At 45.1% G+C, this 57,671-nt stretch carries 50 protein-coding genes, 4 tRNA genes, 3 rRNA genes and 1 riboswitch (1 of these 58 running past the window's edge); of the genes, 32 read left to right on the plus strand and 25 right to left on the minus strand.

Annotated elements, in window-relative coordinates:
* The first annotated feature begins 100 nt into the window (after positions 1-100).
* The 4 genes from dnaA to gyrB are packed head-to-tail and all read left to right on the plus strand — an operon-like array spanning position 101 to position 6,219.
* Positions 101-1,504 (plus strand): chromosomal replication initiator protein DnaA, encoded by a 1,404-nt coding sequence (gene dnaA, locus G5S32_RS00005; protein WP_165309912.1) that lies wholly within the window; start codon positions 101-103, stop codon positions 1,502-1,504.
* 59 nt (positions 1,505-1,563) lie between these two features.
* Positions 1,564-2,664 (plus strand): DNA polymerase III subunit beta, encoded by a 1,101-nt coding sequence (gene dnaN / locus G5S32_RS00010; protein WP_165309913.1) that lies wholly within the window; start codon positions 1,564-1,566, stop codon positions 2,662-2,664.
* Positions 2,665-2,702: 38 nt separating this feature from the next.
* Positions 2,703-3,782, plus strand: a complete 1,080-nt coding sequence (gene recF / locus G5S32_RS00015) for a DNA replication/repair protein RecF (RefSeq protein WP_165309914.1) — start codon at positions 2,703-2,705, stop codon at positions 3,780-3,782.
* 19 nt (positions 3,783-3,801) lie between these two features.
* The gene (gene gyrB / locus G5S32_RS00020; protein ID WP_165309915.1) at positions 3,802-6,219 is read left to right on the plus strand and encodes a DNA topoisomerase (ATP-hydrolyzing) subunit B; all 2,418 of its coding nucleotides are present in this window, start codon (positions 3,802-3,804) and stop codon (positions 6,217-6,219) included.
* Positions 6,220-6,307: 88 nt separating this feature from the next.
* Here gyrB and G5S32_RS00025 read toward each other — a convergent pair whose 3' ends face one another.
* Positions 6,308-7,885 carry an AMP-binding protein gene (locus G5S32_RS00025; protein WP_165309916.1) on the minus strand — a complete coding sequence of 526 codons (1,578 nt, stop codon included), beginning with the start codon at positions 7,883-7,885 and terminating at the stop codon, positions 6,308-6,310.
* Between the two features lie 268 nt (positions 7,886-8,153).
* Here G5S32_RS00025 and G5S32_RS00030 point away from each other — a divergent pair, with 268 nt between their 5' ends.
* The gene (locus G5S32_RS00030; protein WP_165309917.1) at positions 8,154-8,339 is read left to right on the plus strand and encodes a hypothetical protein; all 186 of its coding nucleotides are present in this window, start codon (positions 8,154-8,156) and stop codon (positions 8,337-8,339) included.
* Positions 8,336-8,770: an Hsp20 family protein gene (locus G5S32_RS00035; RefSeq protein ID WP_165309918.1), complete on the plus strand. Its 435-nt coding sequence runs from the start codon at positions 8,336-8,338 to the stop codon at positions 8,768-8,770. The genes G5S32_RS00030 and G5S32_RS00035 overlap by 4 nt, the downstream gene beginning before the upstream one ends.
* 40 nt (positions 8,771-8,810) lie before the next feature.
* Here G5S32_RS00035 and G5S32_RS00040 read toward each other — a convergent pair whose 3' ends face one another.
* The 3 genes from G5S32_RS00040 to glyQ form a co-directional block, all read right to left on the minus strand.
* Entirely contained in the window at positions 8,811-10,061 is a 1,251-nt protein-coding gene (locus G5S32_RS00040; RefSeq protein ID WP_165309919.1) for a valine--pyruvate transaminase, read from the minus strand.
* Positions 10,062-10,441: 380 nt separating this feature from the next.
* Positions 10,442-12,523, minus strand: a complete 2,082-nt coding sequence (gene glyS, locus G5S32_RS00045) for a glycine--tRNA ligase subunit beta (RefSeq protein WP_165309920.1) — start codon at positions 12,521-12,523, stop codon at positions 10,442-10,444.
* A gap of 1 nt (position 12,524) precedes the next feature.
* The gene (gene glyQ, locus G5S32_RS00050) at positions 12,525-13,442 is read right to left on the minus strand and encodes a glycine--tRNA ligase subunit alpha (RefSeq protein ID WP_102942836.1); all 918 of its coding nucleotides are present in this window, start codon (positions 13,440-13,442) and stop codon (positions 12,525-12,527) included.
* A 227-nt stretch (positions 13,443-13,669) separates the two neighbouring features.
* A riboswitch (yybP-ykoY riboswitch) is annotated at positions 13,670-13,785 on the plus strand.
* Between the two features lie 90 nt (positions 13,786-13,875).
* Here glyQ and G5S32_RS00055 point away from each other — a divergent pair.
* Both G5S32_RS00055 and G5S32_RS00060 read left to right on the plus strand, forming a co-directional pair.
* On the plus strand, positions 13,876-14,430 hold the full coding sequence (locus G5S32_RS00055) for a TMEM165/GDT1 family protein (RefSeq protein ID WP_165309921.1): 555 nt from the start codon (positions 13,876-13,878) through the stop codon (positions 14,428-14,430).
* Positions 14,431-14,566: 136 nt separating this feature from the next.
* Positions 14,567-14,827 (plus strand): hypothetical protein, encoded by a 261-nt coding sequence (locus tag G5S32_RS00060; protein ID WP_165309922.1) that lies wholly within the window; start codon positions 14,567-14,569, stop codon positions 14,825-14,827.
* A 92-nt stretch (positions 14,828-14,919) separates the two neighbouring features.
* On the opposite strand, the gene tusA is transcribed toward G5S32_RS00060, so the two are convergent.
* A complete protein-coding gene (tusA, locus tag G5S32_RS00065; RefSeq protein ID WP_165309923.1) occupies positions 14,920-15,183 on the minus strand; it encodes a sulfurtransferase TusA in 264 nt (87 codons plus the stop codon).
* Between the two features lie 131 nt (positions 15,184-15,314).
* On the opposite strand from tusA, the gene G5S32_RS00070 reads away from it, so the two are divergent.
* Both G5S32_RS00070 and G5S32_RS00075 read left to right on the plus strand, forming a co-directional pair.
* Positions 15,315-15,500: a hypothetical protein gene (locus tag G5S32_RS00070; RefSeq protein WP_165309924.1), complete on the plus strand. Its 186-nt coding sequence runs from the start codon at positions 15,315-15,317 to the stop codon at positions 15,498-15,500.
* 128 nt (positions 15,501-15,628) lie between these two features.
* Positions 15,629-16,570, plus strand: a complete 942-nt coding sequence (locus G5S32_RS00075) for a LysR family transcriptional regulator (protein WP_165309925.1) — start codon at positions 15,629-15,631, stop codon at positions 16,568-16,570.
* 32 nt (positions 16,571-16,602) lie between these two features.
* Here the strand turns inward: G5S32_RS00075 and acuI are convergent, their stop codons facing one another.
* Positions 16,603-17,583, minus strand: coding sequence for an acrylyl-CoA reductase (NADPH) (acuI, locus tag G5S32_RS00080; protein ID WP_165309926.1), 981 nt, complete (start codon positions 17,581-17,583; stop codon positions 16,603-16,605).
* Between the two features lie 664 nt (positions 17,584-18,247).
* On the opposite strand from acuI, the gene katG reads away from it, so the two are divergent.
* Complete coding sequence (gene katG, locus G5S32_RS00085; RefSeq protein ID WP_165309927.1) at positions 18,248-20,425, plus strand: catalase/peroxidase HPI; 2,178 nt, start codon at positions 18,248-18,250, stop codon at positions 20,423-20,425.
* Positions 20,426-20,562: 137 nt separating this feature from the next.
* Here the strand turns inward: katG and ilvA are convergent, their stop codons facing one another.
* From ilvA to ilvG, 4 genes are read right to left on the minus strand one after another with little or no spacing between them, the layout of a single operon-like run.
* Entirely contained in the window at positions 20,563-22,095 is a 1,533-nt protein-coding gene (gene ilvA, locus G5S32_RS00090; RefSeq protein ID WP_165309928.1) for a threonine ammonia-lyase, biosynthetic, read from the minus strand.
* 4 nt (positions 22,096-22,099) lie between these two features.
* Positions 22,100-23,941: a dihydroxy-acid dehydratase gene (gene ilvD / locus G5S32_RS00095; RefSeq protein ID WP_165309929.1), complete on the minus strand. Its 1,842-nt coding sequence runs from the start codon at positions 23,939-23,941 to the stop codon at positions 22,100-22,102.
* Positions 23,942-23,981: 40 nt separating this feature from the next.
* Positions 23,982-24,266 (minus strand): acetolactate synthase 2 small subunit, encoded by a 285-nt coding sequence (gene ilvM / locus G5S32_RS00100; protein WP_165309930.1) that lies wholly within the window; start codon positions 24,264-24,266, stop codon positions 23,982-23,984.
* A gap of 12 nt (positions 24,267-24,278) precedes the next feature.
* Positions 24,279-25,925 (minus strand): acetolactate synthase 2 catalytic subunit, encoded by a 1,647-nt coding sequence (gene ilvG / locus G5S32_RS00105; RefSeq protein ID WP_165309931.1) that lies wholly within the window; start codon positions 25,923-25,925, stop codon positions 24,279-24,281.
* Between the two features lie 631 nt (positions 25,926-26,556).
* On the opposite strand from ilvG, the gene G5S32_RS00110 reads away from it, so the two are divergent.
* Positions 26,557-28,083 carry a YifB family Mg chelatase-like AAA ATPase gene (locus G5S32_RS00110; RefSeq protein WP_165309932.1) on the plus strand — a complete coding sequence of 509 codons (1,527 nt, stop codon included), beginning with the start codon at positions 26,557-26,559 and terminating at the stop codon, positions 28,081-28,083.
* 106 nt (positions 28,084-28,189) lie between these two features.
* The gene (locus G5S32_RS00115) at positions 28,190-29,068 is read left to right on the plus strand and encodes an acyltransferase (protein WP_165309933.1); all 879 of its coding nucleotides are present in this window, start codon (positions 28,190-28,192) and stop codon (positions 29,066-29,068) included.
* A gap of 40 nt (positions 29,069-29,108) precedes the next feature.
* On the opposite strand, the gene G5S32_RS00120 is transcribed toward G5S32_RS00115, so the two are convergent.
* The 5 genes from G5S32_RS00120 to G5S32_RS00140 form a co-directional block, all read right to left on the minus strand.
* Entirely contained in the window at positions 29,109-29,711 is a 603-nt protein-coding gene (locus G5S32_RS00120; RefSeq protein WP_165309934.1) for a thiol:disulfide interchange protein DsbA/DsbL, read from the minus strand.
* A 32-nt stretch (positions 29,712-29,743) separates the two neighbouring features.
* Positions 29,744-30,730 carry a serine/threonine protein kinase gene (locus G5S32_RS00125; protein ID WP_165309935.1) on the minus strand — a complete coding sequence of 329 codons (987 nt, stop codon included), beginning with the start codon at positions 30,728-30,730 and terminating at the stop codon, positions 29,744-29,746.
* 55 nt (positions 30,731-30,785) lie between these two features.
* Positions 30,786-32,210, minus strand: coding sequence for a cytochrome c oxidase accessory protein CcoG (ccoG, locus tag G5S32_RS00130; RefSeq protein ID WP_165309936.1), 1,425 nt, complete (start codon positions 32,208-32,210; stop codon positions 30,786-30,788).
* Between the two features lie 239 nt (positions 32,211-32,449).
* Positions 32,450-32,719: a YihD family protein gene (locus G5S32_RS00135; protein ID WP_165312682.1), complete on the minus strand. Its 270-nt coding sequence runs from the start codon at positions 32,717-32,719 to the stop codon at positions 32,450-32,452.
* A gap of 113 nt (positions 32,720-32,832) precedes the next feature.
* On the minus strand, positions 32,833-33,000 hold the full coding sequence (locus G5S32_RS00140; protein ID WP_165309937.1) for a hypothetical protein: 168 nt from the start codon (positions 32,998-33,000) through the stop codon (positions 32,833-32,835).
* 297 nt (positions 33,001-33,297) lie between these two features.
* On the opposite strand from G5S32_RS00140, the gene G5S32_RS00145 reads away from it, so the two are divergent.
* The gene (locus G5S32_RS00145) at positions 33,298-34,089 is read left to right on the plus strand and encodes a sporulation protein (protein WP_165309938.1); all 792 of its coding nucleotides are present in this window, start codon (positions 33,298-33,300) and stop codon (positions 34,087-34,089) included.
* A gap of 89 nt (positions 34,090-34,178) precedes the next feature.
* Complete coding sequence (gene trhA, locus G5S32_RS00150) at positions 34,179-34,823, plus strand: PAQR family membrane homeostasis protein TrhA (protein ID WP_165309939.1); 645 nt, start codon at positions 34,179-34,181, stop codon at positions 34,821-34,823.
* On the opposite strand, the gene G5S32_RS00155 is transcribed toward trhA, so the two are convergent.
* From G5S32_RS00155 to def, 6 genes are all read right to left on the minus strand, one after another.
* On the minus strand, positions 34,820-35,371 hold the full coding sequence (locus G5S32_RS00155; RefSeq protein ID WP_246201030.1) for a DUF3157 family protein: 552 nt from the start codon (positions 35,369-35,371) through the stop codon (positions 34,820-34,822). The two genes, trhA and G5S32_RS00155, sit on opposite strands and share 4 nt — an antisense overlap.
* Positions 35,372-35,373: 2 nt before the next feature.
* Positions 35,374-36,819, minus strand: coding sequence for a TrkH family potassium uptake protein (locus tag G5S32_RS00160; protein ID WP_165309940.1), 1,446 nt, complete (start codon positions 36,817-36,819; stop codon positions 35,374-35,376).
* Positions 36,820-36,834: 15 nt separating this feature from the next.
* The gene (gene trkA, locus G5S32_RS00165) at positions 36,835-38,211 is read right to left on the minus strand and encodes a Trk system potassium transporter TrkA (RefSeq protein WP_165309941.1); all 1,377 of its coding nucleotides are present in this window, start codon (positions 38,209-38,211) and stop codon (positions 36,835-36,837) included.
* 62 nt (positions 38,212-38,273) lie between these two features.
* Positions 38,274-39,554 (minus strand): 16S rRNA (cytosine(967)-C(5))-methyltransferase RsmB, encoded by a 1,281-nt coding sequence (rsmB, locus tag G5S32_RS00170; RefSeq protein ID WP_165309942.1) that lies wholly within the window; start codon positions 39,552-39,554, stop codon positions 38,274-38,276.
* A 121-nt stretch (positions 39,555-39,675) separates the two neighbouring features.
* Positions 39,676-40,623 carry a methionyl-tRNA formyltransferase gene (gene fmt / locus G5S32_RS00175; RefSeq protein WP_165309943.1) on the minus strand — a complete coding sequence of 316 codons (948 nt, stop codon included), beginning with the start codon at positions 40,621-40,623 and terminating at the stop codon, positions 39,676-39,678.
* A gap of 17 nt (positions 40,624-40,640) precedes the next feature.
* On the minus strand, positions 40,641-41,153 hold the full coding sequence (gene def, locus G5S32_RS00180) for a peptide deformylase (protein ID WP_207621592.1): 513 nt from the start codon (positions 41,151-41,153) through the stop codon (positions 40,641-40,643).
* Positions 41,154-41,291: 138 nt separating this feature from the next.
* Here def and G5S32_RS00185 point away from each other — a divergent pair, with 138 nt between their 5' ends.
* The 4 genes from G5S32_RS00185 to G5S32_RS00200 are packed head-to-tail and all read left to right on the plus strand — an operon-like array spanning position 41,292 to position 43,953.
* A complete protein-coding gene (locus tag G5S32_RS00185) occupies positions 41,292-41,774 on the plus strand; it encodes a hypothetical protein (protein ID WP_165309944.1) in 483 nt (160 codons plus the stop codon).
* Positions 41,775-41,776: 2 nt separating this feature from the next.
* The gene (gene dprA / locus G5S32_RS00190) at positions 41,777-42,892 is read left to right on the plus strand and encodes a DNA-processing protein DprA (RefSeq protein WP_165309945.1); all 1,116 of its coding nucleotides are present in this window, start codon (positions 41,777-41,779) and stop codon (positions 42,890-42,892) included.
* A gap of 2 nt (positions 42,893-42,894) precedes the next feature.
* Entirely contained in the window at positions 42,895-43,371 is a 477-nt protein-coding gene (locus G5S32_RS00195) for a DUF494 family protein (protein WP_165309946.1), read from the plus strand.
* A 15-nt stretch (positions 43,372-43,386) separates the two neighbouring features.
* Positions 43,387-43,953, plus strand: coding sequence for a DNA topoisomerase family protein (locus G5S32_RS00200; protein ID WP_165309947.1), 567 nt, complete (start codon positions 43,387-43,389; stop codon positions 43,951-43,953).
* 59 nt (positions 43,954-44,012) lie between these two features.
* On the opposite strand, the gene G5S32_RS00205 is transcribed toward G5S32_RS00200, so the two are convergent.
* Positions 44,013-45,146, minus strand: coding sequence for a 5-(carboxyamino)imidazole ribonucleotide synthase (locus G5S32_RS00205; protein ID WP_165309948.1), 1,134 nt, complete (start codon positions 45,144-45,146; stop codon positions 44,013-44,015).
* A gap of 3 nt (positions 45,147-45,149) precedes the next feature.
* Positions 45,150-45,635 (minus strand): 5-(carboxyamino)imidazole ribonucleotide mutase, encoded by a 486-nt coding sequence (gene purE, locus G5S32_RS00210; protein WP_165309949.1) that lies wholly within the window; start codon positions 45,633-45,635, stop codon positions 45,150-45,152.
* 243 nt (positions 45,636-45,878) lie between these two features.
* On the opposite strand from purE, the gene tsaC reads away from it, so the two are divergent.
* The 4 genes from tsaC (at position 45,879) to G5S32_RS00230 (ending at position 48,563) form a co-directional block, all read left to right on the plus strand.
* Entirely contained in the window at positions 45,879-46,436 is a 558-nt protein-coding gene (gene tsaC, locus G5S32_RS00215) for an L-threonylcarbamoyladenylate synthase type 1 TsaC (RefSeq protein ID WP_165309950.1), read from the plus strand.
* A gap of 33 nt (positions 46,437-46,469) precedes the next feature.
* Entirely contained in the window at positions 46,470-47,384 is a 915-nt protein-coding gene (hemF, locus tag G5S32_RS00220; RefSeq protein WP_165309951.1) for an oxygen-dependent coproporphyrinogen oxidase, read from the plus strand.
* A gap of 82 nt (positions 47,385-47,466) precedes the next feature.
* Positions 47,467-48,297 carry a shikimate dehydrogenase gene (gene aroE, locus G5S32_RS00225; RefSeq protein ID WP_165309952.1) on the plus strand — a complete coding sequence of 277 codons (831 nt, stop codon included), beginning with the start codon at positions 47,467-47,469 and terminating at the stop codon, positions 48,295-48,297.
* Positions 48,297-48,563, plus strand: coding sequence for a DUF1488 family protein (locus G5S32_RS00230; protein ID WP_165309953.1), 267 nt, complete (start codon positions 48,297-48,299; stop codon positions 48,561-48,563). Before aroE ends, G5S32_RS00230 begins: the two co-directional genes overlap by 1 nt.
* On the opposite strand, the gene G5S32_RS00235 is transcribed toward G5S32_RS00230, so the two are convergent.
* Positions 48,564-49,112 (minus strand): gamma carbonic anhydrase family protein, encoded by a 549-nt coding sequence (locus tag G5S32_RS00235; protein WP_165309954.1) that lies wholly within the window; start codon positions 49,110-49,112, stop codon positions 48,564-48,566.
* A gap of 506 nt (positions 49,113-49,618) precedes the next feature.
* On the opposite strand from G5S32_RS00235, the gene G5S32_RS00240 reads away from it, so the two are divergent.
* The 8 genes from G5S32_RS00240 to G5S32_RS00275 all read left to right on the plus strand — a co-directional run bounded on the left by G5S32_RS00240 (position 49,619) and on the right by G5S32_RS00275 (position 55,938).
* A 16S ribosomal RNA gene (locus G5S32_RS00240) occupies positions 49,619-51,161 on the plus strand.
* A gap of 66 nt (positions 51,162-51,227) precedes the next feature.
* A tRNA-Glu gene (locus G5S32_RS00245) sits at positions 51,228-51,303 on the plus strand.
* Between the two features lie 37 nt (positions 51,304-51,340).
* A tRNA-Lys gene (locus G5S32_RS00250) sits at positions 51,341-51,416 on the plus strand.
* A gap of 30 nt (positions 51,417-51,446) precedes the next feature.
* Positions 51,447-51,522, plus strand: a tRNA-Val gene (locus tag G5S32_RS00255).
* 397 nt (positions 51,523-51,919) lie between these two features.
* Positions 51,920-54,809: ribosomal RNA gene (locus tag G5S32_RS00260) — 23S ribosomal RNA — on the plus strand.
* A gap of 91 nt (positions 54,810-54,900) precedes the next feature.
* Positions 54,901-55,016, plus strand: a 5S ribosomal RNA gene (gene rrf, locus G5S32_RS00265).
* The 16S, 23S and 5S rRNA genes sit together here with 4 tRNA genes alongside, the layout of an rRNA operon.
* A gap of 104 nt (positions 55,017-55,120) precedes the next feature.
* A tRNA-Ser gene (locus G5S32_RS00270) sits at positions 55,121-55,211 on the plus strand.
* 190 nt (positions 55,212-55,401) lie between these two features.
* Positions 55,402-55,938, plus strand: a complete 537-nt coding sequence (locus G5S32_RS00275; protein WP_165309955.1) for a porin family protein — start codon at positions 55,402-55,404, stop codon at positions 55,936-55,938.
* A gap of 3 nt (positions 55,939-55,941) precedes the next feature.
* Here G5S32_RS00275 and ilvY read toward each other — a convergent pair whose 3' ends face one another.
* A complete protein-coding gene (gene ilvY / locus G5S32_RS00280) occupies positions 55,942-56,832 on the minus strand; it encodes an HTH-type transcriptional activator IlvY (protein ID WP_165309956.1) in 891 nt (296 codons plus the stop codon).
* A gap of 150 nt (positions 56,833-56,982) precedes the next feature.
* Between ilvY and ilvC the strand changes: the two genes are divergently transcribed.
* Positions 56,983-57,671 carry the start of a ketol-acid reductoisomerase gene (ilvC, locus tag G5S32_RS00285; RefSeq protein ID WP_165309957.1) on the plus strand. 796 nt of this gene lie beyond the right edge of the window, so the window shows 689 of its 1,485 coding nt (coding positions 1-689); it begins with the start codon at positions 56,983-56,985; its stop codon lies beyond the right edge, outside the window.

Here is a 57,671-nt window from a genome sequence, read left to right on the forward strand (position 1 = left end):
GATCTTATTCACTGGAACTTCGATCAATTGCTGGCGATCTTAGTTATCAACAGGTAGAATTATCAACCTTTATCGATCATCTGATTAGAGTGAGAGCACCGTGTCATCTTCGCTTTGGTTGCAATGCTTGCAACAGCTTCAAGAAGAATTACCAGCAGCAGAATTCAGCATGTGGGTTCGTCCGTTACAGGCGGAGCTCAATGATAATACTCTCACTTTGTTTGCTCCGAACCGTTTTGTTCTTGATTGGGTTCGCGATAAATATATCAATAACATCAACTTATTGTTGAAAGAGTATTGTGGTAACGACGTACCAAGCTTGCGTTTTGAAGTAGGCAGTAAGCCTGTCGCCGCTGTTAAACCAGCACCTGTTCGTTCAGCCGCGGATGTAGCCGCAGAATCATCGGCTCCTGCTCAGCTAGCGCAGCGTCGTCCTGTCCATAAAACATGGGATGACGAGTCGGTTGAAACCGACATCACTTACCGCTCTAACGTTAACCCTAAACATAAGTTCAATAACTTCGTTGAAGGTAAATCGAACCAATTAGGTTTGGCTGCTGCTCGTCAGGTAGCAGATAACCCAGGAGCTGCGTATAACCCACTATTCTTATATGGCGGTACAGGTTTAGGTAAAACCCACCTTTTACACGCTGTGGGTAACGCTATTGTTGATAATAAGCCGAATGCGAAAGTGGTTTACATGCACTCCGAGCGTTTCGTTCAGGACATGGTTAAAGCACTGCAAAATAACGCGATTGAAGAATTTAAACGTTACTACCGTAGTGTTGATGCGTTATTGATCGATGACATTCAATTCTTTGCCAATAAAGAGCGCTCTCAAGAAGAGTTCTTCCATACCTTCAACGCCTTGTTGGAAGGTAATCAGCAAATCATCCTAACCTCTGACCGTTATCCAAAAGAGATTAATGGGGTAGAAGATCGCCTAAAATCTCGTTTCGGTTGGGGTCTGACGGTTGCGATTGAGCCGCCAGAGCTAGAAACTCGCGTGGCGATTTTGATGAAAAAAGCGGAAGACCATCAAATTCATCTGCCAGATGAAGTGGCGTTCTTTATTGCGAAACGTCTGCGTTCAAACGTTCGTGAGCTGGAAGGGGCACTAAACCGTGTCATCGCCAATGCGAACTTTACTGGTCGCCCAATTACTATTGATTTTGTACGTGAAGCTCTGCGTGACTTGCTGGCTCTACAAGAGAAGCTGGTAACGATTGATAACATTCAAAAGACAGTCGCTGAATACTACAAAATCAAAATGGCGGATCTACTGTCAAAACGTCGTTCACGTTCGGTAGCGCGTCCACGTCAGTTAGCGATGGCATTAGCCAAAGAGCTGACTAACCACAGCTTGCCAGAAATTGGCGATGCTTTCGGTGGCCGTGACCATACCACTGTGCTTCACGCATGTCGTAAAATTGAGCAACTGCGCGAAGAGAGTCACGACATAAAAGAAGACTACTCGAACTTGATTCGTACGCTTTCATCATAATTGCGCTATAGTTTGCGCTGATTTGCGTCGTTTCTCCGTCTATCGTTTAAGAGCACACTATGAAATTTACAATCGAACGTAGCCACTTCATTAAACCTCTACAACAAGTTTCGGGCACTCTAGGTGGCCGAGCATCACTGCCTATCTTAGGTAACTTGCTGATTAAAGTTGAAGATAATCAATTGTCGATGACGGCAACGGATTTGGAAGTAGAATTGATCAGTCGTGTCACGTTGGAAGGCGATTTTGAAGCAGGCAGCATTACCGTTCCCGCACGTAAATTTCTTGATATCTGCCGTGGCCTGCCTGATTCAGCCGTGATTACTGTGGTGTTAGAGGGCGACCGCATTCAAGTGCGCTCTGGTCGTAGCCGTTTCTCACTTGCAACCTTGCCAGCCAATGATTTCCCTAATATCGAAGATTGGCAAAGCGAAGTTGAAGTTTCACTGACTCAAGGCGAATTGCGTAGTCTGATTGAGAAAACACAGTTTTCGATGGCAAACCAAGATGTACGCTACTACCTAAACGGTATGCTATTTGAAATTGATGGTAGCACACTGCGTTCAGTGGCGACTGATGGTCACCGTATGGCGGTTTCTCAAACCGAATTGGGTGCTGACTTTGCGCATAAGCAAATTATCCTGCCACGCAAAGGTGTACTGGAACTTGTGAAGCTACTGGATGCGCCTGAGCAATCAGTGGTACTACAAATTGGTAGTTCAAACCTGCGCGCAGATGTGAACAACTTTGTCTTCACGTCTAAACTGGTTGATGGCCGTTTCCCTGATTATCGCCGCGTAATGCCGCAAAGTACCAACAAAGTTTTACTTGCTAACTGTGATGAATTACGTCAGTGTTTTTCACGTGCTGCAATTCTGTCGAATGAAAAATTCCGCGGTGTACGTGTCAATCTAGCTGATAGCGAAATGCGTATTACAGCGAATAACCCAGAGCAGGAAGAAGCGGAAGAAGTATTAGATGTAAACTTCGAAGGTGACACGATTGAGATCGGCTTCAACGTAAGCTACATCCTCGATGTGTTGAATACCCTTCGTTGTGATAACGTACGTATCTCGATGTCAGATGCTAACGCCAGTGCGCTGGTGGAAAATGCTGAAGATGACAGCGCGATGTACGTTGTTATGCCAATTCGTCTGTAACTATTTATCATTAAGAGTTAAGGATTTAACTTCGCGCTATGCCGCTTACGCGTCTGGTTATTCAGCAATTTCGTAATATTAAAGCCTGTGATATTTCATTATCATCAGGCTTTAACTTTCTTATTGGTGTCAATGGAAGTGGCAAAACCAGTGTCTTGGAAGCGATTTATCTGCTTGGGCATGGTCGCTCTTTTAAAAGTTCGCTCACTGGGAGAGTGATTCAAAATGAGTGCTCAGAACTGTTTGTTCACGGGCGTTTTTTGACTTCGGATCAATTTGAGTTACCTATTGGTATTAATAAGCAGCGTGACGGTTCAACTGAGGTTAAAATAGGCGGTCAATCAGGGCAAAAATTGGCACAGTTGGCACAAGTTTTACCTTTGCAGTTGATTCATCCGGAAGGCTTTGATTTATTAACGGATGGACCGAAACAACGCCGAGCATTCATCGATTGGGGCGTGTTTCATTCGGAACCGGCATTTTTTGATGCATGGGGAAGATTTAAGCGTTTAAGTAAACAACGTAATGCATTACTCAAAACTGCGACCAGCTACCGTGAGCTGAGCTATTGGGATCAGGAATTAGCCTTGTTGGCTGAGCATATTGACCAATGGCGCCGAACTTACGTTGAGCAAATGAAAGTGGTTGCCGAAGAATTGTGCCGCACGTTTTTACCGGAGTTCGATATTGCGGTAAAGTACTATCGCGGTTGGGATAAAGACACCCCGTACCAGCAGATACTGGAAAAAAACTTCGAACGTGATCAACAGCTTGGCTACACCTTCAGTGGTCCAAATAAAGCTGATTTGAAGATAAAAGTTAACGGTACTCCAGTGGAAGATGTTCTTTCTCGGGGGCAACTGAAATTAATGGTGTGTGCACTACGTGTCGCACAGGGCCAACACTTAACTGAGTTGACCGGGAAGCAATGCATCTACTTAATTGATGATTTTGCTTCCGAACTCGATAGCCAGCGTCGTAAGCGTCTTGCAGATTGCTTGAAAGCGACGCAGGCTCAAGTTTTTGTAAGTTCTATTACTCAAAGCCAAGTTGCCGACATGGTCGAGCCAAACAGCAAGATGTTTCATGTGGAACATGGCACAATAGAGCAAGGATAATTTAGTCAGAGAGTAACTCATGTCGAATAATTACGATTCATCGAGTATTAAGGTACTAAAGGGTCTGGACGCAGTACGTAAACGTCCAGGTATGTACATCGGGGACACTGATGATGGCACCGGTCTACACCACATGGTTTTTGAGGTGGTGGATAACTCAATAGATGAAGCGTTAGCAGGTCACTGTAAAGACATCATCGTTACTATTCACGAAGATAGCTCAGTATCGGTTAGCGATGATGGTCGTGGTATCCCAACTGAGCTTCACCCAGAAGAAAAAGTATCTGCAGCCGAAGTTATCATGACGGTACTGCACGCTGGTGGTAAGTTCGATGATAACTCTTATAAAGTATCTGGTGGTCTACACGGTGTAGGTGTGTCGGTAGTAAACGCGCTATCTGAAAAAGTGGTACTGACAATTTACCGCGGTGGTCACGTTCATACTCAAACTTATCACCACGGTGTGCCTCAAGCGCCACTCAGTGTGGTTGGTGATACTGAAAAAACCGGTACCACTGTACGTTTCTGGCCAAGTGCTGACACCTTTACCAATATCGAATTCCACTACGATATTCTTGCTAAGCGTCTACGCGAACTTTCATTCTTGAACTCTGGTGTATCAATCAAACTGATTGACGATCGTGAAGAAGATAAGAAAGACCACTTCATGTATGAAGGTGGTATTCAGGCGTTTGTAACTCACCTAAACCGTAACAAGACGCCAATTCACGAAAAAGTTTTCCACTTTAACTCAGAGCGTGAAGACGGCATTAGCGTTGAAGTTGCGATGCAATGGAACGACGGCTTCCAAGAAGGTATTTACTGCTTTACCAACAACATCCCACAGCGTGATGGTGGTACTCACTTAGCCGGTTTCCGTGCTGCGTTAACTCGTACACTAAATACTTATATGGACAAAGAAGGCTACAGCAAGAAAGCCAAAACAGCGACGTCTGGTGACGATGCTCGTGAAGGTTTAACTGCGGTGGTTTCAGTTAAAGTTCCTGATCCAAAATTCTCAAGCCAAACCAAAGACAAATTGGTTTCATCTGAAGTGAAAGCCGCCGTTGAATCGGCAATGGGTGAGAAACTGAATGAGTTCCTTGCTGAGCATCCTTCTGAAGCGAAAATGGTGTGTAGCAAAATCATTGATGCTGCACGCGCACGTGAAGCGGCACGTAAAGCTCGTGAAATGACACGTCGTAAAGGCGCATTAGACCTTGCCGGTCTTCCTGGCAAACTTGCTGACTGTCAGGAAAAAGACCCTGCACTGTCTGAACTATACATAGTGGAAGGGGACTCTGCTGGCGGATCAGCCAAGCAGGGACGTAACCGTAAGAACCAAGCGATTTTGCCTCTAAAAGGTAAGATTCTAAACGTTGAAAAAGCACGTTTTGACAAAATGCTTTCTTCTCAGGAAGTAGCAACACTGATCACTGCACTAGGTTGTGGTATCGGTCGCGATGAATACAACCCAGACAAACTGCGTTACCACAACATCATCATCATGACCGATGCTGACGTCGACGGTTCGCACATTCGTACGCTACTGTTGACCTTTTTCTACCGTCAAATGCCTGAGCTTATTGAGCGTGGCTATATCTATATTGCTCAGCCACCACTTTACAAAGTGAAGAAAGGTAAGCAAGAGCAGTACATCAAAGATGAAGACGCAATGGAACAATACCAAGTTTCTCTAGCTTTGGATGGTGCTGAACTGCATGTGAACGCCGATGCTCCTGCTTTAGCGGGTGCTCCTCTTGAGCAACTTGTACACCAGTATAATGCAGCGGTTAAACTGGTTGGTCGTATGAGCCGTCGTTACCCATACGCTATGGTTCAAGAGTTCATGTATGTTCCTCGTCTAACGGCTGAACAATGCAAAGACCAAGCGGCAGTGGATGCATGGACTAAAGTGTTGGTTGAACAACTAAATGCGAAAGAGTCTGGTGCTAGCCAATACAGCTACCAAGTAGAACACAACGCTGAGCAAAACTTCTATGCACCGAAACTGGTGGTTCGTACTCATGGTGTAACCTACGAATACCTAATCAGTGTGGATCTGCTGAACTCAAGAGAGTACGGCAAACTAGCCGATACGTCAGAAGCTCTACATGGCTTGATTGAAAACGGCGCATTCATCAAACGTGGTGAACGTACACAGCCAGTAGACAGCTTTGCTTCAGCACTTGATTGGCTGATCAAAGAGTCTCGTCGTGGTCTGTCTCTACAACGATACAAAGGTCTTGGTGAGATGAACCCAGATCAGCTTTGGGAAACCACTATGGACCCAGAAACTCGTCGTATGATGCAAGTTACTATCGAAGATGCTGTGGGTGCTGATGAGCTGTTTACCACATTGATGGGTGACCAAGTTGAACCACGCCGTGCGTTCATCGAGAACAACGCTCTGAAAGTGGCTAACCTAGACGTGTAATTCACGCACGAGTTAGTTGAAATAACAAAAAGGCGCACTTTAGAGTGCGCCTTTTTAATGTCTGCGATTTTGATATTTCACACCTTAGCTACTGGGTATTACGTAGTTCACGACGCAGTACTTTTCCAACCGCAGATTTTGGCAATTGCTGATGGAAAGTGATGCGCTTTGGCACTTTATAGTTAGTCAGGTGTTGGCGGCAGAAGTGGATAATATCCCCTTCGTCTAATGGTTCTAGGGTTGCGATATGCGCATGCACTATTTCACCCGCTTTTTCATCATGGTCGCCAACTACGGCTGCTTCAGTAATGTGCTGGTGGCTACACAAAATATCTTCCACTTCATTTGGATACACATTGAAGCCAGAGACGATAATCATGTCTTTTAAACGGTCGACAATTTGGATATGTCCATCATCTTTAATTAAGCCCACATCACCAGTCTTGAAGAAACCATTAATAATCGAGTTCGCGGTTTCATCAGGGCGCTGCCAGTATTCCAACATTACTTGTGGTCCTTTCACCACCAGCTCACCAATTTGACCCTGCGCTAGCGGTTGGTTGTTAATATCCCAAACCTGTACTTCTGTGGCGTGAAGGGGCGTGCCTACGCATCCTACTTGTTCTTTGTTGAACTCATTTAAGGTAATTACCGGTGACGTTTCTGATAAGCCCCAACCTTCGGTAATGGTACAGCCGGTGATCTCAAACCATGTGTTGTAGGCTTTACTGGTCAGCATAGAGCCTCCAGAGAAGGTGATTTTGAGCTGACTGAAATCCAATGACGGGAACTCTGGATGCTGGCAAAGTCCCATAAACAGTGTGTTGATGCCTGAAAAGCCAGAGAAACGTACGTCTTTGAGCGTTTGAACAAAGCCATCAATATCCCTAGGGTTTGGGATCAGGATATTTTGCACACCTAAACTAAACAGGCTGATCAGGTTCACTGTAAAGGCGTAAATGTGATAAAGCGGTAAAGGGCAGACAAAGTTTTCGCCCTCTGACTCAGTTTTTTGGCTGATACGAATATTCATTTGCGAAGCGTTCGCCATTAAATTGCGGTGAGTTAAACAGGCTCCCTTTGAGATGCCTGTGGTACCGCCTGTGTATTGGATAACAGCAATATCGTTAATCTGCGCGTCATTTTTGGACACTGGAGGCAGATGCGAGCCTTCATTGATCACAGAGTTGAAATCAAAATAGTCGCCGCGATCTTGTTGTTTACCAGTAAGTAGATCGGGTGCGGCGGTGATCAGAACTTTCTCTATGCACAGTTCATCTTTAATTGCCTGATATTTAGGCATTAAATCTTCCAGAATAACCAGAACTCGAGCACCTGAATCATTGAACTGATGCTTCATCTCTCTTGAGGTGTAGAGCGGATTAGTATTGACAATAACCAGACCTGCGCGAAAAGCGGCGTAGGTAACAATCGGATATTGAGTCAGGTTGGGAAGTTGAATGGCGATGCGATCACCAGCTTTCAATCCACATTGATGTTGAAACCACTGAGCAAGATAACGAGATTTCTGCTCTATTTCAGCAAAACTCAGGGATTGACCCAAGCTGTGAAAAGCGGGTTTTTCGCTAAAGCAGGAAAATCCATCTTCCAGTAATTGTGCGACGTTATTGAATTTATTTTGATAATAGCAGGCGTCGTTGATCATGTTCTATCCGTTCCTTTATTGCGTGACGGCTACTGAGTAGGTGTATGTGTGTTATGGAAAGTAGCGTCATCTAGGCTGGTTAAATATGTAGGGATGGGACAATCAATTGTCCTTATTGTTTTAACATTGCATTAACATTGTCGAGTCTAACCTACCGAATTTATTTGGCTATAGTCCTGAACGGTATATTGTGCGGATTGGTGTTAATTTGTGATAGGCCTCCAAGACTCTTGATATTTTTATCACTTTTTATGCAGTCAGATGCGATATGGCATTTTTCTACAACACAAAAATTTTTTATCACGGGCTTGAAAGAGAGAAAGTTGACCTTATATCTATTTACGAAGCAGGAAATGCCGCAGCTGGTGGGTTTCCACTGACTCGTCCTAAAGGAGAGTTCGCTTCATTAATGATTGTTTTTAAATATTGCTTCACAGAAGGATACTTATTATGAGAACTGTAGATTTTACTCCTCTATACCGTAACGCAATTGGTTTTGATCGTCTTCTAAACATGATGGAAGCGAACGCAGCGAAAAATAGCCAAGGCGGTTTTCCTCCATACAATATCGAGCAGCAAGAAGAGAACAAGTTCCGCATTACGATGGCGGTGGCTGGATTTGCTGACGAAGAGCTAGACATCACTCAACAAGAAAACACCCTAATCGTACGCGGTGAACGTAAAGCAGCAGAAGAAAAAAAATACGTTTATCAAGGTATTGCTGAGCGTGATTTCGAGCGTAAGTTCCAATTAGCGGACTACGTAAAAGTGATTGGTGCCAATATGGAGAATGGTTTGCTACATATCGATTTGGAACGTGAGATTCCAGAAGTGATGCAACCAAGAAAGATAGCCATTAACGGCAAGCACTTACTAGAGAATTAATATGAAAGAGCCCGCGAAAGCGGGCTTTTTTGTGTCTGTTTTATGCTTCCTGATACGCCTTCTTCACTTCTTCAGCAATAATCGCAATGCCTTTTTGCATCGCTTCATCATCTTGAACATAGTTCATGCGTAGGCACTGATGAGCATGAGCCCAATCTTCCTTCTGACCAATAAAGAAATATTCACCCGGAATAACCAGAACGCCACGTTCTTTTAATCGTTTATAAAGTTCCATCGTGTTGATTGGCAATTCGTCAAACCATAACCATAGGAAAATTGCGCCTTCTGGCTTGTGGATACGGAAGCGTTCATCATCAATAGCTTGTTGTAGAAGTTCTACTGCACGCTGAGATTTTTGTTTATAGAAAGGCTTAATCACCTCTTCACTCAAACGCAGTAAGTCGTTCTTTTCAATGATGCGGTGAGCGAGAGCCGGGCCAACGCTGCCTGGTGCCAAACTAATGATGCCGTTCATATTGCTTAGAGCTTCCGTTACCTGCTCATTAGCAATCACTATGCCGCAGCGTACACCTGGTAATCCCAGCTTGGATAAGCTCATGCAAAGAATGGTGTTTTCATTCCAGAATGGTTCTACATCTTCAAAGATGATGTTAGGGAATGGCACGCCATAAGCGTTATCCACTAATAGTGGAATATTATTCTCACGTGCTAATTGGTCGAGCTTGTGGATTTCTTCTTCTGTTAACACATTACCTGTAGGGTTGGTTGGGCGGGATGCACAGATAGCCGCAACCGAATCGTCTATTTTTAGTTTCTCAAAATCTACATGGTATTTGAATAGACCATTATCCAGCAGTTCTATTTCAGGACGGTAAGAGACAAAAATATCTTCATCGATGCCCGCGTCACCATAACCAATGTATTCCGGTGCGAGAGGCAATAAAATCTTCTTAAAGCTGCCGTCTGGTTGTTTACCTGCGAACAGATTGAAAAGGTAGAAGAAGCCACTTTGACTGCCGTTGGTTAAGCTAATGTTCTTTTCGCTGATATCCCAGCCGTAGGTATCACGGAATAGTTTCGCCAGAGCTTTAATGAAAACATCTTTACCTTGAGGACCATCGTAGTTAGTCATCCCCGCCAGTAACGAGCCATCCGCCAGCATCTCTTCGGTTGTCAGTCGGAAATAATCGAGCATTTCTGGAATGGCGGCAGGGTTACCTCCACCAAGCATGATGGCACCTGGTGTACGTAGACCATCATTAAGATCATCCATTAATTGGGTGATTCCGGAATATCGATTAAATTTCTCGCCAAAAGTGGAAAACTTCATTACTGACTACCTAGTGGTTGTTTTTAGGGCGTTCACCCTTGATAAATAGATTCAAAGTGCAAATGAATTACACTTAAAAATATAGGCCGATAGAATCTCTGCCGTTTTGAATAGCCAATGAACATACCGCAATGTTTTTGTGAGGCAAAGCACTATTTTGTGCTAAATAAAAAAAGCGGCTCAACTCCGATGAGTTAGCCGCTCTTTGCTGTTTTAGCTAGTTAAAACTGAAACGCTGTACCCTTTCTACTTGAAGCTGCAGCGCTTTATGTTTTGGTATGGGGTCTACGTTCGTTCACCCCAATCACATAGTTTATCTATGTTCATGGGGATTCACTCACTTGCCGCCTACCTGCAACTCCAAGTAGTTTGAGTACATATCACTTTTGTAGTAGTGAAATATCCGCAATTTGCAGGAACAAGTTACGTAGGTTATTAAGCAGAGTTAATCGGTTTTTCTTCAACGCTTCGTCATCTGCCATTACCATTACGTTATCAAAGAACGCATCCACTGGCTCACGCAGCGCAGCGAGTTGGCTCAATGCTTGTTGGTAGTTACCCGTTGCAAATGCAGGCTCTAACGCTTCTGTTAGTACTTCAACGTTTTCAGCCAGAGCTTTTTCTGCATCTTCTTGTAGAAGAGACAGGTCGATTTCTGCAGGCAGTTCACCTTCGAATTTCGCCAGAATGTTACCCACGCGTTTGTTTGCTGCTGCAAGAGATTCTGCTGCATCCAACTCACGGAAGTGAGAAACCGCTTTAACACGTTGGTCAAAGTCTGCTGGTTTGGTTGGGCGACGAGCCAGTACTGCTTGGATGATGTCTACGCTGAAACCTTCATCTTGGTACCATGCACGGAAACGACCGAGCATAAATTCAATTACGTCTTGCTCAACGCTTTCGTTAGTTAGGCGGCTACTACCATCAACTTGGGCAAACAGTGATTTCGCTTTCGCAACTAAGTCTACTAAATCTAGGTTGTAACCGTATTCGACGATGATACGCAGAACACCCAGTGATGCGCGGCGTAGTGCAAATGGGTCACTGCCTTTTGGTGCTTGGCCAATACCGAAGATACCTACGATAGTGTCCAACTTATCAGCCATAGCAACCGCTGCTGACACACCGTTGGTTGGCAAGTTGTCGCCAGCAAAACGAGGCATGTATTGCTCGTTAAGGGCTACTGCAACTTCTTCAGCTTCACCATCATGACGTGCGTAGTGCATACCCATAACACCTTGAGTATCGGTAAACTCGAATACCATTGATGTCATTAGGTCACATTTTGCTAGCAGGCCTGCACGTTTTGACTTCTCAACATCCGCACCAATTTGCTCAGCAATGTAGCCTGCAAGTTCAGTAATACGGTCTGTTTTGTCTTTGATTGTGCCCAATTGCTGTTGGAAAATCGCCGTTTCAAGTTGAGGAAGACGATCAACCAGTTTGCTCTTACGGTCAGTGTTGAAGAAGAATTCAGCATCAGCCAGACGAGGGCGAACGACTTTCTCGTTACCTTCGATAACATGACGAGGCTCTTTAGACTCGATGTTTGATACGAAGATAAAGTTAGGTAGCAGTTTCTTGTCTGCGTCATACACTGGGAAGTACTTTTGGTCGCCTTTCATGGTGTAAACCAAAGCTTCTGAAGGTACTTTGAGGAATTTTTCTTCAAACTTAGCTGTTAACACGACAGGCCATTCAACCAGTGAAGTCACTTCTTCTACTAGGTCATCTTCTAGATCTGCAACGCCGCCAACTTGTTGTGCTGCTTTTTGTGCATCAGCAATGATGGTTACTTTACGAGCATCGTAGTCAGCGATGACTTTGCCGCGCTCTTCTAGAATCGCTGGGTATTGAGATGCTGAATCGATAGTGAATTCTGCTTCACCCATGAAACGGTGACCACGGATAGTACGAGAAGAACTTACACCAAGGATTTCACCTTCAATAAGTTCATCACCGAACAGAATGGTTAGCGTTTTAACTGGACGGATAAATTGAGTCTCTTTATCACCCCAGCGCATTGGTTTCGCGATAGGCAAGTTAGCTAATGCTTTTGCTGCAAGTTCAACAACAACAGCTTTTGCTTGTTGGCCTTTCACTTCTTGTTTGTAAAGCAGCCATTCGCCTTGGTCTGTCTTTAGACGATCTGCTTGTTCAACAGTGATGCCGTTACCACGGGCCCAGCCTTCAGCAGCTTTGGTTGGTTTACCGTCTGCATCAAAAGCGACTGCAACCGCAGGACCACGTTTTTCAACCACTTTGTCAGCCTGACCTTCAGCAAGGTTGGTGACTTTAAGTGCTAAACGACGTGGCGTTGCAAACCATTTGATACCTTCATGAGCAAGGTCAGCGGCTTTCAATTCCGCTTCAAAGTTTGCAGCAAATGCTTCCGCTAATGTGCGAAGTTGCTTTGGTGGTAACTCTTCAGTACCGAGTTCAATTAGAAATTCTTTTGCCATCTTATTTGTCCTCACCCTTTTTACACATAGGGAAGCCTAATGCTTCACGAGATGCGTAGTACGCTTCTGCAACCGATTTAGTTAGGTTACGGATGCGTAGGATGTAACGCTGACGCTCTGTTACTGAGATTGCTTTACGTGCATCCAAAAGATTGAATGCGTGAGCCGCTTTTAGAATGCGCTCATAAGCTGGCAGCGGAAGAGGTTTTTCTAGCTCAAGCAGGTGTTTACACTCTTTTTCGCACTGGTCGAAGAAAGTGAATAGGAAATCCACATCTGCATGTTCGAAGTTGTAAGTTGATTGCTCAACTTCGTTTTGGTGGTAGATGTCGCCATAGGTCACTTTGCCTAGTGGGCCATCTGTCCATACCAAGTCATAAACAGAATCAACGCCCTGAATGTACATAGCCAGACGCTCGATACCGTAAGTGATCTCGCCTGTAACAGGTTTACACTCTAGACCACCCACTTGTTGGAAGTAAGTAAACTGAGTCACTTCCATACCGTTTAGCCACACTTCCCAACCAAGACCCCATGCACCTAGCGTTGGGTTTTCCCAGTTATCTTCCACGAAACGGATATCGTGTACTTGTGGGTCAACACCAAGCACTTTCAGAGAACCTAAGTACAGTTCCTGAATGTTGTCTGGTGACGGTTTAATGATGACCTGGAACTGGTAGTAGTGTTGAAGACGGTTAGGGTTTTCACCGTAACGACCATCAGTTGGACGGCGTGAAGGTTGAACATACGCTGTAGCGATTGGCTCAGGGCCAAGCGCTCGTAAGCATGTCATTGGGTGAGATGTACCTGCGCCCACTTCCATGTCTAATGGCTGAACAATGGTACAGCCTTGTTGGGCCCAATAATCCTGCAGCGCGAGGATCATACCCTGAAAGGTTTTGATATCGTATTTTTGCATAGTCAGGTTCGCGCGATTCTTCTGTCTGAATTGATAAAAAATAACAATCAAGTATACCCAGTTATTCCCTGACAAAGTAGTGCCAATATTGCCTATTTATTGACTGAAACTTTCTTTTAGGAGAGTTTTTATCGTTTATTGGTCTTTATTCTTTAATAACAGAAAAGCTTAAATGGTAGCGTATGGTGAATTTAGGGTTGAGATTAATAACGATGCTGTATAGAATTCCGCCTGTCTTTGGGGAGTAGCTTATCAATAACTCAGGCAAGTGTTATTGATTCGTTCGTCAACATAATTGGTGCAAAATCACCATGGCGTCCGAGACTCGAAGCCTTTCGAGTTTAGCAAGACCTTAGACAAACACCGCGAACTTGGGTAGGGCGTGGGGTTTGTCTTTGGTTTATATAATAATCCCTACCCTAATGAGTAGGTCGTGAGCGTTTTAGCTATTTCAATTACAACAGTCGCCTTAGCCGAAATCGGTGACAAAACCCAATTATTATCTCTTCTGTTAGCCAGCCGTTACCGTAAACCGGTTCCTATTATCGCTGCTATTTTTCTTGCAACTGTGGTTAACCATGCTCTTGCTGCGTGGTTAGGTGTTGTTGTTGCCGATTATTTATCTCCAGATGTCCTTAAATGGGTCGTTGTGGTCAGTTTCTTAGCGATGGCTGGCTGGGTGTTAATTCCAGACAAATTGGATGATGATGAAGAAATCTCGAATCGTGGTCCTTTCGTCGCAAGTTTTATTGCGTTCTTTGTCGCAGAAATCGGCGATAAAACTCAGATCGCAACGTCGATACTTGGCGCTCAATTCGCTGACGCATTAACGTGGGTTGTTCTAGGGACGACGATTGGTATGCTGGTGGCGAATGTACCTGTTGTATTGATTGGCAAATTGTCGGCAGACAAACTTCCTTTAGGCATTATTCGAAAAGTGACAGCTCTGTTGTTCCTGGCATTAGCTGCTGGTACAGCTTTCTTATAATTCGCTTTTGTCAGTCTGTCATTTTTGGTTGCAATTATCGTTTACATAACAATCAATAATGCGCAGGCTGACATATTTGTGTCACGCTTGTCATGCTAGTGTAATAGGCGAATCTTTTTGATGAGAGGGCTCGTTTATGTTGTCACGATACATGGGGATGAGCGTTAAAAGTCAGAGCTATTTATTTACATTCGGCTTTGCTTTAACTTTGCTGGGAATGTCGTTAACTGAAATGTGGCTACCTATGGTTGCAGGGGCTATCATCATGGCTGCTTTAGCAGTTGAATCTTGGATTCGCGTTTCTCACATCATTCCATTACATAACGAAATACGAGCGTTGCAAAAGCAAGTTAACAATCTGCAAGCTGAGCTACGTTCAGTAGAAAATCAAGACTAAGCAAAAGGCTGACACGACATCACTTTGTTAACTATTACGTTGTTAACCTAAGTGTGTCGTTACAGCCTTTATTGCTTTCCATTTCCGCTTAATTAATCCAAACCTTTTTTGATGAGGTACTGGTAAGGCAATTGGTCTGTTTGTGATGACAGCAATTGATGATCCATAAAGCGACAGAAACTCGGAATATCTCGAGTCGTTGAGGGATCATCCGCTTTAACTAACAGTACTTCACCATCCTGCATCGTTCGAATTGTCTTTCTGACCATCATCACAGGTTCAGGGCAGCGTAATCCTTCTGCTTCCAATATTTTATCGGCATTGATGTTGTCGGAAATTTCTGGGTTGAAAGTCATAGTAAACCTAACGGATGTCACATTTAGGGCGTAGATAATACTGTTGGAGAAAAATTATTCAATATTCACTTGTTAAATGAAACAATTTGGTTTAATTTAATTAACAAGTTGGTAACAAGTGGCGGGGTTGTATGTTAACAGCGTTAGATAGACTGACCATCTATTCGGTTCTGTGTTTTATCTCTTTTTGCTCACTAGTTATTAAAACGCCAGTTGAACAATCTCTCATGCCTTTGGTTGGCGTGATTGCTTCAATCGCTGGTATCTGGCTTGAGATGCACCTCTGGCAAGGTTCATCCGAAGAGCAGAAACATTAATTGTCATACTATGCTCTACAATATTCCGACACTATCCCCAGTTTTCTTGGGCTTCCCCGCTGAAAGGCGGGATTTTTTTTATTTATTGGTTACACTCTGACTTATTGTTTTAAATCCTGAGTATTATTGTGGAATTAGAAGACGTTTATCGCCGAGATTTGAATCTGCTGATTGCATTACGAGTTCTTGTTGAAGAGTGCAGTGTCAGCCGAGCAGCAGAAAGATTAAATCTAAGCCAATCTGCGATGAGTCGTGTACTAGGGCGCTTACGAGATTTATTGTCTGATCCTCTGTTCACACGTCAGGGACAACACCTTATTCCAACTGAAAAAGCGTTAGCGATAAATTTGGCTCTAGGTGAACCTTTAGAATCGCTTCGGCAGGTACTTTCTCCCACAGATTTTAATCCCATTTCTTGTGACCACACCTTTACCATCGCCACAACCGATTATGCAATGCAGACTATTCTGCCTTTCGCTTTACCTCGAATATATAAAGAGGCGCCAAACGTTGCTTTCGAATTCCTGCCGCTTCAGCATGAACGCCTGATTGACCAACTGACTTATGAAGGCGCTGATCTCGCTATCTGTCGACCGATTAGAGCTATTGAGCCGCTGCAACATGAGATTTTGGGTAGAGTCGGTGTGCTGTGCTTGCTATCAAAACAGCACCCATTGGCAGAGAAAACGATGAGTCTGCAAGATTATTTGCGGTTTCCCCATGCAATGATAGCTATCAGCGATGGTGTAAAAGCACTTATTGAACAAGCCTTAATATCTTACCCACCAAGAAAAATGGTGTTACGTGCTTATCATTTAGAGGCTGCGTTGGCGATCATCGATATGATGCCTTTGATTATGACTGTTCCGGCAGATCTCGCTTACTTAGTTGCAGAACGACATGATCTCGTTGTGAAACCATTGCCGTTTCACTTTACGCCTTTCGATTATTCAATGATTTGGCATCCGCGTTGCGAACACTCTCCAGTACAGGAGTGGTTGAGAAGTATTGTGAAAGAAGAGTGCGGAAAACTAATAGCGAAGCGGGTAGAAGATATGGGGCTTGAATAGATAAGGCTCTTAGAGCCTTATCTACTGACAAGTTACAGCTTAATAACGACACGACCAGTCACTTGACCGTTTGTTATGTCTTCTGCGTATTTCGGAGCTTGTGCCAAATCGATCTCTGTACACGCTTGTTCGAAGTAGCTGGCAGGTAAAAGTTCTGCAAGCTTCTTCCATGCAGCAACACGTTTTTCTAGCGGGCAGCTCACTGAGTCAACGCCTTGCAGACGAACGTTACGCAGTATAAATGGCATGACTGTCGTTGGAAGGTCAAAACCACCAGCTAACCCACAAGCAGCAACCGCGCTGTTGTAGTCCATCTGTGCTAACACTTTCGCTAATACTTTGCTGCCGACAGTGTCGACTGCACCTGCCCAAACTTGTTTTTCTAATGGACGTGCAGGTTCTTCAAACTCACTGCGATCAATAATCTGACTCGCACCTAATTTTTCAAGCAATGGCCCATTTTGTTCAACACGGCCAGTTACGGCTGCTACTTTGTAGCCTAACTGAGCCAGTAGTGTTACCGCCACTGAACCCACACCACCGCTAGCACCGGTAACAAGAATAGTACCGTCTTCAGGTTTAATGTCCGCATCTAACAATGCTTGTACACATAACATTGCAGTAAAACCTGCAGTACCAACCATCATGGCTTGTTTGGCCGAGAAGCCTTGAGGAAGAGGAACTAACCAATCCGCTTTTAGGCGCGCTTTTTGTGCCATTCCGCCCCAGTGATTTTCTCCAACGCCCCAGCCAGTTAGAACAACGGCATCACCTTCTTTATAGCGAGTATCTTCAGAGCTGATAACTTTACCTGCTAGGTCAATGCCAGGCACCATAGGAAAGTTACGGATGATTTTGCCTTTACCAGTAATGGCTAGGCCATCTTTGTAATTCAATGAGGAGTAGTCAACAGCAACAACCACTTCACCTTCAGGAAGCTGAGATTCGTCAATTTGTTCAATCGATGCGATGGTGCGTTTGTCTTCTTGGTTAAGAGTTAAAGCTTGAAACATAAAGTTCCTCCACGAGTGATTTGTCTTGATTGACTACAGTCTAGCCTTGATAGCTTGATGAATTAAATGAAACTTTAGCATTAGATCTATGCATAACACGCATAGTAAATGTGGGTATATAGTTTTTAAGCCTGAGTATAGACGACGTCGATTTATTCTTTTGTGGCTATATAGAAGCGAATATAAAACGAATAGTCCTTCTTTATTTTTAATATTTAAATTTTTTGTTTTTCGTTATTTATTTTTAAATATGAAAATATATATAAATTAGTAGGAGTTTTTCTTTTCTAATTGTAGGTGCTTTCTTGTGTCTCTGTGGGTTTATTCTTGTCAGTTTTTTCGCTTTTTCTAACGTGAATTAACTCGGTTTTTAGCCGATTTAATACATTGATATAAATATAATATGAATTTAAGTTTTTGATTTTTATTGTTTTGTGTTGGTTTTTATGTCGTAATTAAGCAAGTTTTATCTGTTTGATAGATTTCTCTTATTGATTTAATCGGTTTAAATAATGTGATCATATTTCAAACTATTAATATAATAATTTTGAAATAATAAAAAAGCATATAACCTAATTCGTAACTGAGAAATATTAACATCTAAATAATAGGTTTGGATGTAAGAGAATATTACAAAACTTCTGCTTTGAAAGGAGCATCCCTTATGAATAACAAATATCACAATTCAACAGGAAAATGCCCGGTGATGCATGGTGGCATGACATCAACGGGTTCAACGGTAATGGACTGGTGGCCAAATGCACTAAACTTGGACATCCTTCATCAACACGATAAGAAAACTAACCCGCTTGGTGAAGATTTCAGTTACCGCGAAGCACTAAAAAAGCTTGATGTAGAAGCTTTGAAAAAAGATTTAACAGCATTAATGACAGACAGCCAAGAATGGTGGCCAGCAGACTGGGGTCACTACGGCGGTTTGATGATTCGTATGGCTTGGCACTCAGCTGGTAGCTACCGTACTGCAGATGGTCGTGGTGGTGCTTCTACCGGTAACCAACGCTTTGCTCCTCTAAACTCATGGCCTGATAACGCGAACCTAGATAAAGCGCGTCGTCTACTATGGCCAATCAAGAAAAAATACGGCAACAAAATCAGCTGGGCTGACTTGATGATTCTTGCAGGTAACATTGCTTATGAATCAATGGGTCTAAAAACTTTTGGTTTTGCGTTCGGCCGTGAAGATATTTGGCATCCAGAAAAAGACATTTACTGGGGTTCTGAAAAAGAGTGGCTAGCGAAGAGTGGTGGCGAAGGTAGCCGTTACTCAGGTGAACGTGACCTAGAAAATCCTCTAGCAGCAGTAATGATGGGTTTGATTTATGTAAACCCAGAAGGTGTGGATGGCAATCCTGACCCACTTAAAACTGCGGCTGACATGCGTGTAACATTTGCTCGCATGGCAATGAACGACGAAGAAACGGTAGCGCTAACGGCTGGTGGTCATACTGTGGGTAAAGCTCACGGTAACGGCAAAGCTGAAAACTTGGGTCCAGATCCAGAAGCGGCTGACATTGAAGAACAAGGTCTTGGCTGGAACAACCATAAGTCTCGCGGTATCGGTCGCGATACAGTGACAAGTGGTATCGAAGGCGCTTGGACAACTCATCCAACACAGTGGGATAACGGCTTCTTCAAGATGCTGCTAGAGCACGAGTGGAAACTGACTAAGAGCCCTGCAGGTGCATGGCAGTATGAGCCAGTAGACATCGCTGAACAAGACAAGCCAGTAGACGTTGAAGATCCATCAATCCGTTATAACCCAATGATGACGGATGCGGACATGGCACTGAAAGTGGACCCAGACTACCGTAAGATTTCTGAGCGCTTCCACCAAGATCCAGCGTACTTTAACCAAGTGTTTGCTCGTGCTTGGTTCAAACTGACGCACCGTGATTTAGGTCCTAAAGCAAACTATGTTGGTCCAGATGTACCTGCAGAAGATTTGATTTGGCAAGATCCTATTCCAGAAGGCGTGACTGGTTACGATATTGAAGCAGTGAAAGATAAGATCGCAGCTACTGGTTTAACCGTATCAGAGTTGGTTGCTACAGCTTGGGATAGTGCACGTACTTTCCGTAATTCAGACCTACGTGGTGGTGCAAACGGTGCTCGTATTCGCCTTGCTCCTCAAAACGCATGGGAAGGTAACGAACCAGAGCGTTTAGCTCGAGTTCTTGCTGAGCTGACTAAGGTTGCACAAGAATTTGGTATCAGCATCGCAGATACGATTGTTCTTGCAGGTAACGTTGGTATCGAGAAAGCGGTAAAAGCTGCAGGTTACGACTTTAAAGTACCATTTGCAGCTGGTCGTGGTGATGCAACAGCAGAACAAACTGATGCAGAATCATTTGATGTACTTGAGCCTGTAGCAGACGGTTTCCGTAACTGGCAGAAGAAACACTACACAGTGACACCTGAAGAGATGTTGCTCGACCGTGCTCAACTGCTTGGTTTGACTGCGCCAGAGATGACAGTGCTTATCGGTGGTATGCGTGTTCTAGGTACTAACCATGGTGGCAGCAAACACGGCGTGTTTACTGACCGCGTTGGTACTTTGACTAACGATTTCTTCGTTAACCTAACCGACATGGCATTTACTTGGAAACCAACAGGTCGCAACTCTTACGATATCTGTGACCGTAAGACTGGCGAAGCTAAGTTCACTGCAACTCGCGCTGACCTAGTGTTTGGTTCAAACTCAATCTTGCGCTCATACGCGGAAGTGTATGCTCAAGATGACAACCAAGAGAAGTTCGTAAAAGACTTCATCGCAGCTTGGACTAAAGTGATGAACGCTGACCGTTTTGACCTTATCAAATAAGGTTTGAAGCGCTAAGCTCAGTGAAAGCTCCTGCCATCGGCGGGAGCTTTTCTTTTGCGTCAAAACTAAAACGAGGCACAAAAGAAAAGCCATCAATATTCGATGGCTTTCGTCTTTCATCTTTCGTATAGAGAGGCTTATTTTGCCAAGAAGAAACGATACGACGGGTTGTCGGTTTCATCTTTACAGCGATAGCCCAGTTCAACCAGATGAGCAGAGAAACGTTCTAAGTCTGATTGTTCAAGTTCAAAGCCACACAGTACGCGACCATAGTCAGCACCGTGGTTACGGTAGTTGAACAGACTGATGTTCCAGTGAGTACCCAAAGTGCTTAGGAATTTGAGCAGTGCTCCTGGATATTCTGGGAATTCAAAGCTGTATAAACGCTCTTTCAATGGTTTAGACGGCTTACCACCAATCATATAACGGGTATGCAGTTTCGCCATTTCATCGTCGGAGAGATCCTGAACCGGATAGCCTGAAGCGCGTAGCTCTTTGATGATTGAATTTAGCTCTTCCTGACCACCAGCCAAACGAATACCGACAAAGATATTCGCCAGTTCGTCATCGCTATAACGGTAGTTAAACTCAGTTACAGCACGATTGCCGATGATTTGACAGAACTTAAAGAACGCCCCTTTTTGTTCTGGAATCGTTACAGCGAGTAAACCTTCACGCTTTTCACCCAATTCACAACGTTCTGAAACATAACGCAAACCGTGGAAGTTGGTGTTAGCGCCTGATAGCACTGTTGCCAGTTTCTTATCTTTTAGTTGGTTTTTCTCAGCGAATTTTTTCAATCCAGCCAGAGCTAAAGCTCCTGAAGGCTCAGCAATCGCGCGAGTATCTTCAAAGATATCTTTTACTGCAGCACAGATTTCATCACTCGATACCGTGATATGACCGTCTAGATATTGCTGACATAGGCGGAAGGTTTCATCACCGATGCGTTTTACTGCCACGCCGTCAGCAAACATGCTGACTTGGTCAAGCACCACAGGTTCACCTGCATCTAGCGCCGCTTTTAAACACGCTGAATCTTCAGGTTCTACTGCAATAACTTTGATTTCTGGCATCAGCTGTTTAATCAGTACTGCGACACCTGCCGCTAAACCGCCGCCGCCAACAGGCACAAAAATATACTCGAGATGGCCGTTTTGTTGCAGCATCTCCATACCAATAGTGCCTTGACCAGCAATCACTAGCGGGTGGTCAAAAGGGGGAACAAAGGTATAGCCTTTCTCTGCTGACAGACGCTCTGCTTCGGCTTTTGCCTCGTCAAAGTTGCTGCCGTGCAGAATGACGTTACCCCCAAAGCCGCGAACCGCTTCAACTTTGATATCCGGCGTGGTTCGAGGCATCACGATAGTGGTTTTGATACCAAGCTTAGTGCCAGACAACGCCATACCTTGCGCGTGGTTGCCCGCAGAAGCTGCGATAACACCTGCTGCTTTCTGCTCTTCAGTTAGGTTTGCCACCATGTTATAGGCGCCGCGCAGCTTAAATGAGTGCACGGGTTGGCGGTCTTCACGCTTGATTTGCACTTGGTTACCGATACGTGCAGACAGGCGAGGCATTTCTTGAAGTGGCGTAACATTCGCCACTTCATAGACAGGAGCTCGAAGGATTTGGCGCAGATAATCTGCGCCAGTTTGTCGGGTTAAGGTCATAAATCTAGCCCTCTAGCTTAGATTTATCTCGCACTGCACCTTTGTCAGCACTGGTAGCCATACTGGCGTAAGCTTTCAGTGCAAGAGATACGGTGCGTTGACGATCAACAGGTTTCCAGCCAAGTTTTTCTTGTTCCGCGTGGCGCTCAGCGAGCTCTTGCTCTGAGACTTGTAGCACAATAGTGCGGTTTGGAATGTCAATAGAGATAGTGTCTCCAGCCTTCACCAACCCAATCGTGCCACCGTTTGCTGCTTCAGGAGAGACGTGACCGATCGATAGGCCAGAAGTACCACCAGAGAAACGACCGTCAGTTAATAGTGCACACTCTTTACCTAGACCCATAGATTTTAGGTAAGTGGTTGGGTAAAGCATCTCTTGCATGCCCGGACCACCTTTAGGACCTTCGTAACGAATAACTACCACATCACCAGATTTCACTTTGCCACCAAGAATGCCTTCAACGGCATCTTCTTGGCTTTCAAATACCACCGCTGGGCCTTCAAACTTGAGGATGCTTTCATCTACGCCTGCTGTTTTAACAATACATCCATCGAGGGCGATGTTACCGCGAAGTACCGCCAGACCACCGTCTTGGCTGAATGCGTGTTGTTTCTCGCGGATACAACCGTCTTTACGGTCAATGTCTAATGTGTCCCAACGGCAATTTTGCGAGAAAGCTTGAGTGGTACGGATACCTGCTGGACCTGCACGGAAGAAGTCTTTTACTGCGTCAGAGCTGGTTTGCATCACATCGTATTGGCTAAGTTGTTCTTCCATAGTTAAACCAAGAACGGTATTGGTTTTTCCATGAAGTAGGCCTGCACGGTTCAGCTCGCCCAAAATACCCATTACACCACCAGCACGGTGAACATCTTCCATGTGGTATTTCTGAGTGGACGGTGCAACTTTACATAGATGAGGGATCATGCGAGACATGCGGTCGATATCAGTCATATCGAAATCCACTTCGCCTTCCTGAGCCGCTGCAAGTAAGTGAAGAACGGTGTTGGTTGAACCACCCATTGCAATATCTAATGCCATTGCGTTTTCGAACGCTTCTTTCGTTGCGATATTACGTGGTAGTGCACTTGCGTCATCTTTTTCGTAGTAACGTTTGGTGAGTTCTACGATACGACGACCTGCATTGATGAACAGCTCTTTACGGTCAGCATGTGTTGCCAGCATAGAACCGTTACCCGGTTGAGATAAACCCAAAGCTTCAGTCAAACAGTTCATTGAGTTTGCGGTAAACATACCTGAACAAGAACCACAGGTTGGACATGCAGAACGCTCTACTTGCTCGCTTTGCGCGTCAGAAACTTTAGGGTCAGCGCCTTGCATCATCGCATCAACAAGGTCTAGTTTGATGATTTGGTCAGAAAGCTTAGTTTTACCTGCTTCCATCGGGCCACCAGAAACAAAGATCACCGGAATATTGAGGCGCATAGACGCCATTAACATCCCCGGAGTGATTTTGTCACAGTTAGAGATACAGACCATTGCGTCTGCACAGTGTGCGTTCACCATGTACTCTACTGAGTCTGCAATTAGCTCACGCGATGGCAGTGAGTAAAGCATACCGCCGTGACCCATTGCGATACCATCGTCAACGGCGATGGTGTTGAATTCTTTTGCGATGCCACCTGCCGCTTCGATTTCCGCAGCAACCAGTTGACCTAAGTCTTTAAGGTGAACGTGACCCGGAACGAACTGAGTGAATGAGTTTACGACCGCGATGATTGGCTTACCGAAATCTTCTTCTTTAACGCCAGTTGCACGCCATAGTGCGCGTGCTCCTGCCATGTTGCGTCCATGTGTAGTCGTGGCCGAACGATATTTAGGCATGTTGTGTTTCCTTACCTTATTGCTTTTGCCCTAAAGGGCTTTAAGCACAAATTTTTTGTTGTAAATTGTTGTTTGGCAACTCGTCATTTTTGATGTTAGTTACATCAACAGTACGAATGTCCCATAATTTTTCTATCTGGTTGATTAGGGTAGAAATAGGTCTGTCGCTGTCGACAATGATCTCTACGCTTGCAACCTTGCTTTCGTGGTTTTGAGTTGCCGCTACTTGCTTAATGATGAAGCCGCGGTGGCGAATCACACGCAGAACACGCTCAAGTAGTACTGGTTTATCGTCTGCTTTGATGTCGAGTAGATATCTTTGCATGGTGAGCCTCTCTTAAGTGTTCTCTAACATGTCATTGTTGGATGCGCCCGGCGGTACCAACGGCCATACGTTTTCTTCTTCATCGATCAGTACATGAAGTAGATAAGCAGTTTTGCTCTCAAGCATTTCTTTTAGTGCCGGCTCAACTTCTTCTTTCTTAGTGATGGTTTTGCCTGGAATATCGAACGCTTTTGCTAGCATCACGAAATCTGGGTTGTCATCAAGGATTGTTTCACTATGGCGACCATCAAAGAACAGTGATTGCCACTGGCGAACCATACCTAGGCGTTGGTTGTTCAACAATACCATCTTCACTGGAATTTTACGGCGTTTCAGTGTGCCTAGCTCTTGAACGTTCATCATGAATGAACCGTCACCAGAAACCAGAATCGATTGGTCTTCTGGACGTGCTACCGCTGCACCCATCGCTGCTGGTAAACCAAAACCCATAGTGCCTAGGCCCGCAGACGAGATGAAGTTTTGCGGCATACGCGGTTGAATATGTTGTGCTGCCCACATTTGATGCTGACCAACGTCAGTTGAGACCATCGAGCTGTCTGGCATCATGTCAGACAGTTGTTTCAACAATAGTGGAGCGTAGATGAGATCGCCCGGATGGTCATAACGCCATTTAAAACCACTGCGTAGGCTTTCGCTGTGATGTACCCAAGATGAAATATCATGACTCAATTCTAACTGAGGCAAAATGGTATTGATGTCACCACGCAGTGCCGCATTGGCTTTGCGTAGTTTGTTGAACTCGGCTGCATCGATATCGATATGGATGACTTTCGCATGAGGAGCGAAGGTGTCCAGTTTGCCCGTCACTCGGTCATCAAAACGAGCACCGACAACGATCAATAAATCACTTTCCTGAACGACTAGGTTAGCGGCTTTGGTACCGTGCATACCCAACATCCCAAGGTAGTGTGGGTCGTGGCGCTCGATAGTTCCCAAACCTTTTAGTGTACTCACCGAAGGCATTGGGTTTAAACGTAAGAAGTTGCGAACGCAGTCTGTTGCATGAGCTAGTTGCACACCGCCGCCAACATACAACACAGGGCGCTTGCTTTCCGCCATCAACTGCTGCGCTTTGACTAACTGCTGTGGGTCAACTTGAGGAATCGCTGGTGGCGTAAAGCTTGGTAGTGATGTCACAGGTGCTTGACCAAGTTGCACGTCTTTAGCGATATCAACGATAACCGGACCTGGGCGACCAGTTTTAGCAACTTCAAACGCTTCAGCAAGCGTTGGAGCAAGTTCATTAATATCGGTAACGAGGTAGCTATGCTTGGTACAAGAAAGAGACATTCCTATCACATCCATTTCTTGGAAAGCGTCAGTACCAATGTGAGAGCTGGCGACCTGACCGGTGATAGCAACGAGTGGAACGGAATCTAGAAAGGCATCGGCAAGGCCGGTTACAAGGTTTGTGGCTCCAGGGCCTGATGTTGCCATACATACTGCTACGTCTTGAGTGGCTCTGGCCATGCCTATGGCAGCCATTGCAGCACCTTGTTCGTGGCGACACAGTATGTGTTCTACTCCGCCATCATACAAAGCATCATAGATAGGCATAATTGCGCCACCCGGATAACCAAAAATGGTCTTGATACCTTGCTGTTTTAAAGCGGCTACGACTAGTTGCGCTCCCGTCATCGTACGCCTCCGTTAGTGCGATTTGAATCGCTGTGATTAATTGTGTTGTGTTTGCACGTCATGTGCGCTCCCATTCTTCCTGACATATCCGACTAGGTATTAATCAGTATGTGCTTTTTATTTATCCCCTTCCTACTTGAAGCTGCAGTGGTGTTGTCTGCATTCGTTCACCCCAATCACGCATGGTAATCTGTGGTCATGGGGATTCACTCACTTGTCGCCTACCTGCAACTTCAAGTAGTTTGGGTATAGTCTTATTGTTTTTGTTTCAGCATAAAGGCTGTAAAAAAGCCCCCGGACTTTTCAGTGCGGGGGCTTTTTGAATCTTGGCAATTATTTTACGCCTGCAAGTCCCCGCGCGGTCTTAATAATGACCACGATAATCAGGGTAATCAGTGAGTTAATGCGGGCGTTCAAATTCATCAATATGCTCTAAAAAATCGTTTTAATAGTATGCGCAATTGTTTGCGTCTCTAGTGGTAACACACATCTCCGTTACATGACAAGCAAAAACTCATTCTTTTTTCACATTCTCGCTCTCAGCTCTCACGATATATAACAAGTACCACCCGCTAGCAGCAGGCTGAATTTGCTGCTGAGTGATTGTTAATCAAAGCATAAGGGAAAATGGATGGGACTTGCGATTATTCATAGCCGAGCAAGTGTCGGTGTTGAAGCGCCTTCGGTAACGGTGGAAGTTCATATTAGTAATGGTATGCCAGGGTTCACTTTGGTTGGCTTGCCGGAAACTACAGTAAAGGAGTCAAGAGACAGAGTTCGCAGCGCGATCATCAATTCTCAGTTTTCTTTCCCAGCGAAGAAAATCACCGTCAATTTAGCTCCCGCCGATCTGCCAAAGGAGGGGGGGAGGTTTGATTTGCCGATTGCGTTAGGTATTTTGGCTGCGTCGAATCAAATTGCGCAAAATCACTTAGATAGACATGAATTTCTCGGAGAACTGGCTTTATCTGGCGAGCTACGTTGTGTGAAAGGTGTGCTTCCTGCGGCGTTAGCGGCATCCAACAATCAACGAAGTTTGGTTGTTCCTCATTGGAATGGCGATCAAGCGGCTTTGGTTGATGGCAAACGGCATAAGTCGGCTCAAACGCTATTGGAAGTCTGTGCCGATCTTTGTGGGCAGAAAACTCTGAGTTTGTTTGAAAGTTCAAACATAGCCCCAAACCCTAATATGCAACGAGATTTGCAAGATATCATCGGGCAACAACAGGGAAAACGTGCGTTAGAAATCGCGGCTGCGGGAAATCACAATCTGTTGTTTTTAGGGCCTCCCGGTACGGGCAAAACCATGTTGGCTTCACGCTTGTGTGATTTGCTGCCGCCAATGACCGACGTTGAAGCAATGGAAACGGCTTCGGTGGCATCTCTCACTCAGCAAGAGATCAATCTTCACAACTGGAAACAGCGCCCGTTTCGTTCTCCACATCACTCAAGTTCAATGGCGGCACTGGTTGGGGGCGGCTCCATTCCTCGTCCTGGAGAAATATCGTTAGCTCACAATGGTTTACTTTTTCTCGATGAAATGCCCGAGTTTGAACGCAAGGTGCTTGATTCACTGCGTGAGCCATTGGAGTCTGGAGAAATTATTATTTCTCGCGTACAAGGTAAAACGCGTTTCCCTGCTCGCTTTCAGTTGGTAGGTGCATTAAATCCAAGCCCTACTGGGTACCACGAAGGAGACCAAGCCAGAGTCAATCCACAGGTGATTTTGCGCTATTTGAGTCGGTTGTCTGGTCCTCTATTGGACAGATTTGATATGTCGATTGAGATTCCTGCATTGCCGAAAGGCATGTTATCAAACGGTGGCGATAGGGGGGAGCCTACATCAGTAGTGAAAGAACGAGTGCTACAAGCGCGTGAAAAAATGCTACAGCGAAATGGAAAAGTGAACGCGTTTTTGCAAAGCAGAGAGATAGAACAAATTTGTCCTCTAACCAAACCTGATGCGGAGTTTCTGGAAAATGCTTTGCATCGTTTGGGGTTGTCCGTTCGCGCCTATCATCGCATCATCAAAGTGGCTCGTACTATTGCGGATTTACAAGGCGAGAGCCAAATCAATCGTTCACATTTGGCAGAAGCGCTCGGTTATCGTTCGATGGATAGATTACTTAAACAACTCATAGCACAATCTGTAAGCTGAAATTATGGTTTGGTACTCTGACCTTTGAATAGTGATATTTCAAAATGATGACAAGTGAGTATAATTGGGCGCCTATTTTTTGTTCATTGTTATTAAAGGCTCTACATTGTCTTATTTGTTGCTCACTATCAATGCATTACTAGTTATCGTTAATACGACGATATGCTCGGTTGCTATTTGTTTTATCGCAATAGTGAAATTGTTGCTGCCGACTCAAAAATGGAAAGCTTATGCAACTCAAATGGCAGATAAAGCTATGTGGTTGTGGGCAACTGTGAATGCGAGGCTACTTGCAGTGTCTAACCCTGTTCAGTGGGATATTGAAGGTGGGGAAGATTTAAAGAAAGCCGGTTGGTATCTGTTGATCAGTAATCACTTAAGTTGGACTGACATAGTGGTGCTGTGTGCGGTATTTAAAGACAGAATACCGATGCCGAAGTTCTTTTTAAAACAGCAGTTGCTTTACGTCCCTTTCATGGGAATGGCATGTTGGGCTCTGGATATGCCGTTTATGCGACGTTATTCACGAGAATACTTACTCCGTCATCCTGAGAAGCGTGGTGAAGACTTAAAAACTACGCGTCGCTCTTGTGAAAAATTCAAGTTCCATCCGACAACCGTCGTCAACTATGTTGAGGGTACTCGTTTTAATCCGAAAAAGCAGAAGTCAACACGCTCATCCTATCAACATTTATTGCCACCCAAGTCTGGTGGTATTGCTTATACTTTGGCGGCGATGGGAGAACAGTTTGAAAGCATTATTGATGTTACGCTGGCTTACCCTGATAACGTCGATAAACCGTTCCGTGACATATTAATGGGGCGCATGCAGCGTATCGTGGTGCGTGTTCGTGTATTGCCTGTTGATGAAAATGTCAGTGGTGATTATTTCAATGACAAACCATACAAACGCCAGTTTCAGCAGTGGCTAGGGGATGTGTGGCAAGACAAAGACGAGTTATTGAAAGAGATCTATAAACCTTAACGAACATTAAAAAGGGAGCGTGATGCTCCCTTTTTACTACTTATTTCTTGTTAACTAAGAAATTGACCAGCTCAAAGTACTCATCCAGAGTTTTGATGCCTTGTGCTTGCACTAGGTAATGGTTGTTGACCACAACTGCTGGAACACCGCTTAGACCGCTGTCTTGAAACTGTTTGTCAAAACGACGAACCATAGAGTCCACCGCAAAACCGCTGAATGCCGCATCAAATTTGTTGCCATCAATCCCTTCATCAGTAAAGATCTGACGCAGTTCTTGGTCATCTTTTGGTGGCTGACGTAAGTTGTGAATACGGTTAAACATTACTGGAATCATTTTTTCTTCAACGCCAAGCGCAATCATAGTAGCGTAAGCTTTACTCATTGATTTACCCATGTTGCCACCCATGAATGAGACGTGATTCTTCTGCAATTTAACGCCTTCTGGAAGTTTGCCTTTCAATTGAGCAATGATGGGTTCAAACGCATTACAGTGTGGGCAGTAAAATGAGAAATACTCTACTACGCTAGGTTTTGAAGAAGGTGTTAGGTCGAGCTCTTTGTAGTGCACTCCTTCCTGAAAGTCGATTGCGTAAGCCGAAAGGCTAAACATCAGGGTTGCAACCAGTGCAAACAATTTTTTCATTACGGACTCCATTTTCCTTTAAAGGTAATAACTTACCATTGTGGCATTAGTGAGAGCGCAGGCTCGTCTAATGCTGCTATTTGTTCTTTGAATGCGAGCACTTGACCTTCCCAGTATTTAGGATCGTTGAACCAAGGAAAGGCGATTGGAAAAGCTGGATCATCCCAACGTTTTGCCAGCCAAGCCATGTAGTGCACCATTCGTAGACCACGAAGTGGTTCAATTAGTTTCAATTCTGAAACGTTAAAATCGCAAAACTCTTGGTAGCCTTCAAGCAAAATATCCAACTGAACCAGTTTATCTTGGCGTTCACCGTTGAGTAGCATCCATAAATCTTGTACCGCTGGGCCATTGCGAGCGTCATCAAGATCGACAAACATTGGACCATCGCGCCAAAGAATATTACCCGGATGGCAGTCACCGTGAAGGCGAATGTTGCAATGCGTTGTTGACCATTGTTGTTCTATCTTCTTGATAAGCAGATCTAAGTCGTTGAAGAAAACCTTCTCAAGGTGCATTGGAATGCATTGAGAGTTTTGTAGCAGCGCTCTTGGTTGATACAAGTACTCTTCTAAACTCAAGGTTGGTCGATGCTGAAAAGCCTTTTCAGCGCCAATTTTATGAATACGACCTAAGAAACGACCTACCCACTCCAGTTGTTCTTCGTTATCCACTTCAAATTGACGACCGCCGACGCTGTTAAACAGGGCAAAGTCGTAACCTTGGTAGTGATGGAGGCTGGTGCCATTGATAACCAGTGGTGGTGCAAGTGGGATTTCAGCGTCAGCCAATTCGAGAGCAAACTCATGTTCTTCGCGAATTTGCTCGGTTGTCCAGCGCTGCGGGCGATAAAACTTTACGACGAAGCGGCGTTTGTCTTCATCAATAAACTGATAGACACGGTTTTCATAGCTGTTAAGAGCAAGAAACCCCGATTCGGCACGAATACCGATACTCTCTAATGCATACCACATTAGATCCGGTGTTAAAGCGTCAAAGTGAAACGTTGCTTGAGTCATAGATTAAAAAGGGCTCATTGCTGAGCCCTTTGCCATAATTTTTCGGTGATGAAGTTTAGAGCTTTTTAATAAAACGGCTTTCAACTTCTATCGTGAATTGGTTGCTGTCGTCGCTGAGTATAAACTGAATCGTCGCAACAGGAGAACTTAAGCTCTCTGGTTTTACACCTAAACTCATCGGTAAGTTGACCACTTCCCCAGGTTTAACTTGTACCGTTTGTTTGCCATACCAAGTCACATCCGTTAGACCTGAAACATCCAGTTTGTACGCCTGAGTATGTTGAGTCTTGTTGATGACTTTCAAGGTGTACGTGTTTTCAACTTCACCGGAACTGTTGGTTCTAAACAGCTGGTTACGATCGCGAATAACGCTTAATCCTGCAGGGTCAACCGCGGCAATTTGAGCGACAAATAGGCCAAACATAATGATTAATACAGCACCGTAGCCAATCAGTTTAGGGCGCATTACTTTGGTGTGTTTACCTGAAAGACGGTGTTCTGTGGTGTAGTTGATCAGACCTTTCTCATAACCCATGCGTTCCATGGTGGTATCACAGGCATCAATACACGCACCACAGTTAATACATTCGTATTGCAAGCCGTCACGAATATCGATACCGGTAGGGCACACCTGAACACATAAATCACAGTCGATACAGTCACCTAGACCAAGCGATTTTGGATCCGCTTTGCGCGAGCGAGGTCCACGTTGTTCACCACGAGCGGTGTTGTAACCAACAATGAAGGTATCTTTGTCGAACATCGCTGATTGGAAACGGGCATAAGGACACATGTGAATACACATGATTGAGCGCATCCAACCCGCATTACCATAAGTGCAAATAGCAAAGAATAGTACCCAGAACACAGGCCAGAACGTTGCATTTAGGGTGAAAAAATCAATCACTAAGTCGCGAACAGGAACGAAATAGCCGACAAATGTAAAACCAGTGACCAGTGCAATCGCAAACCAAGCAATGTGTTTAAGCGTTTTACGCATTGCTAGCTTGGCGGTCATTTTTCCTTCGTCTTGTTTACGTCGTTTGTTGGCACTGCCTTCGAGTTTTTCTTCAAACCAGATGTACATGAATGTCCAGACGGTTTGCGGGCAGAGGTAGCCACACCATACACGTCCTAAAAACGTGGTGAGGAAGAATAGTCCAAATGCGGCAATCATAAATAGGAGTGCAAGTAGCGTTAAATCTTGCGGATAAAGGGTGGTGCCGAAAAAATTGAACTGCTGGTTACCTAGATCCAATAGGATGGCTTGTCGCTCACCGTACGAGATCCAAGGAACTAATCCAAAGAGTAGTAATAACAACCAACCGCCGTAACGACGTAGTTTTTGGTAAGTCCCTTTGCTTTCCCGAACGTAAATTCCCTTGTTCGGGTTAAACCTGTCTCCTCCCTGGCCTTTGTGGGTCTTGGGATTGAAGACTTTAGGAGTCACATCTTTAATGTCTATTTTGTCCTGACTCATGGAATTATCCTTTGGGCTTTTAGGCACCGCTTCTAATGACGGTACTCTTTGACATTGCTTTCCCCTTCCGCACAAAGTGAGAAGGATGAGTATTGTAGTAATAAGTGGACGATTATAACGTCATCAACATTTTCATTTCTTTAAGGCAATCAATCTTTAACAACAAATAATGCATTTTGCATTCGTAATACTAGAAAAAGAGCGACTAAAAGCCGCTCTTGTACATGTTATTGAAATAATTAATCTTTGATGACGCCGCGAGCACGAAGTAACGCCGTTTTAAAGTCATCCTCATAGTCCTTTTTGATACCTGGAATGACTTCATCTTTGGCGCTGTTGCGCATTTTTAGGTGATAGATGAGTACATCGTCTGTCAGTTCTTCCAACGGTCCTTTGTAGCCCGCTTCGCCTGCTAATTTCACGATGAATTGCAGTAGGTTACATTCAGAATCTTTTTGCCATTCTGGTTCGAGTAACTCAAGCAGTTCTTCAATACGGTGACACTTCATGGCCATAGCTTTCTCCACAATCTTGTAATGGTTTTCTCTTAAGGTACCAAATGTAGGAAAAAGTAGAAAAGAAAAAAGCGCAGATTGCTTGTAGCTATCTGCGCTTTTCTATACTAAGCAGCCTGGTTGACTTTTGTTTCTGGCGATGCAGTCAGTGCATTGGTCTCAACAAGAGTTTTTGCAGGTGCGATTTTTTTCGTAACCGGAGCAGCAACGAAGCCACTACGACGACGCATTGCACTACGGTTTGTGTGCGAAAACCTGACAGTTGTTGGGCGCATTCATTAACCTAACAGTCAGGCATATCCATTGCCGATGTAATGGACCTAGGCAACTATGAGCTGCTCTTCTGGCACCGAAGTGTTTGAAGGATGGCTCCTTCTGGCAATCGCCAATCCACTTAAATTGTCTAGGAATAACGATATAAATCATATCGAAGTTAGATTAGCACCAAGTTTTCAAATGATCGATAGTTAACCAATCAATATGTTAAAAAAAATGAATTGGTTGTGTGAGGGCGGCAATTGAGTTTTCCAAGCGATGCGCTTTACTATGAATAGGCATTGATGGAGGTGTGTATGTCGTTTATCAAGAAAACCCTCGCCAGTTTTGGAATTGGTTCTGCGAAGGTGGATTCCGTCCTTCAGCAAGAAGTGCTTTACCCTGGTCAAACGGTGAAATTTACCGTTCATGTCTATGGCGGTTCAAGCGCTCAGGATATAGATAATATCGAATTGAAGCTGTGCTGCCGCTACGTGGAAGAAGTTTCTGATGATAGCTCTAAACAGAGCGGTGATCGTAAACGCAAAGTTCACCAAACCTATGTGTTGGCGGATTGGTCTCTGCCGTATTCGTTTACTATTCAGCCCGGTGAAACTCGTGATTTTGCCGTTGAGCTCGATGTGCCTTGGAACACCCCCGTTACGATTGGTGATGCCAAAGTTTGGTTAGAAACGGGGCTCGACATTGCGATGGCACTCGATCCGACCGACAAAGACATATTAACCGTCCGTCCTGACCCACTGATGGATGGTATTTTTTCAGAATTAGAAGAACAAGGTCTGCGCCTTCGTCAGGTCGAATGTGAAGCAGCGAAAGGCTTTGCACTGCCGTTTGTCCAAGAGTTTGAGTTTGTACCTACCACAGGTCCGTTCCATGGTCGATGGAGGGAACTGGAGATCGTTGCCTATCGAGATAAGGACTCTTTACAAATGTGGTTTGAGATTGATCGCTACCAGAGAGGGGCGACAGGTATGCTTGCCAGTCTGTTAGGTATAGGGGAATTGAAACGTCAAATGACCATTGCTAGCGGCGAATCTCCACAAGAAGCCGGAATAAGAGTTTTAGAATACCTAGATTCACACTCTTAATGGTTAACTAAAAATTAACATTTTTAGCTTACAGTTGTAAGCTGAGTGTGTCATACTGTGCAGACTGTCCTGTTCAAGTTGGGTGTGGTATGTCAGTTAGTGAATACAGTCTAAAAGAAGAAGTCGCCAACGCTATCAGCCATGGTATTGGCTTGGTGTTGGGCATTGTTGGTCTGGTTTTATTGCTTGTTAAAGCTGTCGACCATAGTGCGGATGCGCTGACTATTGCCAGTATGAGTGTTTATGGCGGTAGTATGATTGCTCTGTTTCTTGCTTCAACGCTATACCATGCCATTCCCCATCAGAGCGCAAAACGTTGGTTGAAAACCTTCGACCATTGCGCGATTTATTTATTGATAGCGGGTAGCTATACCCCTTTCTTACTGGTTGGTTTAAGAACACCACTCGCTTTTGGTTTGATGATAGTGATCTGGTCGATTGCGTTACTTGGCATCGTGATGAAAATTGCGTTTGTGTATCGATTTAAGCGCTTTTCATTGATTTCGTATTTGGCGATGGGGTGGTTATCGCTGGTGGTGATTTACCAGTTGGCTTTAAATCTTGATATGGGTGGATTAACGCTATTAGCCGCAGGTGGTGTGGTCTATTCCCTTGGGGTTATTTTCTATGTAGCGAAGCGCATCCCTTATAATCATGCTATCTGGCATGGGTTCGTTCTCGCAGGCTGCGCTTGTCACTTCTTGGCGATTTATCTGTATGTGAACCCAATCTAACGGGTTTCCAGATTAGAAACCGTCGCTATCAGTTGGTAGCTGTCGGCTTTCGGCACCTCTATTTCAATCACTTTACCTTCTGCGACCGATTTCGGTCGCAGATACGTTTCAGCCATACGTTTTATGGATTGCCAAATGGTAGTTTCTTGCTCTGCGAGCTTTTTCCCCTGGCTGTCCAAAAGCTCAATTTTGAGCTGAATGTTGATGACCGATAATGAGCTTTGATTGGTAATCGCGGTTGGCAAAACGACTTTTCCATCTTGATAGCTGGCTGAGCCAATAACGATATCGACGCCAGAATCAGACAGTTGCAGGCTTGGTTTTCCGCTATCGAGCAAGAGTGTTGCGCCCGGTTGTGAAGAAATTACGGGGACGGCGACTTGCACCGTGTGATTAGAGCGCTCAGGCTGAACATATTGCCAAGTAAAATCATCGTTTAGTTGAACTTTACGTCCATCGGTTAATTCTACTACTTGGCTTGCAATTGCACTGGATGTTGAGAACATGGCAACTAAAGCTATCGTCAGGGTTGTACCACGATTTTTCATGACTAACGTCTCCAGAATGCTGGGAAGAACAGAACCAGAATCGTCAAAATCTCTAAACGCCCCATAAGCATTCCAAAACTTAATACCCACTTTGCCGCCTCAGGAAGCGATGCAAAATTTCCCGTTGGACCAATGACCGAACCCATTCCTGGTCCTACGTTTGCCACTGCGGTAATTGAACCAGAAATGCTGGTAACCGGATCTAACCCCATTGCGGATAAGCAGCCAGCAATCACAATGATGGTGATGACAAAAGTTAGGCCGAAAGCGACCACAGAACGCACGATATCTTCATTGACTGGGCGTTGATTATAACGTTGAACGAAAACACCATTTGGGTGGATCAGTCTCATCATCTGGTTTTTCAACAAGGCAAAGCAAATCTGAAAACGGAAGATTTTGATACCACCCGCAGTAGAGCCAGAACAGGCTCCGACCATCATAATGAATCCAAACAGAGTGGTTGGAAGTGCACCCCAGGCGGTGAAATCATCAAGACCATAACCTGTTGTTGTTACCACCGAAACAATGTTAAACATTGAGATACGTAGCGCGTCGAGGACTGGATAGCCATTGTTGAGGTTAAGCCATGCCGCAACGACTAAGCTTGCAACCAGAAACAGTAGGAAGAAGCCTTGAACTTGGGCGTCTTTTAACAGCACCATAGGGTTACGTTTTCTTAGGGTTGAAACAAAGAGCAAGAATGGCAACCCCCCAAGGAACATAAAGAGAGTTGCGACCCAATGAGCACCATTGGAAAAGTGATTCATTGAACTGTCAGAAGTTGAATAACCGCCGGTAGAAAGCGTGGTGAACGCATGGTTGATTGCGTCAAATAAACCCATGCCTGTCAACATGTAGCCCATAATGCATAGAAGGGTTAACACCAAATAAACCACCACGATGTTTTTTGCGACGGTTTTGGCACGCGGACTACTTTTATCTGACCAGTCTGAAGACTCTGTCTGGAAGAGCTTCATACCGCCCACGTTTAACATTGGTAGTACTGCTACCGCCATTACGATAAAGCCTACACCACCTAGCCATTGCAAAATGGAACGCCACAGTAGAATACTCAGTGCCATATCATCAAGCCCACTGAGCACGGTTGAACCTGTAGTCGTCAAGCCCGACATGGTTTCAAAGTAAGCATCGGTAAAGCTGATGTGGTTGATAAACACAAACGGCAGCGCGGCGAACGCACTGGCAATGGTCCACACTAAGCTAGTGATAAGGAACATATCTCGAACGTTAAGCCGAAAATCGGATGTTCGCCCAAAGGTCAAACAAATGAATGCCACAATGTGCGTGATAATGACCGCTTGAGCAAAGTCGAGAAATCCACCAGTACCTGTTACGAATGCGACTATGGTTGGCACATACATAAACAGGGCTAGCTTGGAGAGCACTAACCCGATGACAAACAGAATGGGGCGAAAATTAAGCATAGCGACGCCAATAATCTATAAGAAGAAAGGACTTGGCTGGAACAGAGCTTCGACGTCTGGAACGTATTTTTTGTTCACAAGGAACATAACAACGTGGTCATCCTGTTCTATGACTGTGCGGTCATGGGCAATCAAAACCTCTTCTCCACGAACAATTGCACCTATGGTGGTACCCGGCGGAAGTTTAATATCGCCAACTGCTCGACCAACAACTTTAGAGGTGGTTTCATCACCATGGGCTATCGCTTCAATCGCTTCTGCAGCACCGCGGCGCAGTGAAGAAACGTTAACAATATCAGCACGACGCACGTGAGTAAGAAGGGCTGAAATGGTCGCTTGCTGTGGAGAAATCGCCACATCAATTACACCACCTTGAACAAGGTCGACGTAGGCGCCACGTTGGATAAGTACCATTACCTTTTTCGCACCAAGGCGTTTGGCCAGCATCGCTGACATGATGTTGGTTTCATCTTCGTTGGTTAACGCGATGAACACATCCACTTGGTCGATGTTCTCTTCAGTGAGAAGTTCTTGGTCTGCAGCGTCGCCACAGAACACAATACTGTTTTCTAACTCTTCCGAAAGTTGTTCTGCACGGCTGTAGTTACGCTCGATGAGCTTAACGCTATAAGTGTGTTCGAGGCGTTTTGCAAGGCTTGAACCTATGTTACCACCACCCACAATCATAATGCGACGATATGGCTTTTCTAAGCGTTGCAACTCACTCATTACTGAGCGGATATGGTTACTGGCCGCAACGAAGAATACTTCGTCATCGGCTTCAATAATGGTTGTGCCTTGTGGGCGTATTGGACGACCTTGGCGGAAGATTGCCGCAACACGTGTATCGATATGAGGCATGTGTTCACGCAGCGCCGACAGGGCGTTACCCACCAGCGGACCACCGTAATAGGCTTTTACCGCCACTAGGCTAACTTTTTCATCTGCAAAGCTAACGACTTGAAGAGCGCCCGGGTACTGAACCAATCGTTCGATGTAACTAGTCACCAGTTCTTCAGGTGCGATTAAATGGTCTACAGGTACTGCGCCTGATTGGAATAGGGCTTCTTTTTCAGCAAGATATTGCGGAGATCGAATACGAGCAATACGGTTTGGTGTGTTAAACAGAGTAAAAGCCACTTGGCAGGCCGCCATATTGGTTTCGTCGGTATTGGTGACGGCAACCAGCATGTCCGCATCTTGTGCGCCCGCTTCTCTCAGTACGTCAGGGTGACTGGCATGGCCATTCACAACGCGTAAATCATATTTATCTTGCAGTTCTCTGAGGCGGTCACTGTTTTTATCAACAACAGTAATATCGTTGTTTTCGCCAACCAAGTTCTCGGCTAATGTGCCGCCGACTTGTCCCGCACCAAGAATGATGATTTTCATACCTGTTCTCTTATTATCTACTTACATCAAAGGCAGCCTTGGGCTGCCTTTGATTCAATTACTTACGCGTTTTTAACCATAACCGCGTAGTAGAAGCCATCCATGTCTTGCTCACCAGGAAGAATTTGACGACCTGGTTGCTCTGGATCTGAACCAATCAGTTGCGCGTCAGTTGTACGCGCCAAAAAGTCTTTGACCTGCAGGACGTTTTCCTGAGGTGTGATTGAGCATGTAGCGTAAACTAACGTACCACCAGGCTTCAATTGTTGCCACATTACCTGCAAAATTTCACGTTGCAGCTCAGCTAAAGCATGAATGTCGTTCGCTCGGCGTAACCATTTGATATCCGGATGACGACGAATAACACCTGTCGCCGAACAAGGTGCATCGAGCAAAATACGATCAAATTGTCCGCCTTGCCACCACTGTTGTGGATAGCGTGCATCACCACAAATCACGTCAGCCTTCAGATTCAAACGTTCTAGGTTATCGTGTACACGGTTTAATCGTGTCGCATCGCTATCAAGCGCCACCACTTCAGTGTCTTCAGTGTGCTCTAGGATATGTGCGGTTTTGCCACCCGGTGCCGCGCAGCAATCTAGAATCAGTTCGCCTTCTTGTGGTTGAAGGTAGTTAATTGCCAATTGTGCTGCAGCATCTTGAACTGAAACCCAACCTTTTTCAAAACCCGGAAGTAAGGTGACATCACAAGGTGTGGTCAGTTTGATCGCATCGGCGGCTTCTGGGTGAAGGGTGTATTCAATTTCCGCTTCGTCCAGCAGCAGTTGGTATTCATCTCGAGTATGGTGCTGGCGGTTTACGCGCAACCACATTGGTGCTTTGCTGTTGTTCGCTTCTACGATTGCTTCCCATTGCTCAGGGTAGCTTTCTTGAAGCATTTTAAGAATCCAGTTTGGGTGACCATATTTGCCCGCGTTGTGACTAACGGCCATTTGATCCAGTTGTTCTTGATTACGCAGGTAGTTACGCAGCACTGCGTTGATCAGTCCGCTTAGGTTTTCTCCACGCAGCGTTTTTGTGCCTTCAACTGTATCCGCTACCGCTGCATGCGATGGAATACGCATGAAACTGAGCTGATAAATACCCACTAGAATCAGATGGTGAAAGACACGCTTTTTGCCTTTGAGGGGATTATCCATCAGCTCATTAGCAATAGACTCTAAACGTGGAAGATAACGTAGTGCGCCGTAGCAAATTTCTTGCAACAGAGCATGATCTCTTGGGCGAATGGTTTTTTGAGCTGCTGGAAGAGCGTGAGAAAGTGAATGACCTTTGTCGACCACTTGGAAAAGGACGTTAGCAGCTGCTGCGCGAACATTCATGGTGAAACCCTTAAAATTCAATAGGGACATCTCTGCCCCTGTTATTAATGTACTTTGCCCATCCTGTTTAATATCAGGTCTGGGTTATATCACCACCAAATTATAAGGTGGTTAAACTTGCTTAACTCAGTTGTGTGCCAACTTCAAACCAGCTAGCGCGTGCATTGAGAATATCTTGCACTGACATTGCTTTTTTGCCTGGTACTTGAAGTTGCTCTAAAGCTAGTACGCCATTACCTGTTGACACATAAATACCCGTTTTATCGGCCTGTATTATGGTACCAGCAGGCTTATTGGAGCTTTGATCCACAACACGGCTTTGCCAAACTTTGATGCTATTTTCAGCAACTTCAAAGTGGCTCATTGGCCATGGATTAAATGCACGCACACAACGTTCAATATGTGCGGCGTCGTCGTTCCAGTTAATACGAGCTTCTTCTTTGCTTAGTTTTTTCGCGTAGTTTGCTTGCTCGTCATCTTGCTTTTCGGCTTTAGCCGTACCGTTTGCGATGTCTGTTAAGCATTCAACTAAGGCTTTTGGACCAAGAACGGCAAGTTTGTCGTACATTGAAGCGCTGGTATCCGTTGCTTCAATTGGCAAAGTAGCAATGCTTAGCATATCGCCAGTATCTAAGCCGATATCCATTTGCATGATGGTGACGCCCGTTTGAGCATCACCAGCCCAGATCGAGCGTTGAATTGGAGCTGCACCACGCCAACGAGGCAGGATAGAACCATGAACGTTGATACAACCCAATCGTGGTGTATTGAGTACAACTTGCGGTAGCAATAAGCCATAAGCCACAACTACCATGAGATCGGCGTTGAGTTCAGCAAGCTCTTGTTTTGCTTCATCAGATTTGAAGTTTTCTGGCTGATAAACTGGGATATTGTGCTCAAGTGCTAACTCTTTTACAGGACTCGCTGTAAGTTTCTTACCTCGACCTGCTGGACGGTCTGGCTGTGTATAAACAGCAATGACCTCGTGCTCCGAAGACAATAACGCCGCCAAGTGACGGGCGGCGAAATCCGGAGTACCTGCAAAGACAATACGTAATGATTGGCTCAAGGTAACCTCTCTATTCTTTATTGATTCTTTTCGTTGAAGCGTTTTGCTTTTTCTAGCTTCTCTTTGATGCGCTTACGTTTTAGCGGTGAAAGATAATCAACAAATAGCTTGCCTTCTAGGTGGTCTAATTCGTGTTGCACACAAATAGCCAGAAGGTCATCCGCTTCAAAAGTATATTCTTCACCATCACGGTTAAGTGCTTTAACAGTGACTTCGGCTGCGCGTGAAACAAGAGCACGAGCGCCAGGGACAGATAAGCAGCCCTCTTCAATACCATCTTCGCCGCGTTTCTCAATAATTTCTGGGTTAATCAATACCATTGGCTGATCACGGCTGTCAGAAATATCAATCACCACGATGCGTTGGTGAATGTCGACTTGTGTCGCAGCTAAACCAATACCTTCTTCGTCGTACATGGTTTCAATCATGTTATCTACGATGGTTTGGATCTCTGGTGTGACTTTTTCAACCGGCTTTGCAACAGTGCGAAGACGGTCATCTGGGAATGTTAATACTTGTAATACAGACATATACACTCGAATTATTGAACTAGGTCGAAACAGGATAAAGCTTGTTGGCTCAATTCTAGACATTTTATGAGTCAAATGACAGCATCCAGCGTGATTTATCAAAATCATTCTCATTCATTTAACGCAGGATGTAAGGTTATGACTTGGTTATACAGTTATTTTTACATGCTTGTTTTAGTGTTTAGTGCGAGTGTTTTCGGGGCTGTAGTTAATGAAAATTCAAGCACTGACCAAGTGATACCGGCAATGACAGCCTCTACATATTTTATTGATCAGACTCTCTATTCGCAAAGTCCTCGAGTATTAGCCAATAGTGAAGAGCATCAATATATCACTCAGCAAGAGCTGATCTATTTTGATGGCAAGCAGAGTAATCATCACGTATGGGGCATATATCGCCCTGAAGTTGAGTTTCAGCATGACAATCAATCGATCTTGGTATTACGTTTTTTAGCCATCGGAGAGTTGGTTGAAAGCAGCGGCAATATATCGATACTGCACATCTCTAAACAACAGCAAGAGGTTAGAAAGGGAGATTGCCTGTTGCCATTAAATGTCGCGACAGCTATCGAATGGCGTAATTTCCCTCGCAACATAGCGGTTCGAGTACAGGGCGAGTAAAAATGGAAGAACACAAGTTGGCGCCATGGTTAGCTTTAAACTTCACACCCAAACTGAGCAGGAAGGCGATAACACATTTGTTAAGCCAAGATTCTCTATCTAACCTATCTCGCTATTCCGCTAAACATTGGCATGAGGCTGGGTTATCTTCCGAGCAGATCCACTACTTAGTTCATGACGCTCAGCGAGAGGTGGACGAGTCACTGCTGTGGTTAAGCCACCATGAAGAACGATACATTATTACGCCTTTTTGCGACTCTTACCCTGCACTGTTGCAGCAAATTTCTTCAAAACCCAATGTCCTTTTTGTGGAAGGTCAATTAGCGACATTGAACCAGCCACAAATAGCGATTGTGGGCAGTCGCAATGCCAGTATTGATAGCCAGAAAATTTCCTACCAGTTTGCCGCACAATTGGTTGAACACGACTTATTGGTGACCAGTGGCTTGGCATTAGGCGTTGATGGCTATGCCCATGATGGTGCTCTAAAAGCGGGAGGTAAAACGGTTGCGGTATTAGGCTCAGGGCTTTCTTCCATTTACCCTATGAGGCATAAAAATCTTGCGCAACGTATCTGCGAAAACGGTGCGTTAGTTTCGGAATTTCGTCCCAATGCCAAACCCCGGCCTGTAAATTTTCCTCGCAGAAACCGAATAATTAGTGGTTTATCAATGGGGGTTCTGGTGGTAGAAGCGGCTGAAAAAAGCGGTTCTTTGATTACCGCTCGTTATGCGATGGAACAAAATAGAGACGTTTTTGTTGTACCAGGCTCTGTTTTTAATCCAAATTCCTTTGGCAGCAATGGCTTAATTCGCCAGGGCGCATGTTTAGTTCAAAATGTACAACACATTCTTGATGAAATTAATTCTATGTTGGATTTCAATCGATTACGGCACCAGCAATGTCAGCAAACACTTTTTTTGCCGCTAAATAGCGAAGATGAATTGCCATTTGATGAGCTGTTAGCTAACGTAGGAGAAGAAGCTACACCAGTTGATATTCTTGCAAGCAGGACCCATATACCTGTCCAAGAAGTCATGATGCAGCTCCTAGAGCTTGAGCTTTCAGGGCATGTTGTTGCAGTTTCCGGTGGCTATATTCGTAAGGGGAGGGGCTAGCTATGATGATGGATATTCTGATGTATCTGTTTGAAACTTATATCCATAGCGATGCAGAGTTGCAAGTGGATCAAGACGAGCTTGAAGATGAATTGCTTCGAGCAGGGTTTCACCAAAAAGATATCTACAAAGCCCTAAACTGGTTAGAAGAGCTAGCGGCTTTGCAGCAGACGGACGCTCAGTCAAAGATTTCAACGAGTGCGGCAACATCTATGCGTATCTTTACTGCGCAAGAGATGGTGCGTCTGAATATCGAGTCTCGTGGATTCATTCTATTTCTAGAGCAAATCAAGGTACTAACGCCTGAAACTCGTGAAATGGTCATTGATCGAGTGATGGGGCTTGAGACTAATGAGTTAGAGCTGGATGACCTTAAGTGGATCATCCTAATGGTGCTGTTCAATGTTCCGGGGAATGAGAACGCTTATACGCTTATGGAAGAGCTGTTGTACAGCAAAGAGCAGGGCATTCTTCATTAAGCTAATAAACGTATTATGAGCGGTAAAATTGATAGCGAGCTGTTTTCAGCTCATGAGCAAGCACTGAACGAACCTTGTCCACAATGTGGCGGAGCATTACAGCTTCGCCATGGCAAACACGGCCCATTTCTTGGGTGTACGCAATATCCCAATTGTGACTACATTAAACCGCTGCACCAGAACGACGGACACATAGTTAAAGAACTCGGTGTGCCTTGTCCTGAATGTGGTAGTGAATTGGTATTGCGCCAAGGTCGCTATGGTATGTTTATCGGATGCAGTTCTTATCCTAATTGTCACCATATTGAATCGCAAGATACTCCTACCGATGAAGCGAAACCAAGCAAGTTATACGCTTGTCCAGAATGTGGCAAAGGTCATTTAGCCGAGCGAAAAACTCGCTTTGGTAAAACTTTCTACGCTTGTGATACTTATCCTAAGTGTAAGTTTGCAGTGAACTTGCCGCCAATTGCGGGGAAGTGTGAAAAGTGTGGCTTTTCATTGCTGGTTGAGAAAAAACTCGCCAGTGGCACTAAGTATCAGTGTGCGGATCGTAAGTGTGGGCATGTTCAAGAGCAATAGAGAAATAGCTCTATAGAAAAAGGCGCTTAAAGCGCCTTTTTTGTGTCAGGAAATCAGTATTAAGACTTAAACTGTTTTGCGACTTCTTGCACAGCAGGGAACGCAACAGGATCTAACACTTCTGCTAATTCGCACAGTTTACGCACTAACTCACCGTGGTAATCTGCGGTTACGTTAATGTGGCCCATTTTTCTGCCTGGACGTTTTTCTTTGCCATACCAGTGAATATGACAACCTTCCATAGCGAGTAAGCTTTCTGGCAGCGAATCTTCGCCAAGAATGTTGATCATGGATGTCTCTCGCACCAGATTTGTGCTGCCTAAAGGCATGCCACACACTGCGCGCAGATGGTTTTCAAACTGACACGTTTCCGCGCCTTGTTGCGTCCAGTGACCTGAGTTGTGTACGCGAGGAGCGATTTCGTTAACTAGCAGTGTTCCTTGAACATCAAAGAACTCTAATGCTAATACGCCAACGTAATCCAAACTGTTTGCAACAGCCGCAAACATTTCTTTAGCCTGCTCTTGCAGCTCAGGAGCATCGATGGCGGTCGAAAGGCTGAGAACTCCATTCACATGTACGTTTTCAGCTAATGGGTAAACAGCTACTTCGCCATTTTTACTACGAGCACCCACCAGAGAAACTTCGCGGTCAAATGGCACAAACTCTTCCGCTACAATCGCTTGGTTATTAGAAGCGGCAATACACTCGGCCATTTCAGGCCAAATTTTTTCAGCATCCTCTGCGTTTTTTAGGCGCCATTGGCCTTTACCGTCATAACCGCCCAAAGCGCTTTTCAATACCATTGGAATACCAACGTGGGCAATAGCGGTGTCAAAATCTTCACGAGTATTGATAACCGTGTATTTCGCGTTGCGTACACCAGCATTATCTAACAGCGCTTTCTCAAGTCGGCGGTCACCGCCGGCTTTAATGGAATCTGTGCTTGGAAGAAATTTTCCGCTACGCTCACACACTGCAAGCACATCATGAGGAATATGCTCAAATTCAGCCGTGATAACATCCGCTTTTTCAATCGCTTGCTCTAGACCGTGGCCAATCACAGCTTGTGTTAAAGGATGAACCACATTCTTGCTGTTAACGTCAAACGCAGAAATTTCAATATTAAGTGGTGCGCCAGCCAGTGACATCATACGAGCAAGCTGGCCTGAACCTAATACCAATACGTGCATCGATTATTCCTCAGCTGGATTTGGATTTGCCAGTACCGCTTCAGTTTGAGCGGTACGGAACGCTTCAACTTTCGCCATCACTTCTTCATCGAAAGTACCGATGATTTGAGCAGCAAGAAGGCCTGCGTTAGCTGCGCCTGCTTCACCGATTGCTAGCGTACCGACCGCAATGCCTTTTGGCATTTGAACAATCGAGTATAGAGAATCTAGACCAGATAGAGCGCGAGATTGAACAGGAACACCGAGAACAGGCAGGCTTGTGAATGCTGCTGTCATCCCCGGAAGGTGTGCTGCGCCGCCCGCTCCCGCAATAATGACTTTTAGGCCGCGTTCTTTGGCGCTAGTTGCGTAGTCTGCAAGAAGTTGTGGAGTACGATGAGCTGAAACCACTTTGGTTTCATAAGCAACACCAAATTGCTCTAGCATCTCTGCTGCTAGCTTCATGGTTGGCCAATCCGATTTGGAACCCATGATAATACCGACTTTCATCTCAAACTCCTTCAAGCGTTAAACGTTTTTATTACGTGAGCGAACGACGCGCATTATACGAGGATTTTTACATCAAGCAAACGTTTGCGTTGTTGTGTTCACTAAATCATGGTGGACGATTTAATGATGATGTTTTCTATCCTGTGGTTCGAACTTCCGTCCGTTAAGGTATAGGAGAAATCTCCGATAATTTGTACACTGGGCGCAAATAGAAATAAGTCAGCTCAATTTAGGTAGTTTTTCGTGAATAATTTTGAACAAGCTTTACATGCATTGCAGTCTGGAGAAGTGATTGCTTACCCGACCGAAGGTGTTTTTGGTGTGGGTTGTGATCCGGACAGCCCTGAAGCTATCGAGAAATTGCTGCAACTAAAGCAAAGACCTGTAGAGAAAGGTTTGATCTTGATAGCTGCCTCATACGAGCAACTGCTTCCTTATATAGATGAAAGCCAGTTAACTGCAGAACAGTTACAACAAATCAAATCTACCTGGCCTGGTCCTGTTACTTGGGTAGTGCCTGCGAGCAGTAAAGTCTCCAAGTGGGTTAGTGGTCAATTTGATACCATCGCTGTGCGTGTTACAGATCATCCTTTGGTTCAACAGTTGTGTAGTGCTTATGGCAAACCACTGACGTCAACCAGTGCAAACTTAACCGGCCAGCCTTCTTGCATGACAACAGAAGAGGTCGAAGAACAACTGGGTGACAAGTTAGTTGCGATTTTGCGCGGTGCTACAGGTGGGCGAAATAAGCCTAGCGAAATCCGCGACGCAAAAACTCTACAAGTATTAAGACAGGGCTAACTCACTCTGCGATAGGAATGCGTAAGGAAAAAGATGTCGACAATTAATAAAGAAGCCGTGAAGCAGTTTTTGCTATCACTGCAGGATCAGATCTGTCAGCAATTAGAAAGCGTTGATGGTGGTGCTCGGTTTGTTGAAGATGCTTGGCATCGTGAGCCGGGAGAAAAACTCGGCGGCGGTGGTCGCTCTCGTGTGATGCGTGATGGCTTGGTGTTTGAGCAAGGTGGTGTTAATTTTTCGCATGTCACGGGTAAACAAATGCCTGCTTCAGCCACTGCGCATCGCCCTGAACTAGCAGGACGTAAGTTTGAAGCCATGGGTGTCTCTTTGGTTATGCATCCGAAAAACCCTTATGTTCCAACGTCTCATGCTAACGTTCGTTTTTTTATTGCAGAGAAAGAAGGCGAAGAACCGATCTGGTGGTTTGGCGGTGGTTTCGACTTAACACCTTTCTACCCTTTCGTCGAAGATTGCCAATTCTGGCACGAGACAGCGAAAGAAGTGTGTGCACCGTTTGGTGATGACGTTTATCAACAACATAAAGAGTGGTGTGACCGCTATTTCTATCTTCCTCACCGAGAGGAAACTCGTGGTGTGGGTGGTCTGTTCTTTGATGATCTTAATCAGTGGGAGTTTGATAAATGCTTCGACTATATAAAAGCAGTCGGTGAAGGTTACTGCCAAGCATATGTTCCGATTGTTGAACGTCGTAAGTCGACTGAGTATGGAGATAGAGAGCGACAGTTCCAGTTGTATCGTCGTGGTCGTTATGTCGAATTTAACTTAGTGTTTGACCGAGGAACGCTTTTTGGTCTGCAGACTGGCGGCCGTACGGAATCAATACTTATGTCTATGCCACCGTTGGCCCGCTGGGAATACAACTACCAGCCAGAAGCCGATAGCGTTGAGGCTAAACTGAATGAGTTTTTAGTAGCGCGTGAGTGGTGACAGAAATCGTACTGAGTGATAGGGTCGTTAAGTATTGTTAAATAACAGACTTAGCGACTTTTTTATTGGTAGAGGCAGGGATATGGCTTTTGTAAAAGATCACTATGCAGTGTTTGGTAATCCTATCGGGCACAGTAAATCACCTTTCATTCATACATTGTTTGCACGTCAAACTAATCAAAGCATGGAATATACCGCTGAGTTAGCGCCAGTTGATGGGTTTGTGGCAACAGCAAAAGCTTTCTTTGCCAATGGCGGTCGCGGTTGTAATGTCACGGTTCCTTTCAAAGAAGACGCCTATAAGTTTGCAGACCGTTTAACTGAGCGAGCACAACTTGCTGGTGCGGTGAATACATTAAAGAAACTGGATGACGGTGAGATCTTGGGTGATAACACTGATGGTGAAGGTCTGGTACAAGATCTGATGCAATATCAGGTGCCTCTGAAAGGCGTTAAAATTCTATTGATCGGGGCTGGTGGTGCGGCTAAAGGTACAATCAAACCTCTACTTGATAAAGGACCTGCAAGTATCACCATTACCAACCGAACGTTTGCTAAAGCGGAGTCATTAGCGCAGGCTTTTAGTAGCTTCGGTAATGTGAGTGCTGCAGAAATGAGTCAGATTGAAGGTAGCTTCGATCTTATTATCAATTCAACCTCTGCAAGCTTGGATGGAAAGTTACCTGAAATATCTCCTTCTATATTCAGTGCTCAAAGTGTTGCCTACGATATGATGTATGGCAAAGGCTTGACCATATTTAACCAGTGGGCTTTGGATAATGGATGCGGCCATGTCTATGACGGACTTGGAATGTTAGTTGGACAAGCAGCAGAGAGCTTTATGCTATGGCGCGGCTTGCGTCCAGGCACAAAACAAATTCATCGTGAATTAAGAAAAAACTTGGAAGGCTAATGAACCAATCGATTCTTTTCCCTGATATGCAAGAGTGGAACGCCGAATTAAAAGCAGTCACTTTTCCTGCACAGCAGTCTGGAGCTTTGATTGAATGTATCGTTTCAGTCGATGAACTGATGAAGTTATCAGGCATGACTATTAATAGTGAGCAAGAAGCCTTAGCAGTATTTGCCAGTGTTCGATTTGATCTGGAAGAATTAGCAGAAGAGCTGATTGAAGACGAAGCCTTCAATCAGTTTGGTCAAATTGAAGTGATGAGCTAATTAAAGAACTTCTTTAACATCGTTTAGATAATCGTTCTTGGTTTGAACGTAGTTGTCAGCGGACTTCAACAAAAATGCTCGTTCTTTATCAGATAGAGGGCGAGCTTGTTTCACTGGACTTCCCACATATAAATAGCCACTTTCTAAAATCTTTCCCGGTGGCACTAAGCTACCAGCGCCAATCATCACATCACTTTCTATGACGACACCATCAAGAACGATAGCACCCATACCGACTAACACGCGATCACCAATGGTACATCCGTGCAGCATCACCTTATGACCAACCGTGACATCATTACCGATAACGAGTGGGTAGCCGTTAGGGTTTTCAGCATTTTTATGAGTAACATGCAAAACACTGCCATCTTGGATATTCGAACGTTCACCGATTTGGATATGGTTTACATCCCCACGTGCGGCGACTAATGGCCAGATACTGGCATCGTCTGCTAATCGAATATCACCCACGATGACTGACGACGAATCAATGTAAACGCGAGAACCAATTTTAGGTGCGATACCTTTATAACTACGAACAGGGCTCATATGGCCTCCTTTTTCTAGCTGATAAAGGCATATTAAAAGGCTATTAGTTGTATTTATAGCCCGTTGCGCGCAAAAAACAGCCAAACAAACAAAAAATCGAAAAAAACCAAAAAAAAGCACTTGCCAATGTGAAGCTGATCTCTATAATGCCCCCTCGCTGACACGGACAAGCTTCGAAAGAAATGAAAGTGATTCAGCAAGGTTGTTTTGTAAGGCTGAAAAGCTTACGAAAATAAACTGAAAAAAGTGTTTGACACGACAGTTTATATCGCTAAAATGACCGCCTCTTCCGAAGTGACCTAAGTCACTAACGTGTAGGAAGAAAGCTCTTTAACAATTTAAACCTATCAATCTGTGTGGGCACTCGTTGATGAAAATCAATTAGAAGCTTCGGCTTCAAATTTAGATTTCAATGAACTGAGTGACCAATTTGATACTTCGGTATCGAGCACAGTCAATTCACTATCGAAAGATAGAATCAGTATTCGTTGAGTCGACAAAATCTTAAATTGAAGAGTTTGATCATGGCTCAGATTGAACGCTGGCGGCAGGCCTAACACATGCAAGTCGAGCGGCAGCACAGGGGAACTTGTTCCTTGGGTGGCGAGCGGCGGACGGGTGAGTAATGCCTAGGAAATTGCCCTGATGTGGGGGATAACTATTGGAAACGATAGCTAATACCGCATGATGCCTACGGGCCAAAGAGGGGGACCTTCGGGCCTCTCGCGTCAGGATATGCCTAGGTGGGATTAGCTAGTTGGTGAGGTAAGGGCTCACCAAGGCGACGATCCCTAGCTGGTCTGAGAGGATGATCAGCCACACTGGAACTGAGACACGGTCCAGACTCCTACGGGAGGCAGCAGTGGGGAATATTGCACAATGGGCGCAAGCCTGATGCAGCCATGCCGCGTGTGTGAAGAAGGCCTTCGGGTTGTAAAGCACTTTCAGTAGGGAGGAAGGCAGTGTCGTTAATAGCGGCATTGTTTGACGTTACTTACAGAAGAAGCACCGGCTAACTCCGTGCCAGCAGCCGCGGTAATACGGAGGGTGCGAGCGTTAATCGGAATTACTGGGCGTAAAGCGCATGCAGGTGGTTTGTTAAGTCAGATGTGAAAGCCCGGGGCTCAACCTCGGAATAGCATTTGAAACTGTCAAGCTAGAGTACTGTAGAGGGGGGTAGAATTTCAGGTGTAGCGGTGAAATGCGTAGAGATCTGAAGGAATACCGGTGGCGAAGGCGGCCCCCTGGACAGATACTGACACTCAGATGCGAAAGCGTGGGGAGCAAACAGGATTAGATACCCTGGTAGTCCACGCCGTAAACGATGTCTACTTGGAGGTTGTGGCCTTGAGCCGTGGCTTTCGGAGCTAACGCGTTAAGTAGACCGCCTGGGGAGTACGGTCGCAAGATTAAAACTCAAATGAATTGACGGGGGCCCGCACAAGCGGTGGAGCATGTGGTTTAATTCGATGCAACGCGAAGAACCTTACCTACTCTTGACATCCAGAGAAGTCGACGGAGACGTTGATGTGCCTTCGGGAACTCTGAGACAGGTGCTGCATGGCTGTCGTCAGCTCGTGTTGTGAAATGTTGGGTTAAGTCCCGCAACGAGCGCAACCCTTATCCTTGTTTGCCAGCGAGTAATGTCGGGAACTCCAGGGAGACTGCCGGTGATAAACCGGAGGAAGGTGGGGACGACGTCAAGTCATCATGGCCCTTACGAGTAGGGCTACACACGTGCTACAATGGCGCATACAGAGGGCAGCGAACTTGCGAGAGTAAGCGAATCCCAAAAAGTGCGTCGTAGTCCGGATTGGAGTCTGCAACTCGACTCCATGAAGTCGGAATCGCTAGTAATCGTGAATCAGAATGTCACGGTGAATACGTTCCCGGGCCTTGTACACACCGCCCGTCACACCATGGGAGTGGGCTGCAAAAGAAGCAGGTAGTTTAACCTTCGGGAGGACGCTTGCCACTTTGTGGTTCATGACTGGGGTGAAGTCGTAACAAGGTAGCGCTAGGGGAACCTGGCGCTGGATCACCTCCTTACGTAAAGATTCTCTTGATGAGTGTCCACACAGATTGATTAGGTTTAGAAAGTAAGAGTATCTTAGTGTCCCGTTCGTCTAGAGGCCTAGGACACCGCCCTTTCACGGCGGTAACAGGGGTTCGACTCCCCTACGGGATACCAATTCCACTTCTTTTTCGTAAAGAAAGGGAATAAAAGGGGGTCGTTAGCTCAGTTGGTAGAGCAGTTGACTTTTAATCAATTGGTCGCAGGTTCGAATCCTGCACGACCCACCATTCTTCTCCACGAAGAATTCAAACTTATGTGGGCGATTAGCTCAGTTGGGAGAGCACCTGCCTTACAAGCAGGGGGTCACTGGTTCGAACCCGGTATCGCCCACCACTCTTTAAGCATTTTTGGATAATGAAATCCAAACCACTTCAATAAAAGGTATGTGGTTCGGACTTTTGACGACGAGAATCCTTAAAAAGTGTTTTAGATGACACTTTGCTCTTTAACAATTTGGAAAGCTGACAAATAACAATTTTTGATTGAATTGTTATTTATTAAAAGTTCTCAAATCCTAATTTCTCTTAATAAAGAGTGATTAGGTACCAATACACATTCAAGTGTTCTTGGAAGTGACGAAAGTCCACTTTTTGCCTCTGCTTTTTTATAAAAAGCGGAAACAAAGAGTTATTTGAGTCCGGCAAAATCGAATGTCTCTCGCTCATTCAAATAATGAGAGACAACTAAACCTTGGTTGTTTGCCATACATAAAGACCTCTTGGGGTTGTATGGTTAAGTGACTAAGCGTACACGGTGGATGCCTTGGCAGTCAGAGGCGATGAAGGACGTATTAACTTGCGATAAGCGTAGATTAGGCAGTAAAAGCCGCTTGAGTCTACGATTTCCGAATGGGGAAACCCACGTGCATAAGCACGTATCATTAACTGAATACATAGGTTAATGAGGCGAACCGGGAGAACTGAAACATCTAAGTACCCCGAGGAAAAGAAATCAATTGAGATTCCGAAAGTAGCGGCGAGCGAAATTGGATTAGCCCTTAAGCTTTTAATGACACAGGTGAAGGCTCTGGAAAGTGCCGCGATACAGGGTGATAGCCCCGTAACCGACATGTCATTTTAAGTGAAAACGAGTAAGGCGGGACACGTGATATCCTGTTTGAATATGGGGGGACCATCCTCCAAGGCTAAATACTCCTGACTGACCGATAGTGAACCAGTACCGTGAGGGAAAGGCGAAAAGAACCCCTGTGAGGGGAGTGAAATAGAACCTGAAACCGTGTACGTACAAGCAGTAGGAGCCTCTTCGTGGGGTGACTGCGTACCTTTTGTATAATGGGTCAGCGACTTATATTCAGTGGCAAGGTTAACCGTATAGGGGAGCCGTAGGGAAACCGAGTCTTAACTGGGCGTTTAGTCTCTGGATATAGACCCGAAACCGAGTGATCTAGCCATGGGCAGGTTGAAGGTTGAGTAACATCAACTGGAGGACCGAACCGACTAATGTTGAAAAATTAGCGGATGACTTGTGGCTAGGGGTGAAAGGCCAATCAAACTCGGAGATAGCTGGTTCTCCCCGAAAGCTATTTAGGTAGCGCCTCGGACGAATACTACTGGGGGTAGAGCACTGTTAAGGCTAGGGGGTCATCCCGACTTACCAACCCTTTGCAAACTCCGAATACCAGTAAGTACTATCCGGGAGACACACGGCGGGTGCTAACGTCCGTCGTGGAGAGGGAAACAACCCAGACCGCCAGCTAAGGTCCCAAATTACTACTAAGTGGGAAACGATGTGGGAAGGCTCAGACAGCTAGGATGTTGGCTTAGAAGCAGCCATCATTTAAAGAAAGCGTAATAGCTCACTAGTCGAGTCGGCCTGCGCGGAAGATGTAACGGGGCTAAGTAGTAAACCGAAGCTGCGGCAATATCCTTTAGGATATTGGGTAGGGGAGCGTTCTGTAAGCCGTTGAAGGTGTGTTGTAAAGCATGCTGGAGGTATCAGAAGTGCGAATGCTGACATGAGTAACGATAAAGGGGGTGAAAAACCTCCTCGCCGGAAGACCAAGGGTTCCTGTCCAACGTTAATCGGGGCAGGGTGAGTCGACCCCTAAGGCGAGGCCGAAAGGCGTAGTCGATGGGAAACGGGTTAATATTCCCGTACTTCTTACAATTGCGATGGGGGGACGGAGAAGGCTAGGTGGGCCTGGCGACGGTTGTCCAGGTTCAAGTGCGTAGGCTTGAGGGTTAGGTAAATCCGGCTCTCTTTAAGGCTGAGACACGATGTCGAGCTACTACGGTAGTGAAGTCATTGATGCCATGCTTCCAGGAAAAGCCTCTAAGCTTCAGATTGTAAGGAATCGTACCCCAAACCGACACAGGTGGTCGGGTAGAGAATACCAAGGCGCTTGAGAGAACTCGGGTGAAGGAACTAGGCAAAATGGTACCGTAACTTCGGGAGAAGGTACGCTCTTGACGGTGAAGTCCCTCGCGGATGGAGCTGATGAGAGTCGCAGATACCAGGTGGCTGCAACTGTTTATTAAAAACACAGCACTGTGCAAAATCGTAAGATGACGTATACGGTGTGACGCCTGCCCGGTGCCGGAAGGTTAATTGATGGGGTTAGCGGTAACGCGAAGCTCTTGATCGAAGCCCCGGTAAACGGCGGCCGTAACTATAACGGTCCTAAGGTAGCGAAATTCCTTGTCGGGTAAGTTCCGACCTGCACGAATGGCGTAATGATGGCCACGCTGTCTCCACCCGAGACTCAGTGAAATTGAAATCGCTGTGAAGATGCAGTGTACCCGCGGCTAGACGGAAAGACCCCGTGAACCTTTACTACAGCTTGGCACTGAACATTGAACCTACATGTGTAGGATAGGTGGGAGGCTTTGAAGCGCAGACGCTAGTTTGTGTGGAGCCGTCCTTGAAATACCACCCTTGTATGTTTGATGTTCTAACTCAGACCCGTTATCCGGGTCGAGGACAGTGCCTGGTGGGTAGTTTGACTGGGGCGGTCTCCTCCCAAAGAGTAACGGAGGAGCACGAAGGTGGGCTAAACACGGTTGGACATCGTGTGGTTAGTGCAATGGCATAAGCCCGCTTGACTGCGAGAATGACAATTCGAGCAGGTGCGAAAGCAGGTCATAGTGATCCGGTGGTTCTGAATGGAAGGGCCATCGCTCAACGGATAAAAGGTACTCCGGGGATAACAGGCTGATACCGCCCAAGAGTTCATATCGACGGCGGTGTTTGGCACCTCGATGTCGGCTCATCACATCCTGGGGCTGAAGTCGGTCCCAAGGGTATGGCTGTTCGCCATTTAAAGTGGTACGCGAGCTGGGTTTAGAACGTCGTGAGACAGTTCGGTCCCTATCTGCCGTGGGCGTTGGAGAATTGAAGGGGGCTGCTCCTAGTACGAGAGGACCGGAGTGGACGAACCTCTGGTGTTCGGGTTGTTACGCCAGTAGCATTGCCCGGTAGCTAAGTTCGGAATTGATAACCGCTGAAAGCATCTAAGCGGGAAGCAAGCCCTGAGATGAGTTCTCCCTGGCACTTTAAGTGTCCTAAAGGGTTGTTCGAGACTAGAACGTTGATAGGCAGGGTGTGTAAGTGCTGTGAGGCATTGAGCTAACCTGTACTAATTGCCCGTGAGGCTTAACCATACAACACCCAAGGGGTTTTGATGGACTCAAAGCAAGAGCAGAATTGAATGTGTAGAGAACACTAAACAGCTTTCCGAATTAAACAAATTTGCTTGGCGACCATAGCGATTTGGACCCACCTGATTCCATGCCGAACTCAGAAGTGAAACGAATTAGCGCCGATGGTAGTGTGGGGTCTCCCCATGTGAGAGTAGGACATCGCCAGGCTTTAATTTTCATTCACTTTTTTAAAAAGTGAAGACAAAAAGGTAAAGTTACTTGTTGTACGAGTAACACATCATCAGTGTACTAATCTGACGATGACAATTTGTGGAGAGATGGCTGAGTGGTTGAAAGCACCGGTCTTGAAAACCGGCGATGGTTAATAGCTATCCTAGGGTTCAAATCCCTATCTCTCCGCCACATTAGAAAACCCGCTGATGATTCAGCGGGTTTTTTATTTTCTACGATTTAGACTTCGAAACAGAGTTTCGTCGTTCCTGCATTTATAAATATTGAAATATTCACGTTCAAATTGCCGTAATAACTCTATGCGTTGTTGTCTATGCCAATACTGGCTCTAGCACGTAAATAGAGATGTAGAGGTTTTCTTGTGAATAAATATTTAGCGTTACTGCTGCTTCCCATCAGCACTATGGTGCTGGCATTTAACGATAGCGAGGATTTCAGTATGCTATTTGTAGGTGTTGGGTATCATTGGGACAATACATGGTATTCATCAGACGATGATGTTGAGTTGGAGGCCGAAGCATCACCAGTGGTATCTCTTGGCTATAAAGTCGATGAGAATAGTAAGTTCATTATTAGTCATCAGGATCTCAATTCTTATACGTCTCTGACTTACAAGCGCAGCATCCATGAATGGGCCATTGATAATCACCGCTTTGTACCTTATTTGAGCCTTGGAGTTGGAATGGGTAAGGAAGAAACTGAAATATCAAAGCTTGATATACTGGGTTTCACTGGCGGATTGGGTTTAGATTATCGTTTAAACAGCTATGTTGAATTAACCCTAGGATACACCCTGTCATTACAGGGCGTTCAAGTTGAAAGCAACGATGAGTTAATTGCATCTTCAGGAATACTATCTGGCGGTGTTAGCTTCGGTATCTCTATCTACCCTTTTTAAGACTTATTGAGAAATAAACGTTCCCTCAGCCAGTTCCCATAATGCCTTTACTAATGGGTTATCCAATTGCGAACGTCGGCAACAGACTCCAAGTTGAAATGGTTTAATTGGAGAAAACGACAAGCGCTGAATACTGTCTCGCACTGGGCTGTTGTTGATCACAACATCTGGTGCGATACCTACGCCACACCCAAGTGCCACCATACTGACAATCGCCTCATGGCCAGCAATCTGTGCATAGATACTCGGTTTGATTTTCATTTTCTTAAACCAAGTATTTGCCCTATCTCGCGCAGTACCTGATTCAGGAACAATAAAAGGAATCTGGCTCCAATCTGGCTTTTCTTTGTGTACTTCCTCTACCCAACTGCTGATACCTAAAGGTGCAATGACTGAAAGCGGTATTTCGCTGATAGTGGTGAATTCTACTTTCGACGGCAGACTTTCTGGCATTGCGGAAATCGCAATGTCTGCTTCATCATTGAGAATCTTATCGATCGCTTGTGCAGGATCGCCAGTAAGCAACTTAAATTCAATAAATGGATGTTTAAGTCGGAATGAGCTTAGTAGCTGTGGAAGATGGCTGTAACTTGCTGTCACTGAACAGAAGAGACGAATCTCACCTTTAAGTACATGATCTTGAGCGTTAATTTGGGACTGAAATTGTGTCCAGTCGTGCACCATTTTGATCGCAACAGGTAGCAGCTTTTCACCAGCGGGTGTGAGTTCCACGCTTCTATTGTCTCGGATAAACAAAGGATGCCCGATTTCATCTTCCAGCTTTTGTATTTGCCGACTTAATGCTGAAGGGCTGACATGCATTGATGTCGCTGACTTACTGAAATTCTTGCTGTCACAGATATCGAGAAACAATTTGATGGTTTTTATATTCATATGAAGTCAACAGCCCTTATGACACGTTGCATTTATTGCAATGACTAATTGTGAATATATCACTTTCAGCAATTAAATGTCTGTTTTAGTATGAACTTATTCGGTGCAGAGCCACCGACCTTACGGACAGATAATTTTAGGAGCACCTCAATGGCTAACTATTTCAATACTCTAAACCTACGCGAACAACTTGATCAATTGGGTCGTTGTCGTTTCATGGACCGCGAAGAATTTGCAACAGAAGCAGATTACCTAAAAGGTAAAAAAGTGGTCATCGTAGGTTGTGGTGCTCAAGGCCTTAACCAAGGTCTAAACATGCGTGATTCTGGCCTAGACGTTTCTTACGCACTTCGCCAAGCAGCGATTGATGAAAAGCGTCAATCGTACAAAAATGCAAAAGACAACGGCTTCAATGTTGGCAGCTATGAAGATCTTATCCCTCAAGCTGACCTAGTAGTAAACCTAACTCCAGATAAACAACATACAAACGTTGTTCAAACTATAATGCCTCTAATGAAAGAAGGTGCAGCGCTAGGTTACTCACATGGCTTCAACATCGTTGAAGAAGGTATGCAAGTTCGTAAAGACATTACCGTTGTAATGGTTGCGCCTAAGTGTCCAGGTACTGAAGTCCGTGAAGAATACAAACGTGGTTTCGGTGTTCCTACTCTAATCGCAGTTCACCCAGAAAATGACCCTAAAGGTGAAGGTTGGGATATCGCTAAAGCTTGGGCTGCAGCAACAGGTGGTCACCGTGCTGGCTGTCTAGAGTCTTCATTCGTCGCAGAAGTTAAATCTGACCTAATGGGTGAGCAAACTATCCTATGTGGTATGTTGCA

This window comes from Vibrio ziniensis, from assembly GCF_011064285.1.
GTDB lineage: Bacteria > Pseudomonadota > Gammaproteobacteria > Enterobacterales > Vibrionaceae > Vibrio > Vibrio ziniensis.

Excerpts from the sequence above, each read along its gene's own strand:
- dnaN (WP_165309913.1), top strand. The coding sequence starts at position 1,564 with ATGAAATTTACAATCGAACGTAGCCACTTCATTAAACCTCTACAACAA.
- recF (WP_165309914.1), top strand. The coding sequence starts at position 2,703 with ATGCCGCTTACGCGTCTGGTTATTCAGCAATTTCGTAATATTAAAGCC.
- gyrB (WP_165309915.1), top strand. The coding sequence starts at position 3,802 with ATGTCGAATAATTACGATTCATCGAGTATTAAGGTACTAAAGGGTCTG.
- G5S32_RS00025 (WP_165309916.1), bottom strand. The coding sequence starts at position 7,885 with ATGATCAACGACGCCTGCTATTATCAAAATAAATTCAATAACGTCGCA.
- G5S32_RS00030 (WP_165309917.1), top strand. The coding sequence starts at position 8,154 with ATGGCATTTTTCTACAACACAAAAATTTTTTATCACGGGCTTGAAAGA.
- G5S32_RS00035 (WP_165309918.1), top strand. The coding sequence starts at position 8,336 with ATGAGAACTGTAGATTTTACTCCTCTATACCGTAACGCAATTGGTTTT.
- G5S32_RS00040 (WP_165309919.1), bottom strand. The coding sequence starts at position 10,061 with ATGAAGTTTTCCACTTTTGGCGAGAAATTTAATCGATATTCCGGAATC.
- glyS (WP_165309920.1), bottom strand. The coding sequence starts at position 12,523 with ATGGCAAAAGAATTTCTAATTGAACTCGGTACTGAAGAGTTACCACCA.
- glyQ (WP_102942836.1), bottom strand. The coding sequence starts at position 13,442 with ATGCAAAAATACGATATCAAAACCTTTCAGGGTATGATCCTCGCGCTG.
- G5S32_RS00060 (WP_165309922.1), top strand. The coding sequence starts at position 14,567 with ATGTTGTCACGATACATGGGGATGAGCGTTAAAAGTCAGAGCTATTTA.
- tusA (WP_165309923.1), bottom strand. The coding sequence starts at position 15,183 with ATGACTTTCAACCCAGAAATTTCCGACAACATCAATGCCGATAAAATA.
- G5S32_RS00070 (WP_165309924.1), top strand. The coding sequence starts at position 15,315 with ATGTTAACAGCGTTAGATAGACTGACCATCTATTCGGTTCTGTGTTTT.
- acuI (WP_165309926.1), bottom strand. The coding sequence starts at position 17,583 with ATGTTTCAAGCTTTAACTCTTAACCAAGAAGACAAACGCACCATCGCA.
- katG (WP_165309927.1), top strand. The coding sequence starts at position 18,248 with ATGAATAACAAATATCACAATTCAACAGGAAAATGCCCGGTGATGCAT.
- ilvA (WP_165309928.1), bottom strand. The coding sequence starts at position 22,095 with ATGACCTTAACCCGACAAACTGGCGCAGATTATCTGCGCCAAATCCTT.
- ilvD (WP_165309929.1), bottom strand. The coding sequence starts at position 23,941 with ATGCCTAAATATCGTTCGGCCACGACTACACATGGACGCAACATGGCA.
- ilvM (WP_165309930.1), bottom strand. The coding sequence starts at position 24,266 with ATGCAAAGATATCTACTCGACATCAAAGCAGACGATAAACCAGTACTA.
- ilvG (WP_165309931.1), bottom strand. The coding sequence starts at position 25,925 with ATGACGGGAGCGCAACTAGTCGTAGCCGCTTTAAAACAGCAAGGTATC.
- G5S32_RS00110 (WP_165309932.1), top strand. The coding sequence starts at position 26,557 with ATGGGACTTGCGATTATTCATAGCCGAGCAAGTGTCGGTGTTGAAGCG.
- G5S32_RS00120 (WP_165309934.1), bottom strand. The coding sequence starts at position 29,711 with ATGAAAAAATTGTTTGCACTGGTTGCAACCCTGATGTTTAGCCTTTCG.
- G5S32_RS00125 (WP_165309935.1), bottom strand. The coding sequence starts at position 30,730 with ATGACTCAAGCAACGTTTCACTTTGACGCTTTAACACCGGATCTAATG.
- ccoG (WP_165309936.1), bottom strand. The coding sequence starts at position 32,210 with ATGAGTCAGGACAAAATAGACATTAAAGATGTGACTCCTAAAGTCTTC.
- G5S32_RS00135 (WP_165312682.1), bottom strand. The coding sequence starts at position 32,719 with ATGAAGTGTCACCGTATTGAAGAACTGCTTGAGTTACTCGAACCAGAA.
- G5S32_RS00140 (WP_165309937.1), bottom strand. The coding sequence starts at position 33,000 with ATGCGCCCAACAACTGTCAGGTTTTCGCACACAAACCGTAGTGCAATG.
- G5S32_RS00145 (WP_165309938.1), top strand. The coding sequence starts at position 33,298 with ATGTCGTTTATCAAGAAAACCCTCGCCAGTTTTGGAATTGGTTCTGCG.
- trhA (WP_165309939.1), top strand. The coding sequence starts at position 34,179 with ATGTCAGTTAGTGAATACAGTCTAAAAGAAGAAGTCGCCAACGCTATC.
- G5S32_RS00155 (WP_246201030.1), bottom strand. The coding sequence starts at position 35,371 with ATGAAAAATCGTGGTACAACCCTGACGATAGCTTTAGTTGCCATGTTC.
- G5S32_RS00160 (WP_165309940.1), bottom strand. The coding sequence starts at position 36,819 with ATGCTTAATTTTCGCCCCATTCTGTTTGTCATCGGGTTAGTGCTCTCC.
- trkA (WP_165309941.1), bottom strand. The coding sequence starts at position 38,211 with ATGAAAATCATCATTCTTGGTGCGGGACAAGTCGGCGGCACATTAGCC.
- rsmB (WP_165309942.1), bottom strand. The coding sequence starts at position 39,554 with ATGAATGTTCGCGCAGCAGCTGCTAACGTCCTTTTCCAAGTGGTCGAC.
- def (WP_207621592.1), bottom strand. The coding sequence starts at position 41,153 with ATGTCTGTATTACAAGTATTAACATTCCCAGATGACCGTCTTCGCACT.
- G5S32_RS00185 (WP_165309944.1), top strand. The coding sequence starts at position 41,292 with ATGACTTGGTTATACAGTTATTTTTACATGCTTGTTTTAGTGTTTAGT.
- dprA (WP_165309945.1), top strand. The coding sequence starts at position 41,777 with ATGGAAGAACACAAGTTGGCGCCATGGTTAGCTTTAAACTTCACACCC.
- G5S32_RS00195 (WP_165309946.1), top strand. The coding sequence starts at position 42,895 with ATGATGATGGATATTCTGATGTATCTGTTTGAAACTTATATCCATAGC.
- G5S32_RS00200 (WP_165309947.1), top strand. The coding sequence starts at position 43,387 with ATGAGCGGTAAAATTGATAGCGAGCTGTTTTCAGCTCATGAGCAAGCA.
- G5S32_RS00205 (WP_165309948.1), bottom strand. The coding sequence starts at position 45,146 with ATGCACGTATTGGTATTAGGTTCAGGCCAGCTTGCTCGTATGATGTCA.
- purE (WP_165309949.1), bottom strand. The coding sequence starts at position 45,635 with ATGAAAGTCGGTATTATCATGGGTTCCAAATCGGATTGGCCAACCATG.
- hemF (WP_165309951.1), top strand. The coding sequence starts at position 46,470 with ATGTCGACAATTAATAAAGAAGCCGTGAAGCAGTTTTTGCTATCACTG.
- aroE (WP_165309952.1), top strand. The coding sequence starts at position 47,467 with ATGGCTTTTGTAAAAGATCACTATGCAGTGTTTGGTAATCCTATCGGG.
- G5S32_RS00230 (WP_165309953.1), top strand. The coding sequence starts at position 48,297 with ATGAACCAATCGATTCTTTTCCCTGATATGCAAGAGTGGAACGCCGAA.
- G5S32_RS00235 (WP_165309954.1), bottom strand. The coding sequence starts at position 49,112 with ATGAGCCCTGTTCGTAGTTATAAAGGTATCGCACCTAAAATTGGTTCT.
- ilvY (WP_165309956.1), bottom strand. The coding sequence starts at position 56,832 with ATGAATATAAAAACCATCAAATTGTTTCTCGATATCTGTGACAGCAAG.